This window comes from Rhizobium altiplani (assembly GCF_001542405.1).
GTDB lineage: Bacteria > Pseudomonadota > Alphaproteobacteria > Rhizobiales > Rhizobiaceae > Rhizobium > Rhizobium altiplani.
The window spans coordinates 115,344-173,014 of the sequence record NZ_LNCD01000033.1 but is presented as its reverse complement, the minus strand read 5'-3'; the positions used below and the strand labels follow the sequence as shown (position 1 = coordinate 173,014).

The following is a 57,671-nucleotide window of genomic DNA, read 5'->3' as shown; positions in this document are numbered from 1 at the left end:
ATACTGAAGGAACAGGTGGAGGCGGGTTCTCGATACCAATCGACTTTGGCACCACGACGACGAGCACCAACTCCATACAGTGGACCGGTTGCCCCGAGGGCCAGCACCGAGTGGTTCGGGGTGGAACCAACACCCTTACCAATCAGGCGTGCCGGAACAACAATTGAGCCATCACTTCGAAAACGTCCCCCGCGCGCCTCGCTGGCGGTTCGCGGGGTAGTTCTTTTGTGCTAGGGGAACCGCGCAACGCGAGGCACGACAGACATGCTCCCCTGGGTCCAACTAGATTCCGCGCCCATCCCCGGAGAAAGCGGCGAATTGCGCCTCAAGCAACGAGGCAGCGAATTTTCGATCATGCTGGGCTCGAACGAGCTGATGAACAGCCGCCTGAGCGGCTCGGAGGAGGCGCTCGCAACACTTTCCCGTGACAAGATCGCGGGACGTCCTCGCCCGAACATGCTGATCGGTGGTCTCGGAATGGGCTTCACGCTGCGTGCCGCCCTCTCGGCCCTGCCGGCGGATGCATCCATCACTGTTGCAGAGCTGGTGCCGGCGGTGGTGCAATGGGCACGCGGTCCGATGTCGGCGGTTTTTCAGGGGTGTCTCGACGATCCGCGTGTCGCCATCCATCAAGGCGATGTTGGCGAACTGATCCGGCAAAGCAGGGCGAAATTCGACGCCATCCTGCTTGACGTCGACAATGGGCCGGACGGCCTGACGCGCCGTTCCAACGACAGCCTCTACGATTTCGCTGGCCTGCGTTCCGCACGCGATGCCTTGCGACCCGGAGGTGTCCTTGCCGTCTGGTCATCCGGGCCGGATGCCGGTTTCACCCGTCGGCTTCGTGACTGCGGCTTTGCCGTCGAGGCCGTCAATACGCGCGCCAACGGAAAACGCGGAGGCGCGCGTCATGTCATCTGGCTGGCCGTCAAGTAGATCAGCTTGCCTGAACGCGTCGCGCGGCGGCAATCGCGCTCGCGGCGCCCGAGCGTAGCTGTTGTGTGTCGGCCCCGGCAATGACGAAATCGAAGCCAATCTTCAACAATTCTCCGGCCCGCTCGCCGTTACTGCCGAAGACACAGCCGAATTTTCCGTGAGCACGGCAACGGGCGATGAGGTGCTTGAGAACGCCGTCGACCTCCGCCGTGTCAGGTGCCAGCTTCGCTCCATCTGACAGGGCAATCGAGAGATCGGACGGGCCGACGAAAATACCGTCAATTCCCTCAACGCGCATGATTTCATCCGCAGCATCAAGGGCCGCACGCGTCTCGATCATGGCAATGGCCAGGGTCTCTTCATTCGCGGTCGCGAGATACTCAGCGGCCGAAAGTCCCGTGTGGTTGATCGCCAGCGTCGGCCCCCAGCTGCGCTCGCCGACCGGCGGATACTTGGTGGCCTTGGCGAAGGCCTCGGCATCAGACACTGAGTTGATCATCGGCGCAATGATGCCCGAGGCTCCCGCATCGAGGAGACGCGAGGCCGATGCGAAATCACCGACCGGAATTCGGGCGAGCACCGGCTTGCCGGCAAGCCGCCCCTGGCCAATGCCAACGGCTGCCGATCCGATATCCCAGACGCCATGCTGCATATCCAGCACGATGGCATCGAAGGCCTCTTGCGCCAGATGATTGACGAAAAGCGGATCGGGAATGCCGATCCACGCGGAAATCAATCCGCCCCCACCGCTTCTGATCCGCCTTGCGAAGCCGTCGATCGTCGTTGCGCCAGTCATGCCATGCTCCTTTCGCGGTTTAGCCAGCCGCGCGCGGCTTTTCCTGATGGAAGTCCTCGATGAATGCCTTTTCAAGCAGGATGCCGTCCCACTCATCGGCAAAGAATGGTGAATCGTAGATCAAGGTATACGGTCCGTCGTAACCTGCCGTCCGGCACGCTTCCAGGCACTTGCGGTAGTCCGCGCTGTCAAGCCCCGCTTCATTGAAATTGGCCTTGGCGTGGCAGAGTTCCGCACGGCGCATGATGTCGGAAAGCCCTGCGTATTTTTCAGGGGCAGCCCAGTTTCCGAGGTCGCCGTTCAGACCGACTTTGCCCTGCAGGGTATCGAGCAGCCAATTGGTTTCCTTCGGCGAAGGCAGAAGGTCGAACCAGTTCTCTGTGACAATGCGAACGCCGCTGTTTTCGGCCTGCTTTCCAAGCCAACCGAGATGGCCCGCGGCCCGCTCAAGGTTATCTGCGGTCGGCATCTGCTTGCCGGCGATCACCCGCATGCTCCTGGCGCCAAGCGCTTCTGCGACCCCAATCCAGCCGGCAATCCACTGAATGTCGCGTTCCGCCGTCTCTGGATGGCTGGGATCGCCATCTTCAACGAGGAGTGTCTGAAGCAGGATGCCGGCGTCCTGAAGTGCGGCGCGCATCTCCGCGAGATAGGCGGCTTCGATGCTTGGCAGATGGAACGAGCATATCTCAAGCCGCCCGATGCCACGATTGGCAAGTTGCCCGGGAATGTCGGTCAGCGGGGAACGCCCCGGCCCATATGGCTCCTTGGGCGCTGCACTTTTTTCCGGATCGGGGCTGTAGGGATAGACGGCCCCCAGGAGCCGATGCAGCGACCAGGTCGAAACTGCAAAACGTCCATTCTCCAAATTGCTTTCAGTCATGTTCTCCTCCCGGGAGCAATACCTACGGTCTCACGTAAATTCTCCGCGGATAACTGTCTCCGCCGAAAGCGCCGCGCCAAGGAGCGCTTCGTCCCGCTTGCCCACGGCAGAAAGCAGGAAGCCGACCGGCATGTCGGCATCTCCCGTCCCGCAGGGGATCGATACGCCGCACCAATCGAGGAAGTTACCGAAAAGCGTATTGCGCAAGGTCTTCCCGTTGGTTGCGAAAAACAAATCGTCGTCGGCTTCCAATGGCGCGATCGGCGGCGCCACATGGGCGACCGACGGAAACGCAACGAAGCTGTCACCGACAAGGCGGTCGACATCGGCGATCAACCGCTCGCGGGCTTCAAGGATCGCCAGATAGGCCGCAAGCGTGGTCTTCTCGCCCAGTCGAGTGCGCACGACCACGCGGCGATCCATCTCGTCAGCCGCAGGCCCAGCCAATCGCTCGCGGTGAAGCACATAGGCTTCGGCTGTGACCAGGGCACCATATCGAGCCATGAGCGCCAATATCTCGTCAAAAGCCGGGATCTTGATCCGGGTGATCGATGCACCCTCCGCCGCCAGCCAGTCGACCGCCGTCTCGAAAGTTGCGACCACGCCAGCTTCAGCACCATCGAAAACGATATTGTCAGGGATAACGATGTCCAACTCCTTGAGTGGGCGAGCGGCTATTGACGGCGCTGACGCGCCTCGCATTCCCGCGTCGATCCACACCGCATCCTGAACGGTCCTGCAGAGCGGACCAAGCGAATCCAGGCTCTTTGCCAGCGGGAAGACGCCTGCCATCGGATAGCGACCGCGCGTTGCCTTGTATCCGACGATACCGTTGAGGGCAGCCGGGATGCGCACCGAACCTCCCGTGTCCGTCCCCATCGCCACCGGCACGAGGCCAGCTGCCACCACAACGCCAGCGCCGGACGATGAGCCACCCGGAATGCGCGGAACATCATTGCTGCGGGGATTGCGCGGCGTGCCGTAGTGTGGATTGAGGCCGAGCCCGGAGAAGGCGAACTCGCTCATGTTCGTGCAGCCAATCGAAACCATGCCTGCCTGTTTCAGCGTTGCCACGACAGGCGCGTCCGCCTGCGCAGCCGGCTCTCTGGCCAGTACTGTCGACCCGGCCGTCGTTCTCCGCCCCTTGATGTCAAACAGGTCCTTCCAGGCGATCGGTATGCCGTCCAGCATTCCGCACGAGCGACCCTCTCTCATTCGCTTCGATGAGGCCTTCGCCTCTTCTGTTGCACGATCCTTGAAGATTGCCGTAAAGGCCGCCTGGTCGGCATAGGCCTCGATGCCGTCGATAACAGCTTCCGTCACTTCGATGGGATCGACCGCTGTTGTTTGAATGAGACTGGAAAGCTGTGCGATGGACATCGCACCAAATGATTTGGTCATGGGGGCATCCGCAATCTGACTGACCATCCGAACTAAGCTGAATTTTGTCGAGGAGCCAAGCCCTCAAAGTCCCAAATCAAACCGATTGGTTCGATTTTATGAACACTGCGTTTGTGTATCCGGTCTTCAATCGAGGTCCAAAAGAACACACATGCATTTTCGTGCTGTTCGCCGGCGAGAGGACGATCATGTGTCGGTGCACGCATCAGTGTAGGAGTTAACAAAATGACAAACAGCGAGAGTTGGAACGCGGCGCGTGGCGACGTGGTACACCACCACGCGACAGATGACGAGTTGAATGGCATGGGTGAACGCGAATACGCCGAGCATGTTGGTGCACACAAACCTTCAGTATCAGAACGCTTCATCGTTCTTGCGGCCTTTGCGCTACTAGGCATTGCCGGACTGACGGTCCATTTCACGGCCCCCATGGCATCGGGCCTCGACACGGCAGCTGTCGGGTCAATCTCGGATTCATTGCCCTCGGTCGACTATTGCCGGGAGCACAGCCCATACCCGGACAGGTCCTGCTGAGGACCTGTCGAGTTCCAGGCATGGACAACCCTCCCCCATGATATAGTTATGCGCCAGGGGAGGATCGTCGATGCCCGATGAGATTGATTATGATCTGGATCGCTTCGTTCATGCGCAGAATGGTGCCTACGAGCGAGCGCTTTCGGAATTGAGAGCCGGACACAAGCGATCCCACTGGATGTGGTTCATATTTCCCCAGATCGCCGGGCTCGGCACATCATCCATGGCAGAGAAATACGCCATCCGCTCGGCGGAAGAGGCCATTGCCTATCTCGCGGACCCCGTCCTCGGTAGCAGACTATTGCGCTGTGTCGATGCCGTCCTTTCGATCGAGGGCAAATCCGCCCATGATATCTTCGGGTCTCCTGATGATCTCAAGCTGCGGTCGTCCATGACCCTCTTTGCGGCGATCAGCGAGCACGGGTCGGCTTTTCATAAAGTCGTTGACCGGCTCTATCGCGGCGAGTTCGACGACCGCACCATTCAGCTTCTGGACGCCAGTAGCTAGAGCCGTTCAGGGCGCGCGCGAGCGCTCCAGCGTGTCGATCTCGCTCGAAATTTCGCTGAGCTTCTCTCGCAGCTCTTGATCGGTGCCATCATCGATCTCCTCGTCACCGAAGCAATCGCGCGCCTCATAGAGCTCGAGCTTTGCCTCGAGCTCGGCTCGTTTTGCATACAGACGATGAAGATAGAGATTGTCCATGCCTTCACTTCCCGCATCTCCCGAAACGGGCATAAAGGCATATGGTTCCCGCCGATCGGCGGGTGCCATCACGCAAAGGCGGCGATGGCAGCGTTGCAGGCCTTCGAAAAATGATTGCAACATGTGTCGTTGCCCATGGCTTGCCGCGTAACGCGAGCCCCCTCCAGAAGGAGCGTCAGTGTATCGGCCAGCAGCTTCGGTTCGCGCGCATCGGCTGCTCGACAGAGCGCTTCGAGGCGGTCGCGTTGCTCAGCCTTGTGGCGCTCTATCACGCTATAGGCGGGATGCCCCTCACCTTTCAGCTCAATGGCCGCATTGGCGAGATCACAGCCGACGCGCTCGCCGCAAAGGCTTTGCGTTCGCGCTTCGATCCATGCCCTGAGCTGCGCCTTCGGGTCGCCGGGATGGGTTGCCTCGAGATCGCGCCAGATTGCTTCGGCTCTTTCCGAAGCGCGGCGCAATGTCTCGCAGACCAGCTCGTCCTTGGAGCCGAAATGCCGGTACAGCGTCATCTTGTTGGTCAGCGCAGCATCTGCGATCGCATCCACACCGATGCCACGGATGCCGTGCTCGCGAAAAAGCTCGGCGGCGGTGGAGACGATGCGCTCCCGTGGCGGGATTTTCTCGTCAGTATTTGCGTGAGACAGCAGGCCCAATGATTCTGATTTTTTTGCGGACAAGGTCCTTGACATCCATGTGACCGATCGGTAACAAATGTATTGTTACTTACCGGTAACACCACTCTCTGCGGAAGTCAACGTGGTTGATTTGATCGCAACGGGGTGAAACACGGGCTACCGCCCACGAAAGGAGGCAAACCATGAGCAAGACCAGAGAAGACCTGACCATTACCGAAGCCCTTCACGACCCCCTTATCGCCATGGTGCTCCGTGCCGACGGCGTGAAACTTGACGATTTCAAGCGTCTGCTTGAGACGGCCGCCAGGAAGCGCGAACAGCGGACCTCTCCAGTGGGCAAGTTTCTGAACGTGATCCCCAACAACAACCCGGCTGCCATGTGCAGCTATTGCTGAAGTTTCGGGCGCTTCCCTGCCCCTGTGAGAGTCGTCGCTGGCCAAGCGACGGCTCTTTTCGTTTGTTTTTAGAGCAAGTCGTATTTCAGGTTGCCGAGATAGTCGGGATTGGCGACGGCATCGATCCCGGCGATCTTCTCCCCGTCGAAGGTCAGAAGCAGGACGACGCGCAGGTGTCCCCCCACGACCACCACCAGCCCGAACTCTCCATCGATCATCGCCGGCTGCGCCGCCTGAGCCCGACCCCTGAACGTCTCTGCCACCGCATCCGCGCCGCGAAGTTCGCGAACGGAAGGGTTATACCGCATCGCTGCAGTGTCCGGGGTGAACACGACCTGCGGATCGAGGATTGACAGCAACGCCCTGATGTCACCGAGGCGCGAAGCCGCGAGGAATGCCTGGACGATCTGTTTCTTGCGCGCTGCGTCCGCCTCCGGCACATCGGTCTTGCCTTGCACCCGACGGCGAGCACGGCTTGCGAGTTGTCGCGTTGCCGCCGAAGAGCGATGAATGATCGGCGCAATGTCGTCGAAGGGGAGATCGAACATATCGTGGAGCACGAAGGCAACGCGCTCGGCCGGCGCCAATGTTTCGAGGATAACGAGTAGCGCCATGCCGACGGAGTCGGCAAAAGCCACTTCCCGCTCCGGATCAACGGTCTTGGACGTGTCGGCCACGCGTTCATGGACGGGTAGATCGAACGGCTCTTCCCGGCGTGTCTTTCTCGACCGCAGCATGTCGAGGCAGATGCGCGCCACAACCGTCGTGAGCCAGCCGCCAATATTGTCGATCGCGTCAGCATCAGAGCGGCCAAGCCGCAGCCAGGCCTCCTGAACAGCGTCGTCGGCTTCGGCGCGGGAGCCCAGCATGCGATAGGCGACGGCACCCAGATGCGCCCGATTCGCCTCAAATTCTCCCGCCAGCCAATTTTTCTCATCCATTGTCACATTCCTCCACTGTGTTCCGTCAACTCCATGACGAACAAAAGCCGGCCAATGTGACAGCACGTCCGGCGGCGTCAGTTTGGAAAACACACCATGGAGAAACGTGATGCAAGCAAGAATGGGAAATCCAGCGATCGTCATTCCCGACGCAATGCAGGCGCTGCATGCCCTCGGGACAATACCCGCCAAAACAGGTCTGTCGCCAATCCTTTTGGAACTCGTCAATCTACGCGCCAGCCAGATCAATGGTTGCAGCGTCTGCATCGACGGACATCCACGGATCGCCAAGAAGGCTGGCGAGACGGACGAGCGCCTGTTTGCCGTCAGCGCCTGGCGTGACACGCCCTATTTCACGCCGGCCGAACGCGCAGCCCTTGCGCTGACGGAGGCGGTCACCCGCGTCAGCGATCGCGCCGACCCAGTGCCTGACGACATCTGGGATGAAGCCACCCGGCATTTCGACGGCAAGAGCCTGGCAGCCCTCGTCATCGCCATCGCCAACATCAACGTCTGGAACCGGCTGAACATCGCCACCCGTCAGATCGCCGGTGAATGGAAGCCGTAAACGGAATCGGGCCGCTGTCTCGTCGACAGCGGCCCGGTCAAACGGCCTTGGGAGGCTAAGGGTCAGATGATGCCGCCGCCGCCGGCAATCGACGCCGGGCGTTCGGCGGCAATCTTCCCGCGGTAACCGCTCGCGCGGTATGTCGCCACTGGATCGATCGCACCGCCAGACCGGCGACGCGCTTCTGCAAGGATCGGCTCGACGTCCGTGCGGTAGCCGCGCTTCAGCGTTTCGGTCGCCATCAGCGCGTCGTTTTCATCCTGGTAGCCGGCCAACGCCTTGCGATCGACGATCAGCGCCTGCGCGTAGGCGCGGCGGATCTCGTTGGCGCTGTTGATCAGGCTTTCGATCGGATCGGTCACGTTGTGCGATTGGTCGATCATGTGGGCCGGATTGAAGTCGTTGACGCCGCGCTGCTCTGCCTCGACCAGCTCGTTGAAGACGAGGAAGAGGCGATAGGGCTCGATCGCACCGGCATCGAGGTCGTCGTCACCATACTTCGAGTCATTGAAGTGGAAGCCGCCGAGTTTGCCGAACTGAATCAGGCGGGCAACGATCATTTCGATGTTGGTGTTCGGTGCATGGTGACCAAGGTCGACCAGGCACTGCGCCTTCGGGCCGAGCGTCTGGGCGATGAGGTAGTTGGTGCCCCAGTCCTGCACGACTGTCGAATAGAAGGCCGGCTCATACATCTTGTGCTCGGAAAAGAGCTTCCAATCGTCAGGCAGAGCCTTGTAGATATCGGCCATCGAAGCGAGATAGCGTTCGAATGCTTTGGTGAAATTGCTCTGGCCGGGGAAGTTCGAGCCGTCGCCAACCCAGACCGTCAATGCTTTCGAGCCGATCGCCTTGCCGATCTCGATACATTCAATGTTGTGCTCAACCGCCTGCGCACGTGTTGCGGCGTCGGTGTGGCTGAGCGAACCGAATTTGTAGGAATGCTTCTGGCCCGGCGCGTCGGAGAAGGTGTTCGAATTCATCGCGTCGAAACCGAGGCCGAGCTGATCGCCCTTTGCCTTCAGTTCCTTGGCATCTGTCTTGTCCCACGGAATGTGCAGGGAGACGTTCGGCGTGGCGCGCGTCAGCTCGTTGATGACGGAGCAGTCGTCGAGCTTGTCGAAGATGCCGCGCGGTTCGCCGGTGCCGGGGAATCGGGCAAAGCGGGTGCCGCCGGTGCCAACGCCCCAGGACGGAACAGCGACGAAGAACTCGGATACCCGGCGCGTGATGTTTTCAATGTCGATGCCGCGGCGCGACAGATTGGCGCCGAGCGCTTCATAGTCGGATTTGAGCGCTGCTGCGCGCGTGTCGTTTTCCTGCGCAATCAGGTCCTGCGCGATTTTTGACTCGGCCATGGGTTCCTCCCCGGACATGTGGATGAAAGGCGGCGGGCATTTGCCCGCCGCAGCAGTTGGACTTAGCGCGGGAAGCTCTGAGCGTTGCCGGCATCCACGTTGATGATGTTGCCGGTTGACTTCGCCGAGAGATCCGACGCCAGGAAGTAGATTGCTTCGGCGATGTCCTCGGGGAAGACATTGAGCTTCAGCATGGAACGCTTGCGGTAATGCTCCTCGAGCTCGTTGATCTCGATCTTGGACGACGCCGCCCGCTGTTCACGCCACTCTCCGCTCCAGATCTTCGAACCACGCAGCACGGCATCCGGATTGACGGTGTTGACGCGAATACCGGCTTCCGCGCCTTCGAGCGCCAGGCAACGGGCAAGATGGATCTCGGCAGCCTTGGCCGTGCAATAGGCAGCAGCATTCGGCGACGATGCCAGACCGTTCTTGGAGGCGACGAACACGACGTTGCCACCGAGATCCTGCTTGCGGAACAGGCGGAACGCCTCGCGCGACACGAGGAAGTAGCCGGTCGCCAGGATGTCGATGTTCTTGTTCCACATCGAAAGCTCAGTGCTTTCGATCGGGGCGGATGAAGCGATACCAGCATTCGATACAAGGATATCGACGCCACCGAACTCGACACAGGCTTCCGCGAAGGACGAGATGACGCCGTCCTCCTTGGTTACATCAAGCTTGACGCCGCGCACGGCGTCGGCGCCGAATTGCTTAGCGAAATCGGCCTTCGTGTTGTCGAGCGCTTCCTGGTCGATATCGGCAAGGACCACGCAAGCACCCTCGCCGATCAGGCGGGCAGCCGTCGCACGGCCGATGCCGCCGGCACCGCCGGTGACGAAGGCAACCTTGCCGGCAAGGCTCTTCGGCTTCGGCATGCGCTGAAGCTTGGCTTCCTCGAGCAGCCAGTACTCGATATCGAAGGCTTCCTGCTCCGGCAGGCCCTGATATTCGGAAACGGTCGAAGCACCGCGCATGACGTTGATGGCGTTGACGTAGAACTCGCTGGCGATACGGGCTGTCGCCTTGTCGCGGGCGAACGACAGCATGCCGACGCCTGGAACGAGAAAGATGACCGGGTTCGCATCGCGCATGGCGGGCGAATTGTCATGCTTGCAGTCGTTGTAATAGCGCGCGTAGTCGGCGCGGTAGTCTTCGAGCGCCTTGTCGAGACCGGCAACGATCGCGTCCACATCAGGCTTTGCCGGATCGAAGTCGACGATCAGCGGGCGGATCTTGGTGCGCAGGAAATGATCAGGGCAGCTGGTGCCGAGCGCGCCGAGCGGCTGCAGGTTCTTCGAATTGACGAATTCGAGAACGGCATCCTGATCGTCGAAATGGCCGAGCTTGCGCTCTGCCTTGCCGATGCGACCGCGGATTTCAGGCATCAGGCGGGCCGCAATGGCGCGGCGCTGCTCGACCGGCAAGCTTGAGGTGGCGGCACCGCCGAAGATCGTCTTGCCTTCGGTCTTTTCCGCGAACCAGACGATCGCCTTGTTGATGATGTCGAGCGTCAGCTCGTAGCAGGCCTTGGCATCGTTTGCCCAGGTAAAGAGACCGTGGCTTTCGAGCACGACGCCCTTGGCATTCGGGTTCGCCTTGACGAAGGCTTCGAGGTCGAGGCCGAGCTGGAAGCCCGGGCGGCGCCACGGCAGCCAACCGATTTCGTCGCCGAAGATCTGCTTCGTCAATTCCTTGGAGTTCCTGGAGGCTGCGATTGCGATGATCGCGTCCGGATGCATGTGGTCGACATGGGTGAAGGGCACGAAACCGTGCAGCGGCGTGTCGATCGAGGCCGCACGGCTGTTGAGGTTATAGGTGCAGTGCGGGAGGAAGCCGACCATGCGGTCTTCGTCTTCGACGCCTTTGTAAATGCCCTTCAGGGAAACGAGCTTGTCCTGATAAAGAGTGGCGAAGCCGTCAAGCTTGATGGTCCCGACGTCGCCGCCCGAACCCTTGACCCAGAGAACCTCGACCTTCTCGCCGGTCAGCGGATCGGTTTCCATGACCTTGGCAGAGGTGTTCCCGCCGCCATAGTTGGTGATGCGCTTGTCGGCACCCAGCAAATTCGAGCGATAGAGCAGCTTTCCAGGCTCATCGAGGCCTGCCGCGTATGAATCGTCCCAACGGTTATCAAGAAGCCGGACGGTTGCCGCCATGTCATCCTCCCATGTAAAATTTCTTGGACGCGCGAACGAACTCGACGCTCCTTTGCGGTCACGGTATCGCTCATCAAAACGGACATTGTCAATCGAAAACGATCAAATTCGATTATGTTGCAGCGCAATATGAAATTTTATGATCGTTTTTGATTGACACATTCTCACAACTGCGAAATAAGCAAGCTAGGAGGAACCCCATGCACGAACGCGAACGCCATCGCATCATATTGAGCGCCGTTCAGGAAAAGTCGGTCGTTACGATTCAGGATATTTCCGAATTGACCGAGGCTTCCGAGGCGACGATCCGGCGTGACATCGCGGCTCTGCATGTGCAGGGAAAGATCCGGCGAGTACGCGGTGGCGCAGAGGCTGTGCATCCGCCGCAACTCGGCAATCTGGCGGGGCGGCCCTTCAGGGTTTCGGAATCAGTCAACATCGATAAAAAGCGCTCAATAGCGCGCGCTGCCGTTGATCTCTGCGATCAGGGCGATGCGATCATCATCAATGGTGGGACCACCACGTTTCAGATGGTGCACTTCATGGCCGCCCATCGCATGCAGGTGATGACCAACTCGTTTGCGATTGCCGAGCATCTGGTCAAGCACTCGAAGAACACGGTAACGGTCCCCGGCGGGGTGATCTACCGCGAGCAGAGCCTGATCCTGTCGCCATTCGACAATGATGCGATCCGCAATTTCTACGCTCGCCGCTTCTTCATCGGCGCGCAGGGCGTCGGTCCGCTCGGCATCATGGAATCCGACGCGCAGATCATTCAAAGCGAACAGAAACTGATGCACCAGGCCGACGAACTCGTTGTCATGGTCGATTCCAGCAAATTTCACCGCCGGTCGAGCCTCATTCTGTGCCCGCTCGACCGTGTTTCGACGATCATTACGGACGACGGTGTTCCCGAGGACTCCGTCCGGATGATCGAGGATGCGGGCATCAAGCTCGTCATTGCGAGCACGATCTCGCAAATGAAGGAGGATTCCTCGTCGGTTGCCTGAGGGGCCCCGTCAGGATGTAGTTAAGTCTTATCAACGTGGGAGGATAAAGCATGAAATTCGCAAAATCACTCGCCGTCGGCGTCGCCTTTGCGGTGGCCCTGATGGCAGGCGCCGCAAGCGCCAAGGACGTCAAGATCGGCCTGGTCGTGAAGTCTCTCGGCAACGGCTTCTTCGAAGCCGCCAACAAGGGCGCTCAGGAAGCGGCAAAGGAACTCGGCGGCGTGGAAGTCATCTACACCGGCCCGACCTCGACGACGGCAGAGGGCCAGATCGAAGTCATCAACTCTTTGATCGCCCAGGGCGTTGATGCCATTGCCATCTCCGCCAATGACCCGGACGCTGTCGTACCGGCCCTGAAGAAGGCCAAGCAGCGCGGCATCAAGGTCATCTCCTGGGATTCCGGCGTCAACAAGGACGGCCGCATCCTGCAGCTGAACCCGTCGTCCAACGAGCTGATCGGCAAGATGTGCCTGACGCTCGCCAAGGACCACCTGGAAGGTGGCAAGGGTGACTTCGCAATCCTGTCGGCAACGACCACCTCGACCAACCAGAACATCTGGATCGACCAGATGAAGAAGCAGCTCAAGGACTTCCCGGGCCTCAACCTCGTCACGACAGTCTACGGCGACGATCTGTCTGACAAGTCCTATCGCGAAGCCGAAGGCCTGCTGAAGTCGAACCCGAACGTCAAGGTCATCGTCGCTCCGACGACGGTCGGCGTTCTGGCCGCTTCCAAGGTTGTCGAAGACAAGGGTCTTGTCGGCAAGGTCTACGTGACCGGCCTCGGCCTGCCGTCTGAAATGGCTGGCGCGATCAAGTCTGGTGCAACGAAGGAATTCGCCATCTGGAACCCGATCGACCTTGGTTACTCTGCCACGCAGATCGCCTACCACCTCGTAAAGGGTGACGCGACCGGCAAGCCGGGCACCGAAATCGAAGCTGGCCGCATGGGCAAGATCAAGATCGACGACAAGGGCGAAGCCGCCATGTCCGATCCGTTCGTGTACAACGCTTCGAACATCGACCAGTTCTCGAAGGTTTTCTAAGCCTCGCTCATCCAAGCAAAAACCCGGCGGTTCGCGCCGCCGGGACTTTTCATTTGAACACTGGTAAACGCTGATGAACACTGCCCTTCAACAATCCGTCGCGGGTTTCAAGACGGACGAGGCGCCCGCGATCCTCGAGATGCGCGGCATTTCGCAGATCTTCCCCGGCGTGAAGGCGCTCGATAACGTCAGCATCGCGCTCTACCCCGGCAAGGTTACCGCCCTGATCGGTGAGAACGGCGCCGGCAAATCCACGCTCGTCAAGATCCTGACCGGCATCTACCGGCCGAACGAAGGCGAGATCATCGTCGACGGCAAGCCGACCACCTTCGCCAATGCGCAGGCCGCCATCGACGTCGGCGTCACGGCCATTCACCAGGAAACCGTGCTCTTCGACGAGTTGACGGTCGCTGAAAACATCTTCCTCGGCCACGCGCCGCGCACGAAGTTTCGCACGATCGACTGGAACCTGATGAACAGTCGGTCGAAGGAATTGCTCCATTCGCTTGAAAGCAACATCGATCCGACGATCCGTCTCAAGGATCTCTCGATTGCTCAGCGTCACCTTGTCGCAATTGCTCGCGCACTTTCCATCGAAGCGCGCATCGTCATCATGGACGAACCTACCGCAGCACTGTCGCGCAAGGAAATCGATGACCTCTTCCGCATCGTCGAGGGCCTGAAGGCACAGGGCAAGGCGATCCTCTTCATCAGCCACAAGTTCGACGAGCTTTATGAGATCGCCGACAATTACGTCGTTTTCCGCGACGGTCGCGCTGTTGGCCACGGCCAACTCAAGCAGACGCCGCAGGACGATATCGTCCGTCTCATGGTCGGTCGCGATGTCGAAAATGCATTTCCCAAGGTTGACGTGGCCATCGGCGGTCCGGTGCTCGAGGTCGAGAAATACTGTCACCAGACAGAGTTTCGCGACATTTCGTTCACGCTTCGAAAGGGCGAGATCCTTGGTGTCTACGGGTTGATCGGCGCCGGTCGCTCCGAACTCTGCCAGTCGCTGTTCGGTATCACCAAACCCGCATCCGGCACGCTGAAGCTTGGGGGCCAGGCGCTGGCAATCCACTCGCCACTCGATGCGATCCGCGCCGGCATCGTCTACGTACCGGAAGAACGTGGTCGCCACGGCCTGGCGCTGCCCATGCCGATTTACCAGAACATGACGCTGCCGTCGCTCGGGCGCACATCGCGCAAGGGTTTCCTGAAGGCGGCCAATGAATTTGCCTTGGCACGCAAATATGCCGAGCGCCTGGACCTGCGCGCAGCAGCCCTTTCGGTTCCCGTCGGAACACTGTCGGGTGGCAACCAACAGAAGGTGGTCATCGGCAAGTGGCTGGCAACATTGCCGAAGGTGATCATCCTCGACGAACCGACGAAGGGCATCGACATCGGTTCGAAGGCGGCCGTGCACGGTTTCATCAGCGAGCTTGCCGCCGAGGGACTGTCGATCATCATGATCTCGTCAGAACTGCCGGAAATCATTGGAATGTCCGATCGGGTCCTCGTCATGAAGGAAGGCCTCATGGCCGGCCTCTTCGAGCGCAAGGATCTGACGCCGGAAACGCTGGTTCGCGCCGCGACCGGTAATGCTTGAGGTAATCGGAATGTCGAGACTCCTGAAAAAACGCGAAACCCTGCTCTTCATCATTATCGCGATCATGGTTGCGGCCTTCTCGACGAGAGCCCAGGATTTCGCGACACCCGGCAACCTTGCTGCCATCTTCAACGACACGTCGATCCTGATCATCCTTGCGCTCGCTCAGATGACGGTCATCCTGACGAAGTCGATCGACCTGTCGGTTGCTGCAAACCTTGCCTTCACCGGCATGGCCATTGCGATGATGAACGCCGCCTATCCCGACCTGCCGCTGATCGTCTTGATCCTCGCCGCCATCCTGATCGGCGCCTTTCTCGGCGCGATCAACGGCTTCCTTGTCTGGGCGCTGGAAATTCCGCCAATCGTTGTCACGCTTGGCACACTCACCATCTATCGCGGCATGGCTTTCGTCCTGTCAGGCGGCGAATGGGTCAACGCGCACCAGATGACGCCGACCTTTCTCAACGTGCCGCGCACCGTCGTCCTCGGCATGCCGATCCTGAGCTGGGCCGCGATCATTATCGTCGCGCTGATCTACATGCTGTTGAAGTACACCCAGTTTGGCCGCTCGACCTATGCTGCCGGCGGCAATCCGACGGCTGCGGTCTACGCCGGCATCGATGTCGGCTGGACGAAATTCCTTGCCTTTGTTCTGTCGGGAGCGCTCGCCGGGCTTGCCAGCTATCTCTGGGTCTCGCGTTATGCGGTCGCCTATGTCGATATCGCCAACGGCTTCGAACTCGACAGCGTTGCAGCCTGCGTTATCGGCGGCATCTCGATTGCCGGTGGCGTCGGCTCGGTGATCGGTACCGTGCTTGGCGCCCTGTTCCTCGGTGTCATCAAGAATGCCCTTCCCGTCATCGGCATCTCGCCGTTCACGCAGATGGCGATTTCCGGCACCGTCATCATCCTTGCCGTCGTCTTCAATGCAAGGCGCGAGCGCAATCGTGGCCGCATCATCCTGCGTGACAAGGCCGCAGCAGAGACACCAGCAGAGGTGGCAGCATGAGCACCGTCGTTTCCACCCCGAGCGAAAAGCGCGTCATCCCAGACCGCCTTGGCACGCCGTTCAAGCGCATCATGTCGAGCTGGGAGGTCCTCCTCTTCGGCGTTGCTGTCTTGATCTTCATCTTCAACTCGCTGGCATCCCCCTACTTCCTGGACGCCTGGAACCTTTCGGACGCGACCTTCAATTTCACTGAAAAGGCGATGATCGCATTTGCCATGGCGCTGCTCGTCATTGCCGGCGAGATCGACCTGTCGGTTGCCGCCATTATCGCCCTTGCTTCGACCGCGATGGGAGCGGCAGCGCAAGTCGGTGTCGGTGCGCCCGGCCTCGTTCTCATCGGCATCGGCGTTGGCCTCGTCTGCGGCATGTTCAACGGGTTTCTCGTTTCCGTCATGAAGCTGCCGTCGATCGTCGTGACGATCGGCACGATGAGCCTGTTTCGCGGCATCTCCTACATCGTCCTGGGCGATCAGGCCTATGGAGGCTATCCGGACGATTTCGCCTTCTTCGGCCAGGGCTATGTCTTCTGGGTCTTCTCCTTCGAGTTCGTGCTCTTCATTGTGCTCGCGATCGCCTTTGCGATCCTGCTGCATGCCACGAATTTCGGCCGTCAGGTCTATACGATCGGTAACAACGACTTCGCCGCCCGGTTCTCCGGCATCCCGGTCGAGCGCGTGAAATTCATCCTGTTCATATTGACGGGCGTGATGAGCGGCGTCGCCTCCGTCTGCCTGACCTCACGCCTCGGCTCCACCCGCCCCTCGATCGCTCAGGGCTGGGAGCTCGAAGTCGTTACCATGGTCGTGCTCGGCGGCGTCTCCATCCTCGGTGGCTCCGGCAAGATTGGCGGCGTCGTCATTGCCGCCTTCGTCATGGGCCTTGTCACCTTCGGCCTCGGCCTCCTGAATGTGCCCGGCATCGTCATGTCGATCTTCATCGGCCTGCTGCTGATCATCACCATCGCGATCCCGATCGTCGCCCGCCGCCTCAAAGCCATGAGTTCCAAATGACGATGGAAAAGCACGCCTTCAAGATGACGCTGAACCCCGGCATGGAAGCCGAGTACAGGAAGCGGCATGACGAAATCTGGCCGGAGCTGGTCGACCTGCTGCACCAGTCCGGCGCCAGCGACTACTCGATCCATCTCGACCGCGAAACGAACACCCTGTTTGGCGTTTTGACCCGTCCCGTCGATCATGCGATGGCAAGCCTGCCAGACCACCCTGTCATGAAGAAGTGGTGGGCGCACATGGCCGACATCATGGCAACCAACCCGGATAATTCTCCCGTCCAGAGCGACCTCGTTACCGTCTTCCATATGCCATGACGCCGAATTACAGCCGCATCGCCGTTCTCGACATCGGCAAGACCAATGGCAAGGTCGTGGTCCTGGACAGCGCGACGGGCGCCGAAATCGCCGTGGCGAGAACTCCGAACACGGTTCTCAAGGGTGGACTTTATCCGCACTACGATATCGACAGGCTTTGGTCCTTCACGTTGGATGCCCTTCGCTCCTTCGCCAGGGAGCCGGGCTTCGATGCCATCTCGATCACGACCCATGGCGCCTCGGCTGCGCTTCTCGACAGGGCCGGCAATTTGGCGATGCCGGTCCTCGACTACGAGCACGAATATCCCGAAGACATCAGCGACGCATATGCGCGACTGCGCCCACCCTTCGAAGAAACCTTTTCGCCGCACCAAACGATGGGCCTGAACATCGGCGCGCAGCTGCATTACCAGAAGACCGCCTTCCCTGATGATTTTGCCAAGGTGGCAACGATCCTCACCTACCCGCAATACTGGACAGCACGGCTGACCGGAATCACGTCGAACGAGGTGACCTCACTCGGCTGCCATACCGACCTCTGGAACCCGCGCGACGCCCGCTATTCCTCGCTGGTCGATACTCTCGGCATCCGTGACCTGATGGCGCCGATCCGTTCCGCTTTCGATCCCCTCGGGCCGGTCTTGCCTGATATTGCCGAAGTAATCGGCCTCACCCGCGAAATCCCCGTTTATTGTGGCATTCACGATTCCAACGCGTCGCTTCTGCCACATCTGCTTGACCGCCCAGCGCCCTTCGCAGTTGTCTCGACGGGCACATGGGTGATCAATTTCGGGGTCGGCGGCGATCTCGATCATCTCGATCCCAAGCGCGACACACTCGCCAATGTCGATGCCTATGGCCGAGCCGTTCCCTCTTCCCGCTTCATGGGCGGACGCGAATATGAAACGATCTCGGGCGAAATCGGACAGGTTGACAAGGAAAAGGTCGCCTCGGCGGTCGAGCAGGCGATAACAAAGCGCCTGATGCTGCTTGCGAATGTCGCACCGGGCTCCGGCCCATTCCCCGGCAAAAGCGCGCGTTGGGTCAACGCCCAAGGCGTGACACCCGAAGAGCGTTACGCCGCGCTCTGCCTCTATCTCGCCATGATGAACCAGGCCTGCCTCGATCTGATCGGCGCGCGAGGCCCGGTCATCGTCGAAGGACCATTTGCGCTCAACGATACGTATCTGACGCTGCTTGCGGCTCTAACCAACCGCGAAGTCATCGCAGTGCCCGGATCGACCGGCACGAGCCAGGGCGCCGCTCTGCTGACCGGCATCAAGCCACCTGCCGGCGCCGAGCGCCGTGTCACGCGGAGCCCTGTCTCCGGGCTCGACGCCTACCGTCGAGCTTGGCATGCAGCGATGGCATAGCAGTCTTTCCATAGAGACCCCTCGCTCCATCTTATCGTTAGCTATAGGCTCGCGACTCAAAGCAAAAGGAGGAGACCTCATGGCAGATTCGGCCGCCGCACCCTTTGATCCGCGCGCGCTTGCAGCAAAACTACACGGTCTGCGCCGATCACGAAACCAGGCACCGACCGCGGGGTTTTCCCTGCCTGCTGATCTCCGGCACGCGATGGACGCGCAGAATTTTCTCGCCGCCGATGAGGCAATCGAAAGCAACGCCTGGAAGGTGACCGTCTCGCCCGACGGGCAGGCGGTAACCGCGCCACTGCACCCTTATGTGCAGGCTGACTCAGGGGCGCAAATTCCGTGGCAGAGGGGCACCAAATTCGAGGCAGAGATCGCAGTTCGCCTCGGCCGTGACCTGCCGATCCGCCGGGAGGGAAGCTACAGCCGAGCCGACATCGTCGAGGCGATCGACGCCGTTCATCTCGGCGCCGAACTTCTGGCCAGCGCCGTTGAGGAGAGCGGCAAGATCTCGTTCCTTCTGTTTCTGGCCGATCGACTGGGAAACAGCGGCTATGTGCTCGGTCCGCGCGTTCCAAGGTCGGCGGTCGACACGGCAAGTGGAACGCCACTAAAGGTGACGTTCAACGGCCAGCCACTCTATGACGCGCCCGCCCAGCATCCCAAGGGGGATGTCCTGACCTGGCTCCTGGACTACGCAAATGATGGGATGCGGCCAAACACATCGCTCAAGGCTGGTGCGCTCATCACGACGGGCACGCTCTGTGGCGCGATCGAACTTCTCACGCCAGGCGAAATCGAAATTGCCTTTGGGGGGTCTACCTATTTGCGCCTGGCCCTCGTCTAACTGCATTCAAAGTGATCTTGGCCCAATACTAACTTAGCAAACCAACGCGAAGGCATCGGCAGCAACCCAGGCAAGCGTCCAATGCGGGCGGACCTGGGAGAGAGGAGATGCATCTTTACCAGTCACTTAGGAAGATCGGCCATGGCATAGCCTTCAATGAAGTGCTGACGGTCGTTATCGTCAACAAAGGGCTGAGTGCTTCCCCACTGCGCGGCCGAAAAATTGGGGAACTCTGAGAGGAAGTCACACGCCGTCGCTCGGGCCTCGTCGATAAGCCCGAGCCGGGCGAGTGCTGCAGCCAGATTGCGTTTCGAGCCTGGACCGCCCGCTTGCGGTTGGCGAAGTGTAGCTACAGCTTCTTGATACCGACGAGCCGCATACTGAGCCCAGCCCAGAAACGAGTAATAGTCGCCCGGAGGGGATGGGTTGAGCCGGAAAGCGTTCTCGGCGGACTCTACTGCTTCAGTCGCCCGTCCTTGAAAAACCCGGAGATCCGCAAGCAGCGACCAGCCCTCTGCGTGGTTGGGATTGAGCCGAAGCCCGTGCTCAAACTGAGCGATGCCAGCTTCGAATTCTCCTTCATAAGCTCGCAGATAGCCCAGAACAATATGAGCGTCCGCGTTCTCTGAATCGATCTCGACAGCCCTTTCAGCTGCCACTCGCGCAAAGGCGCGGTGCTCCACCGTCTCGCTTTCATAGTATAGCGCGTCGAAATGATGGCTCATCGCTAGCCAAGCATGCGCCCCGGCAAATTCAGGGTCGATCTCGATGGCCCTGCTCAGAAGCGGGCGAGCCAGCCTGGTCTCTCGGAGAGATTGGGTAGCGAGTGCCCGACCGCGAACAAACAGGTCGTATGCCTGCAGGTTCGTGGTTCTGTGACTTGGAGCGGGCCTTGCAGCAGGCAACGTGCCCGCGAGTGCCGCTACGACCTTACTTACGACCTCGTCCTGCAGCGCGAATATGTCAGCGAGATCACGATCAAACCGCTCGGCCCACAAGCAGTTGCCATGTGTTGCGTCGATGAGTTGCGTATTAATCCGGGTGCGCGTCTGCGCACGCCGGACGCTGCCTTCGACGAGATACCGCACGCCGAGCTGCGCGGCGATCCGGCGTAAATCAATAGATCTGTCCTTGTAAGCAAGACTGGAATGCGCGGCGATTACAAGGAGGCCCTTCACCTTTGAGAGATCAGTGATTAGGTCCTCGGCGAGACCTTCTGCAAAATACTCCTGTTCTCGATCATTGCTGGACGTGACAAATGGCAACACAGCGATGGAGGCGAGTTGAGGGAGCTCGAGAGGAGTTGCTGAATCAACCTGCGGCTTCTCATCCCAACAGACCTTGTAAACGCGAATTGGTCGAGCGATGTTTTTCAGCGTGCAATCGCCTTGATCATCAAAGCGCAAAGGCAGCTTGCGATCTACGTGATCGTAAACGCTGTGACTGATGAACACGCCACCGGGTTCGGTCATGCTTTCCAACCGCGCCGCCACATTGACGCAGTCTCCGAACAGGTCTTCTTGATCAGAAAGAACGTCGCCGAGATTGATGCCTATGCGGAATGCGAGCCGTCGGTCTAAAGCGACCCCCTCGTTTCGTTCCGCAATTGCGCGCTGCAGGTCAACGGCACAGCGGACGGCTTCGATGGCACTGGCAAATTCCACAAACAGTCCGTCCCCTGCTGTTTTGAAAATGCGTCCCCTGTGGCTTCCCACCGCGGGCCGGATGACATCTCGCAAGAGCTTTTGTAGCCGTTCGTGAGTATCTTCCTCATCACGTTCCATCAAACGACTATACCCTGCGACATCGGCCGCAAGTATCACTGCCAGTCTCCTCTCGGGTCCGGCAGAAACCAAGGTTGGTTCGCTATCGCCTGGCATCCATAGACGTTACGCCGCAGGGAGCGGGCTTTCAATTAGGTTTAAAGTCGAAATCCGTCATGAAGTTCGACATGAGGAAATCTGATTGACATCGGGAGATGCCAGCACGGACATGTGGTCGCCCTCAATCGGTACCCCTTACAATGATCGAACGTCCGCATTATCAAGTCCACATAGACGAGCATGGCCTCTACGCCGTGATTGACACCGCGACGGGTTGTCCAGCTGAAGTTTGGTCAAGCAGCGTCAAGTTGACTCCGTCCGAAGCACTGCAGCTAATAACTCGGCTGAGGAGGCGGCGCACCGAAAACAAGAGAGCTGCTCCCCGGGAAATACCGAAGCTACACATATTCAATCAGCTAAGCGATAAATCTCCTGCGGCACAGTAAGCCAATGCCATCCTATCGTTTGCATCCGCGCATCGACCTCAGCGAACTTAGCTTTCAATAAGCTCGCTGCGAAGGCTACTCTCGCGTAAGATGAGCAAATGAAGACGCTTCTCAACCAAATTCAACTTTCGGCGTCGGATCTCGTCGGCCATGTCAACTGCGAGCATCTCACGTCCCTCGACCTCCAGGTCATGTCCGGCGCGGTTTCAAAGCCGGTGCAGTGGGATCCACTTCTAGACATCCTGAGGGAGCGCGGCTTTAGGCACGAGGCTGCCTTTGTTGATCACCTCACCTCGAGCGGTCTCTCTGTCGAAAAGATCGACGGCGTCGGCATCGAGGACGTCTGGGTGGCACAGACCCTCGCTGCCATGCGCCGAGGCCCCGATATCATAGTGCAGGCCGCTCTTCGCGATGGTCGCTGGGCTGGTCGCGCCGACATCCTGAGGCGCGTCGAGCGGCCAAGCGATCTCGGGCAGTGGTCCTATGAGGTTATGGATACCAAGCTGGCGCGGGAGACTCGAGGCGGCACCATACTGCAGCTCTGCCTGTACTCGGACCTGTTGGCATCCACCCAGGGACTGAAACCCCATGCGGCCTATGTTGTCGCGCCATGGTCTGACTTCGAGCCGCAGCGCTTTCGCCTGGACGACTTTGGAGCCTACTATCGAAAAGCGAAGCGGGCGGCGGAAGCGGCGACGCTGGCCGAACCGGCAGAGACCTACCCTCACCCGACGTCACACTGCGACATCTGTCGCTGGTACGATGCCTGCGACAAACGCCGACGCAATGACGATCACCTCTCCTTCGTCGCCGGTATTTCCCGGAACCAGATAGCGGAATTCGCTGAGCACGATATCAGGACGCTCGACCAGCTCGCCCACATGCCGCTACCCATGTCTTGGAAGCCAGAGCGTGGGGCGGTGCAGTCGTTCACGAGGGTTCGGGAGCAAGCGCGGATACAGGCGGAATCAAGGCAATCGGGAGAGCCTCGGTTTGAGCTGGTTGAAGTCCAACCAGGTCTCGGGTTGTCCGCGTTGCCCGAACCCAATCCCGGCGACGTGTTCTTCGATCTCGAAGGTGACCCCTTTGTTGGCGAACATGGATTGGAATACCTGTTCGGGTATCATTACCGGAGCGCAGACGGCGAAGCGCAGTGCGTAAGTGATTGGGCATTCGATCGAGAGGCCGAGAAGACGGCGTTCGAGCGCTTTGTCGATTTCATCGTCGAGAGAAAGGAGGCCTATCCTGGCCTCCACATATACCACTTCGCTCCTTATGAACCGGCTGCCTTGAAGAGGTTGATGGGGCGCTACGCCTCCCGTGAAGAGGAGATCGATCAGCTTCTCCGGAATCTCGTCTTCGTGGATCTCTACAGCGTCATTCGAAACGCATTGCGTGCGAGTGTCGAGAGCTACTCCATCAAACGGCTTGAACAGTTTTATGGATATGAGCGCATGATAGCTCTACGGGACGCAAACGTGGCATTGGCGTCGCTCCAAGCAGGGCTGGAGCTTGAAGACATCTCATCAATTACGCAGGGCGAAAAGGATATCGTTCGAGGCTACAACGAGGATGACTGCGTCTCTACCAAGTATCTCAGGGACTGGCTGGAAGAGCGGCGCGACGAGCTTGTCGCGACCGGCGTCAGTGTTCCTCGTAGACCGCGCATGGACGAAGCCCCCAGCGAAAAAGTATCCGCCCGCCAACGGCGCGTCGCCGAACTGTCCGAACGGCTTTTGACCGGCATCTCGGTTGATCCCGAACAGCGTTCGCCACAAGAGCAGGCGCAATGGATTCTCGCAAACATCCTCGATTGGCATCGTCGTGAAGATAAGGCGTCTTACTGGGAAAAATTCCGGCTCAGGGATCTCAGTGTTGATGAGCTACTAGACGAGCGCGCGGCGATTTCCGGACTTTCCTTTGTTGAGGAGGTCCCGGGAGGCAAAGGTAAAATTCCGGTTCATCGTTACACGTTCCCGCCTCAGGATACCGACGTTCGCGCCGATAAGTCGCTTTTTCAGCCCGGCGGCGCACCGCTCGGGACCTCCCTCGACATTGCCAGTGACCAATTCACGATCGACATAAAGAAGAGAGGGGATACCGCCACTGTCCATCCCGAAGCTGTGTTTTTCCATGAGCATATCGCGGCCGACGAGCAGGCCGAGGCTCTTCTGCGGTTGGGCGAGTACGTGGCTGGCGAGGGTATAACGGGTGACGGCCGATATCAGGCAGCCCGAGAACTGCTGCTCCGCGTGCCCCCATATATCGGTGGCGAGCCTCTGCAAAACGAAGGGGAAAGCACTCTCGATGCGGCGATCCGCATAGCGGCCAAGATGGAACGAGGCGTCCTGCCGATCCAAGGTCCGCCAGGCACGGGCAAGTCGCACACAGGTGCGCGAATGATCTGTCAGTTCGTTGCCGACGGAAAGAAGGTCGGAATAACGGCCAACAGCCATAAGGTGATCCGCAACCTCCTCGACAAGGCGATGGAAGCCGCGCAAGAGATGGCCATCGATATTCGTTGCGTCCAGAAGCCCGAGGCTGGCAACACCGAGGCGAGTACCGCGCATCTCCTCTTTGCGAAAAGAAACGAAGATCTACTGGATGTGATGAAGTTGGGGCAACGAGACGTTGCCGGGGCAACCAGCTTCCTTTGGGCTCGCCCGGACGCCGAAGACGTGCTGGACGTTCTATTCGTTGACGAAGCTGCCCAGATGTCGCTCGCTAATGTGCTCGCTGTGTCGCACGCAGCCAAACGGTTGGTGTTGCTGGGCGATCCACAACAACTTGACCAGCCCACACAAGGCACCCATCCCGATGGGGTCGGTGTTTCGTCCCTCGAGCATGTTCTCGGAGAACGGCAGACTATTGATCGCGATCAAGGGCTTTTTCTCGCCGAGACCTGGCGGATGCAACCAGACGTCTGTGATTTCATTTCCGAGCTTTTCTACGAAGGGAAACTGGCCCCGATCGTTTCATGCGGCCAGCAAGAAATCCTCTCCGAAGGGCCGATAAAGGGATCGGGCTTGAGATACCTGCCTGTCGAGCACTCGGGCAACGCCAGCTCATCGATCGAAGAAGCCAATGCCGTAGCGTCTTTGGTATCCCGGATCCTCGAGTGCGGACCAACGTGGTTGGACCGCAAGGGCCAGGTGGCATCGCTTTCCATCGACGATATTGTGATCATTACGCCATACAATGCTCAGGTCCTCGAAATCCAGAAACGACTGCCCACCGCCAGAGTGGGAACGGTCGACAAGTTCCAGGGCCAGGAAGCGCCAATTGCGATCTATACCATGGCAACTTCGAGCTATGCCGAAGCTCCCCGGGGCATGGAGTTCCTCTATAGCGCCAATCGTTTCAACGTCGCTATCTCGCGGGCGAAGTGCTTAGCGATCCTGGTCGCCTCCCCGGCAATCTTCGATGCCGACTGCAAGACGCCGAGACAGATGCAGTTGGCCAACGCTTTCTGCAGGTATTTAGAACTGGCCGAAGTGGTCGGCAGCCAGTGAAACGCTCCGCTTCCCAGCCAAAAACAGCGCTTATTCGTCGGCACCCCCTGAAGACGCCCGTGCAAGGATGAAGTGCTCGCCGGCCAAGGGCTTCGCACGGGACAAGTCGCTGCGTCTGGGCACCTATTTTTGATAGCTTAGCGCCCATCTCGTGGGCGTGTCCTCGCGAGAGGGCGGTTCCACACGAAATCCGAATAGCCGAGATTCGGCGCTCTCGTTCCGTGGTTGATGTGCCATAGCTGTTGGCTGCCCAATTCGCATACCTCGAATTTAAGATCACCACCCTTATTCTGCCGCCCTTCTTACCAGCCGTGCCGGTAGCTACGTGCGTCAGCGTCTTGGCATCTAGCAGCAAGTAATTGGCGTCCAGCGGCAACCTGAGGTTCTGGACGCTTCTTATATGCGGGTTGTCGTGATGGCCCACGGCAATTCGAGCGAGACCGCCCGACGATGAGGCGGCCACGGAAAAGGAAATCACAATGCGAAAGTTAACCGCAATCGCAATCGCGGCGGCGAGTTTTCTCGCTGCTGTGCCGGCGAATAGTGCCGATTATCGGAAGGTCGACTTCGATACCGTCGCAATATCCGGTCCTATCGAGTTTGGTGACGAAACCAAGTTCAGGGCCGCTGTCAGCGAGGTCAAGATAACCCAACTCACGGATGCAGGCGTGATTTTGCTCGTCGATACACCCGGCGGCAACGTATACGCTGCGCGCCAGATTGCGGCGGGGATACTATCGGCCCGGATCAAAGGCATACCCACGACAGTAGTGGTCCGTGCGGGATCGGTCTGTGCGTCGTCCTGCGTGGTGATGTTCGCAGCCGCCACAACACGCATCGTCGAGGTCGGCGGCACCAAGGATGGCAAGAGGATACCGTCGGGGGCCCTCTACGTTCACACCCTGGCGATCGATGGCAATGAGACGGAAGCCACGATGGCTGCGTCCGTCGAGCTTGCGCGGGTCATGAAGGAAGTAGGGACTCCTGATCCTGTCCTCGCCAAGTTGCTACTGACCGGGAGCCGCGACGGAAAGCGGCTCGACGCGAGAGATTTGAAGGGTTGGGACAACACAGTCCTCGTTCCCTTCCATGGTTCCGAACCGCGATGATCACCAAAGGAGCTACGAACTTGATCAGGACCTTGCTTACCGCAGCTATCGTAGTCGGTAGTTGCGTTGGTGTTGCCAGTGCCCAAGACATTGTTCTTTGTGGGTTCGTTTCCAAGAAGACCGGCGAGGATATCGGGTACAACCTGGCCGTCGAGCCCGACAACCCGAGAGCAGTCGAAACCGCCTTCTACAAGGGCAACGAGGAAATCCGCCATCTAAACGGTGGACAGCCGTACTGGTATATCTCGAAGTCCCCTAACGGTGGCCGGAACTACACCTATGGTCCCGATCCCCGTTACGTCATATCGGTTGCCCCCGGCTCACCTCAGCGCGTTAGCCTTCAAGCTGGCCGATTTGATAGCTGGAAAGCGGGCCTCTTCGTCAACAATAGGCTGATATCCAAGCCCTATGGTTTCTGCATGGTACCAGTGGCGGTAGAGCCCAGCGTCCCGTCGGTTGAGCAACTGCCTAACCTGTCCGCCCAGCAGCCAAGCATGCCTCAGCAGCTGGCGAACGAGCCTTTGCAAGCAACCAGCGACGCCAGCGACGATCTCGGTGCGGCCTTCGATGCCAACCAATGAGACCCGTGCCATCGGCCTCACGCGGTCCCGCGACTGCATCTATTCAGTAACGGACCAGTTGATAAGTCCCGACAGGCCAGCCAGCGGTGACGTCCTTTCCGCCGTACGTTCCACAATGTTTGAACCGCAGCTGCTCTGAAGCCTGCGCTCCTTCTCGTTGGCTAAAACCTTCCCGCCTTCGCCGCCCCTATTCTTCCCTGAATGCGCGGCTGAATTGGTCCATCAGTGGCTTCGAGAGAAACGACATCGCAGTCCGCTCCTGCGTCGAGACGAAAGCCTCCACGGGCATTCCCGGAACGAGCTTGTTGTTTCCCAGTTTTGCCAGTTCAGCCGGCGAAACGACAATGTCGGCCAGGTAATAGGTCTGCCCGGTCGATGGGTCGCTGCTGGTCGCGGCAGAGACGTAGTCGACCTTGCCGTGGAGTTCGGGCGTAGCCCGCTGGTTGAAGGCTGAGAAGCGAAGTTTGGCCGGTTGGCCGACAAACATCTGATCAATATCGGTCGGCGACAGTTTCGCCTGTATCTTCAAAGCTGCGTCGGCAGGGACGAGCGTCACCAGCTTTTCAGCCGGCGTGATGACACCGCCGATCGTATGAATGGAGAGCTCGTTGACGGTACCTGATAGCGGCGCCCTGATATCGGTGCGAGCCAGACGATCCTCGATGGCGACGCGACGCTCCAAGAGCTCTGACAGTTTCGGTTCGACCTCGCTGAGTTCCCGCTGCGCCTCGGTCCGTGCGGTTTCATCGATCGCGAGGATCTGGAGCTGGATTTCGCTCATTCGGGCGCGAGCGCGGGCGATATTCGCCTGAATCTCGGCGCGCTCTCCGACAAGCTTTGCCATCTCCCGGTCGATCACGTATTTGCGCGACGTTTCCATCAACCGCTTGTCGGTCAATCCCTTGATCTTGTCGTGCTCGGTCTGCACAAGGGCGATCTCGTCGGCTTTCGAATTGCTCTGCGACGTCAGTCCCCTTATTTCCTCGTCCAGTTGCGATATGCCCAGTTCCAGCTGTTGCTTCTGGCTCTTTCGATTTAGATGATTGCCTTCGAATAGGCGGTTTTCGCCGAAGAAGATGCTTGGGAATTCGTCGCGCTTGACGATGAGTTCCGGCGTAAATTCGATCCTGTCCAGATTGTCGCGCTCGGCCATGAGCCGCGCCCGACGGGCCAGCAGTTCGACGAGCTGGGTGCGAACGATCGAAAGTTCGGCGCGGGTCTGGGCGTCGTCGAGCCGAAGCAGGATCTGGCCCTTGTGGACGAAATCGCCCTCCTTGACGGCGATCTCGCTAACGATGCCACCGTCACGGTGCTGTATCGCTTTCAAGTTCTGATCGACCGCGACCACGCCCGATGCGATCACCGCGCCGCTGAGCCGCGTGGTGGCTGCCCATCCGCCCGCGCCGGCGAAAAGCAGCGTGCCAAGCATGACGCCGGCGAAAACCCGCGCGCCCACCGGAAAGGTATTGTCGTCTTCGACATCCAGATCGGGGTGCCGCATCTTCCGTTCACTCCTGCCAAACATCGCTCACTCCAATCCGCCACAGGGCACGGCTCACTCAGGCGTTTTCCACAATCATCAACAGATGATGGCCGCTCAGGTTGATGGTCATCTCGAAGTGGTCGTCCTGGTCCATGTCGACCTCCACCAGTGTTTCCTCGAGTTCACCCGTGCCCTGGTGCCGGACCCGGATCGGCAGGACATCAGCCTTCGCATCCTCACCGTAAGCGTCCTCAAAACGGTCCTCGAGACTGTCCAAGACCTCCTCGAAGATCTGGTATTTCGACATCTCGATCCGGTCGCCGACCATGAAGTCGAGGATCTGGTGGATGACCTCGGCGCCGGAGCTGCCTTTCGGAATCTGGAAATTGAACGTGTCGGCGCCCTCTCCTCCGGAAAGGACGACGGCTGCCGTCGACACCAGCACGGCGTCGTCACCGGACCCGCCAATGAATTGCTCGAACCCGTCGATGACGTCGCGGCCGACGTCGAAGCCGGTCGCGATGCCGGATGCCAGGTCGATGAGAACCCCGTGCGCAGCATCCGAATAATCCAGGGTGTCGAAGCCGGCCTCACCCCGATAGCAATCGTCGGAGCTATCGGCTGCTGCGAGCACCAGGTCATTGCCCGCGCCCGCGTTGACATTGTCGGCCCCTTGACCGTCGCTTACGCAGTCGTCGCCGCCGTTGCCGATCAGCGTATCGTCATCGCTGCCGCCGGTGATCGTATCGTTGCCTTCACCGCCCTTGACCACCTCGAAATTCGTGATGCGATCATTGCCGATCTCGCCGCCGCTGGCGCTCGCCGCGGCAAGATCGACGACGAGCGACATCAGCGATGCCGAATAGTCGAGCATGTCGACGCCCTGGCCGCCGTCATAAGTGTCGGCGGCCAGGTCCGCATCGCCGGCGACCATGTCGTTGCCGTCGCCGCCGCGTACGACGTCCTCTCCGGCACCGCCGGCGAGAAAATCGTCGCCCTCGCTACCGTCGATCACGTCGGAACCGGCCTCTCCGAAGACAATGTCGTTTCCATCGCCGCCGTCGAGCCTGTCATCGCCGTCATCGCCGGCGAGGAGGTCGTTGCCCCCCTCCCCGGCTACGACGTCTTCTCCCCCGCCTCCAAAAAGCATGTCGTCATCGTCGCCGCCGCTGATTGTGTCGTTGCCGGCCTCACCGAAAATGATGTCGCGACCGGCATCGCCGAACAGGCGATCATCGCCGTCGCCGCCCCATAGTTGATCGTCGCCCGCGCCACCCAGGACAATGTCGTTGCCGATGCCAGCAAAGACGACGTCGTTACCGCTGCCAGCGACGATGTGGTCGCTTCCCGCGCCGCCGAACACCGTGTCACTGCCGCTGCGGCTGTCGATGTTATCGTCGCCATCACGTCCATCAATGTTGTCGGCACAGTCGGTGCCAAGCATGACGTCGTCGCCGGCGGTGCCAACGACCGGCGGCCTCGTCAGCACGTTGAACATCGCAGTCTGAGCCACGGAGAATTCGCCATCGGTAATCTGGTAGCTTATGGTGACCGGACCGAGCGTCGAGGGATCGAACAACCAGCCATCCGCCGTCTGCGTGATATCACCCGATGACACGGTGATATTTTGGACCTTGAGAGCGTCGCCGTCCGGATCCCAGGCGCCGCGCAAGAGGTCGGCCAAGCCGATCACCGTCATCGCGCAGCCGTAGACATCCAGGAGATAGATCGGACCGCTGGTCCGGCAGGCGCGGTTTGCTGCCTTGCCGTCCGGATTTCGCTCATCGGCAGCCTCATCTTCGATGAGGTCGTCACCGCCTGGAGTGGCGGCGGCGTTTTCGCGCCCTGGCGCGAAACCTCCCGGATGATCGGACCCGCCGCTGGCAGTATTCGCACCACCTTTCGCCGTCCAGGCGTTGTCGTTGGCAGCCGGGAACGATACGGTAATTCCGCCCATTCTTTTCAGAAGCTCAAAGCTCGGAAGCTTCAGGTTCTGGAACTCGAACGCCGGCAGATCGCTTGGCATAAAGTCGTTCGGCTCACGGTAGGCGAAGGATCGCTCGCCGGAGCGCTTCGGTCCATCCGCTTCCAGGAAAAACCCTTCCGCAACCGGACCTGGATCAGGCGCACTCGACGGAACAACCTCCGGCGCCGTTGGCGTCGGCTCTCCGGCAGCATCCTCCGGCTCAGCCGGCTCCGCCCTTGCCAAACTTGGGAAAGCGCTCTTCAGGTAGAGCGCAAGCCCCGTGAGAAGCACGGTGAAGAAAGCGGGTGCGCTCGAACGCTTGTCCTCATTCTTCAAGACATAGTGCTCGTAGGACTCCGTTGTCCCTGGCGTAACGGTCTTGGTTCCCTTGACGTCAATCATTCCGACATCCTCGATGCCATGCGGTGCGGGGCGTGGGCGGCCGGCGCAGGTCGGCTTTCAACGGGAGCGGCCGCTTTCATGATTTCATCCTTCGGTCCGAACGCGATCATCTTGCCGTTCTGGATGACGGCGACCAGATCGACCGCCGTCAGCGCACTTGGCCGGTGGGCAATCACAACGGCGATGCCACCGCGCGCTCGAACGGACTTGATCGCCTGGGTAAGCGCCATCTCCCCTTCGGCATCCAGGTTCGAGTTGGGCTCGTCCATGACCACGACGAACGGATTGCGATAGAGGGCGCGTGCCAAACCAATGCGCTGACGCTGTCCGGCCGACAACGACGCGCCCTGCGGGCCAAGGGCCGTGCGATACCCATCCGGCATTCGCACAATCATTTCATGAATGCCCGTGATTTGTGCGGCCTCGACGATCGCGCGAGGATCGGCCTGTGGCTCAAGCCGCGAGATATTCTCTTCAACGGTTGCGTCGAGGAGTGCCACGTCCTGCGGAAGGTAGCCGATAAACTGGCCAAGGTTGCTGTCGGTCCATTGCGTGAGCTCCGCATCGTCGAGCCGGATGCAGCCGCGCAGCGTCGGCCATATACCGGTCATGGCTCGTGCCAGGGTCGTTTTCCCTCCCCCGCTCGGCCCAATGATGCCGAGCGCCTGGCCGGCTCTGATCTCGAAGCTGACTTCGCTGAGCAAAACACGGCCCGATCCGGGTGCTGCGATGGTGATCTTCTCCACCTTCAGGGTATCGACGGGAGCGGGCAGAAGCAGCGGCGCATCCATGCCCGCGAGAGCAATGACAGTCTCCTTCAGCCGGTGGAACGCAGTGCGCGCGGCAACGACGCCCTTCCAGTTTCCGATTGCAAGATCAACCGGCGCAAGCGCACGGGCCGATGCCACGGAGGCGGCGACAATGGCGCCGGCAGAGAGCTCGCCCCTTATCGTAAGCCAGGCGCCGAGGCCAAGGACGGCCGATTGCAGGACCATGCGGAGCACCCGCGACAGGGCGCCGAACGTTCCGCTGATATCGTTGGTGCGCGTCTGCAGCTCCAGATGTTCCTGATTGGCCTGCCGGAAGCGATCGACGGCCCTGCCTGCAAATCCCATCGCCTTCAGGATGTCGGCGTTACGCGCATTCGAATCCGCGATGGCGTTGCGGGTAATTGCGGCCTGATGAGTGGCGCCAGCCAGGCGGCGGGTCATGAGCTCCGTCACGATTGTCAGGATGGACAGAACGAATGCGCCGGCGAAAGTGAGCGCGCCGAGATAGGGATGGAGCATATAGACGAAGATCAGGTAGAGCGGCATCCAGGGCAGGTCGAACAGGGCTACCGGTCCCTGGCTGCCGAGAAAGCCGCGAAGGGTATCGACGTCTCTGCCTCGTTCCAGTGCCTCTGCCGTGGAAAACCCGAACCGCGGCATGTCGATCGCGACCTGATGTGCCATCGGCGCAATTTTCCGATCGAGACGCGCGCCGACACGAACAAGCACCTGCGAGCGAATGATGTCGAACAAACCTTGGAACAGATAAAGGCCCACCGCCAGCAGCGACAGGCCGAGCAATGTCGGAATGCTGCCGCTTGTAAGCGCGCGATCATATATCTGCAGCATGTAGAAGGAGCCGGTCAAAGCCAGAATATTGATGACGCCGGACGTTATGAAGAGAAAAACGAATATTCCTCGAAATCCTCGCGTGAGGCTTTCCGCGTTTTTCCGCCTGGTTCCGGTCAAAGGGGCCTTGGAGCGCATATTCGGGTACCGTTTCACTGTTGAACGAGTTGATTGGCTGCAGCAATTTCAGGTTTGAGCTCGGGACTGCGTGCGCATTGGACGATCAATCTCGAACCGATTGCGATTGGCGCGACGCACGATCCAGCCACTCGTGCCTCCGGGGAGAGGTGTGGCGGGCCGGAAAGTCGGCTCGCCACACTTTGCGGACTACAGATTGAAATCCGTGCTTGTGAGATTATGCGTGCCCTTGATGCTGAGGCGCAGCTCGGCGGCATTGTCGTCGTCGACGTTCGCCTGCACGACCGTATAGTCACCGTCTTCACGCGTTTCATGCGTGACGATCAGTTGAGCCGCACTGCTCAGCGTCGATGCCGCGACCAGCGTGAAGGACTGGTTGCCACTGGCGCCGCCATTGGCATCGATGCCGCTGAAGTCGATTTTGTCCCCGGGCTGGAAGCTGACGATCGTATCACCGTCGGCGTCCGCTTCGGAAAGGAACCGGAAGGTGTCACTGCCGGCGCCCCCATCGATAACGTTTGCCGCGCGACTGGCGGTGATCGTATCGGCCCCTGAGCCGGTGACGACGTTTTCGACGTTCCAAACCATGTCGCTGCCGGACTGACTGCTCGATACGCTTCCCCTGCCCATGAAGCCATTGCCGAGATCGACCGTCAGGTTGGCGGTGATCGCTGCCATGTCGAGCGTATCGCTTCCGGCATCGCCGTAGTATGTGTCGTCGCCGTCACCGGCCTCGGCGACGAAGAGATCGTCGCCCTCCCCGCCGTACGCAGTGTCGTTGCCGGCACCGGTGTGGATCAGGTCATTTCCGGCATCGCCGAAGATCCGATCGGACCCTGCATCGCCGTAGAGCATGTCGTTGCCGGCCCCGCCGAGGAGGTCATCATTGCCCATGCCGCCGAAGACGATGTCGTTGCCGCCTTCGGCACTCATGAAGTCGTCACCATCCTCGCCGCGCATGATGTCGGCACCACCGCCGCCGATGGCCGTATCGTTGCCGCCAAGGGCGATGATCGTCTCGCCATTTGCAGTGCCGAGAAGCACGTCGGCATTGGCTGTGCCGACCATGGCCGGTCCGGTCGTTGCTTCGGTGGCCGGCGCCGGCGTATCGTCGCCGTCTTGTTCATTATCGTCACCGGCCGGTGTGTCGTCTTCGCCGCCGACCTGCGGCATGCCGCCGGACGCGGTGAACGTGATACTGTGTTCGCCGCAGGTCATGGTCGTCACGCCATTTTCCGTCGTCGTCGTATAGTCGGCCGCCGTCTTTCCATCGGGCAATTCGATCACGTCCTGCGGCCGCAGCGTACCGACGATCGTGTCGTTGCCGCCGTTCGACCTGAAGACGATCCGATGTGCGGAGGTCAGCGCCGAGATATCGATTGTGTCGTCTCCCAGGTCACCGTCGATCGTAATGGTGTTGAGACGCAGGCTGGTTCCGGAGAAATCGCCGATAATCTGGAAGGTGTCGTTGCCCGCTGCACCGTTGACGACGGGTTCGACGTTGTTGATGCGGATTTCCTCGATGTCGCGCAGTTCTGCGATGATCGAAGCCGCGTTGGTGCCGTTGCGGGTAATGATGATCTCGGTGGCGGCATTGATGCCGTTGAGATTGTTGCCCGCGACCGCGTCGAAGGCCGCCCGGGTGTAGATCCGGTAGATTTCGGCCGTCGTATTGCCGCTGATGACGAAGGTATCGCCAACCGCTCCCTCGTTACCGCCGTCGATCACGTCCCGGCCATCGGTCACGTTCCCGGCTGGGGGTGGTGGCGGGTTGGCGTTCCAGTTGAACGTATCGTCGCCGTCCTGGCCGTTCAGCGTATCGTTGCCTGTGCCACCGTTGATGATGTCGTTGCCCGCCCCGGCATTGACCGTGTCATTGCCGGCAAGGGCGTTGATCGTATCGGCGCCGGCCGTGCCGGGGATCGTCGTGCCCGCGGCTGTCCCGTTGATCGTGTTGGTGGCGGTGGCCAGTATGAAGTCCGACGTCGTGATATTGGCTGGAGCGATGCCGTTGATGCGTATGGTGCCAATGGTGGCTCCGCCCGCATCGCGTACAGTGAGGAGCGTATTGTTGGCGCCGCCGACGGCGGCGATCCCGACGCGCGTTGCGAAGTTGACTGCGGTGATACCGAAGGTGCTGAGATCGATGAGGTCCTGTGTCGCAGCGGTTCCGCCGGTGGCATCGAAATTGTTGACGATGTCATCGCCGAACCCGAGGGCATTGTAGATCAGGACGTCGTTGCCGCCGTCGTTGGCCAGCAGGTTGATCGTGTCGTTGCCCGTGCCGCCGATGATATTGTCGACGTCGTTGCCGATGCCGCCGCTCAAGGTATCGTCGCCCTGACCGCCGTCAATCAGATCGTTGCCGTTGCCGCCATCGATCGTATCGCCGCCGCCACCGCCGAACAGCTGGTTGTTCGAGCCATTGCCGGTAATAACATTGGCGAGACCGTTGCCGCTGCCGTTGATCGCGGCTGCGCCGGTCAGCGTCAGATTTTCGACTTCTGCACCGAGCGTATAGGTGATCGACGCATTGACGACGTCGGCCGTGCCACCGCCGGCGAGTTCCGTTACCACGTCGCCGGCATCGTCGACGATATAGGTGTCGTTATCGGCACCACCCTGCATGTTGTCGGCTTCCGTGCCGCCGTTCAGGGTATCGGTGCCGGCGCCACCAATCAGCGTGTCGGTACCAATGCCGCCGTTCAGCGTGTCGTTGCCACCGAGGCCGCTCAGCGTATCGGCAAGATCGCCGCCGCTGATGATGTTGTTGCCCGCATTGCCTGTGCCGACGAACTGGTCGGCATCGAGGCCGGTGTAGGTGAGGTTTTCGACATTCGCCATGGCCTCGATCGAAAGCGCGGCCATCAGGGTCTCGACGGTATCGGTGCCGGCGCCGGCTGCTTCGACGACGACGTCCTCCAGGTCATCGACGATATAGGTGTCATTGCCCGCAAGGCCGATCATGGTGTCGATTCCGAGACCGCCATCGATCACGTCATTGTCGCCGGCGCCCGAACCGCCGACGATGAGGTCGTCGCCGTCGCCGCCGTCGAGAACATTGTCGCCAGTCCCGCCGAAGATCAGATCGTTGCCGAGGCCACCGGTAATATCGTCGTTGGTGCCGTTCTCGCCGGCGATGAAGTTGTTCGCCGTCGATGCGGTGAGATCGATGGTGCGGTTACCGCCGCCATCGGCGCGGTTGACCAGGTAATCGGCGGCTCCCAGCAGGTAGCCTTCGTAGGTGGCATTGTTGAAGTTGATGCGTTCGACCCCGGTCTGAGCGTTGTTGCCGGTGTACTGACCGTTGACCGTGATCGTTTGCGTCACGTTGGTCGCGCCGCTCGGCATGGTGTAGTTGATGACCAGGTTTCCGGTGGCCGAGTTCGTGTTGTCGTCGAAGGCATTGAGCCCGGTCAGCGTCAGGATCGGCTCATCCGTGAGCGGATCGATGCCGGTGGTCGGCGCAAGGATCGAGATCAGGTCAGCCGTGCCGCCGCTCGTGGCGTTCACGGCTTCGTTGATCACGTCGTTTCCGTCGCCGAGGGAGAAGGAATAGATGTCGTTTCCCAGGCCGCCGTTGAGGGTGTCGACCCCGCCGTTGACGGCCGGAACGGTGAAGTTGACCGCAAGGTTGTCGATCGTTACGGACTCGCCGGTTTCGAGGCTGGACGCCACGAAGCGGATTGCGGCGTTGGCGGTGAAGGGCCCAGTGCCGAACTGAGTTAGGTCAATCGCGCGAGGGGTAATGGTGCTGGTCGAACTGATGATGTCGACCTGCACGAAGTTGCTCCCATCTCTCGAAAAGAACACAGTGACGTTGTCGTTGTCGGCACCGCCGTCCAGGCCATTCCTGGTCACGGTGTAGTTCAGCGTTGGGGCGGTCGCATTGCTGAGGTCAAGCGTGCGCTGGATTTGCGCGCCATCGCCGGCAAGGAATGCCAGCACATTATTGGAGGCATTGTTCGCAGCATTGCCATCGATCTGGATCTGGCCTGTGGTCGTGCTGTTGTTGTCAGCGGTTTCAATCCAATCCGGTCCCCAATTGGCCGACCCATCGGTGTTGCCGAAGCTGCTGCTGTTGAAGTTGTCGCCATAGCTGGAAAGTGCAACGCTGGCACCCGGACCGCCGACGAGGATATCGTTCCCGGCAAATCCGTTGAGCACGTCGGCGCCGGCAAGGCCGAGGATCAGTTCATTCCCTGCCGTGCCGTTGATGACCGGGCGGTTGTCCGACGGCGGCCCCTGCGGAGCCACGCCGTTGTCGCTGAACGGGGTACCGACGACCACGCCAACCGTGGCGTCGGAAAATTGCAGGCGTTCGATGTTGCGCAGCGAGTCCGTGCCCTCGATCGGATTGGCGCCGCCGGTATGGGAGACGCGCAACGTGCCGTCGGCGCCGGTCGCAAACGAGTAGTTCGCCATCACTTCGGAATAGACCGCAGTGTCGATGTCGCCCGATGTCGTGTCTGTCAGGATCTCGCGGACGATGGTCAGCTGTCCGGGGTTGATCGCCCCTTCGAGCATCCAGGCCGTCAGCGGCTTCGTCACGCCGTTCAGCGTCACGTTCGCCGTCATGCGCGAGGCGCTGGCGATTTCCGGGCCGGTGCCGCCGTTCGGACCGACATTCTGCCGGATGCTGATGCGCACGTTGAGCCACTTGTCGCCGTCGATGATGTCGTCGCCGGCATTGCCCTTGATCGTGTCGCTGCCGTCACCGCCGAGAATGATGTCCCCGGCCGCGAAGGAGGTCACGCCAGCCCCCACCACGCCCTGAAGGCCGTTGATCAGGGCAATCCCCTGCGCATCGAGCGCGCTGCCGAGGAAGCCCGTCCCGCCGCCCTGAGCAAGCGGCAGGAGACTTGCCGCATCCTCGTTGGACCCGGCGAGAATGTCGTTGAACCGCGTGCCGGACAGGCCGTTGACCGACTCGAACTCGTCGAGCGCGGTGTTCTGCGGCAGCGTCGGCGCCTCGTCGAAGACGATAGGGACCGAAAGATCTGCGTTCACAAAGGCGCTGTTTTCCTGGTAGGTCGCCCAGTCGAAGCCGGACATGCCGGCCATCTTGCCGCGGCCGGGGCTGCCGACGAAGATGTCGTCGCCGCCTTCACCGATAAACTCGTCGAAGCCACCGTCGCCGAGGAACACGTCGTTGCCGCGGATACCGTCGCGGGCGAAGATTTCATCGAAGTTGTCGCCAGGGGCACCGTCGAATGTGCCGGTTTCGAGCCAGTCGTCTCCCTCGTTGCCGAGGATGCGTTCGGCGTTCTTGTTGCCGAGAATGAAGTCGTTGCCGGTGCCGCCGAAGACTTCCGAACCCATGTCAGTGCCGAGCACGATGAAGTCCTGGCCGTCGCCGCCGAGCACGAGATCAAGGCCGGGGCCGGCGTGGACGACGTCGTTGCCTTCGTTGGCCTTGATGTTGTCGTCGCCGCCCGCGTCACGGATGATATCGTCACCGGCGCCGCCGTTGATGATGTCGTTGCCGAAGCCGCCCTCGAGCCTGTCGTTGCCACCGTCGCCAAACAGTGTGTCGTCGCCGATGCTGGCGATCAGCACGTCAGCCGCATCGGTGCCACCGAGCAGCACATGTTCATCGCCGGTGTAGCGCAGGTAGTTGGTGTCGAGGGTCGGTGTCTGCGGATTGTCGCGGATCACCAGCGGCGTCAGGATGCTGCCGCCGGTCGGATCGTTGCCGATATTGTCGGCGGCCTCGTTGACGGCCGTGGTCGGATCGTCTTCCAGGATGCCGTCGGCGCCCGCAGTTTCACCAAGGCCCGGATTGTATTGCCTGGTGCGGTCGATCTCGAGGATGAGGCCGGGCGTCGAGAAGACGTCGGATGGCAGGTGCGTAGCGTTGGTATTGCGCATGATCATTCCGGCGAAGGAATTGCCTTCCATCTCGCTGAACAGGTGCAAACCATCGAGGCGCTGCAGATAGTAGAAGCGGTCGCCGTTCTGCAGGCTTTCCATCTGCGTTTCGAAGACGAAGTTGAAGGTGGAGCCAAGCATGCCGCCGAAGGGCATGATCTTTTCGGCCAGACCACCAATCCAGAGATCGACCTTGTTCAGGCCGCCGAGATCGCCGGCGTAGATCCCCGTGCCGTTCAGGAACGCCAGCCGATCGGCTTCGTCCAGCGTGCCTCCGCCGAGGCCGACCAGGGCCATTGCGGCGGCGCGCTTCTCCTCGAGCGTCGTGGCGCTCGTCAGCGTCGAGTGCGTGCCGTAGGCCGCGATGAAATTGATGATCGAGGCTTCGTGCTTGAGGTTGCCGGCGAAGTCCACCCAGCTTTCATAGGGCTTCAGCAGCGAGTTCTCGTCGGTTGCTTCATAGAATTGGGCGCGTGCCTCGTTGAGAGTGGGAACGCCCGTATCACGACCGCGCGCCAGGTTGATGGTCGCAAGGTCGAGCGGCAAGCCGAGGAGGTTGTTGCGCAGCGCGCTGGTGACGAACTCGTCGATTTCGTTGCCCGCCTGGCGCGTCATGCCGCGAATGATGGCTCCGGCCGCGACCTCGGCGTCGATGGGGTTGTTACCGCCGTTGTTCGTGAACTGGACGGGATTGAGGAAGCCTTCGATCAGGCCGATCTGGTCCGGCGTGAAGGATGGGTCGAAACGGTCGATCGTTTCCGTCAGCATCGAATGACCGAAGCGATACACCACATGCGCAAACTCTGCCACGATCGAGGGGTCGATGGTGACGTCAAACCCGTCGGGAACAAGGAACACGTTGATGTTTGGCTGGATCTTGCGGGCGAACTCTTCAAAGACGAGATGCTGGTACTGCATCTCGGTGCCGAACTTTGCCGCCTGGAACAGGCGCTCGCCATCCCAAACCAGCGCATTTATTGCCGCTTGATCGGCGGGAACGGCAGTGACGTCATCGATCAGCCATTCGTTGAGGAAGGCGACAGCCTCCGCCTGGGTCGCTCCGCCTGCAAGCATGGCAGCCGCATCGGCGATGGTGACAGCCTTGGTGTGCTCTACCAGTCGATTATGCTCGGCATGGAAGACATGGTGGACCGCGGTCAGGCCGATATTCTCGTTGGCGCGGCCATCGCCCGCCACATAATGCGCATTAAGCAGTTCGTCGTCGTAGACACCCGGCAGGTTGCCGGGATTATCGAGACCGATTTCGATATCGCCGTCTGCAAGGCCGCCAGGCACCGCCGAATGGGCAATATCGGCGAGAAATGCGTGGCCCGTGCGCAAGGTATTCGCAGGCAGCAACGTACCAAGACCGCCGTTGGCCGCAGGATCAGCTTCCACCAGACCGGTCGTCGTCATGATCTGCACGAAACCATTCGGCCCGCGGATGAATTCGCCATAGGGGTCGGTCAGCAGCAGCGGAACATTGCCCACGTCGCTGTCGAGCAGCTGGATGCCAAGCAGATCGGCAGCCTGCGCCTTCAGGTCCGCCCAGGTGGCCATGCCGCCTTGCTGGCCCTGGATCAGTTCGCCGGTCGCGACCGGGCGCCCGTTGGCCATCACGTATTCGCGCAGGAACACCTGATGCGAGGGGTGCGACGTATAGGTCTGGTTCTGATCGACGAAGGACGTCGTGGTGTTGATCGGCCGGACATTGTCGGCGCTTTCATCGACAGCCGTGTTGGGGTTGTCGACGAGGATGCCATCTGCACCAGGACCAACGGTCGCGCGGGTCAAGACCATGAAATTGGTGCTGCTGCCGGGCACATAGAGCGGATCGTCCGGCATCAGGGGGATCATCACGGTGCCGCTTCCGCCCTTGCCGACGAGGTCGAGGCCGTGGTCGAAGAACTGGCCGAACAGCGTGAACCAGGAATTGAAAGGCGCCGAGAGGCCTTCGTCCGGCGCGCTGTTGGTGATGCGAAGGTTGGTGCCGTCGAGCTCGATGCCGTTATCGTCGAGCAAGGTTGTCAGCGTGGTGTATCCGGGATCGGTTTCCAGCGTCGTCCTGGCTAATTCGACCGCAGCGGCGGCATTGGCTGCGGCCGTCTGCAAGGCGGCATTGTTCGGGCTTGCCGCCGCGGCGGCGGAAGCGTTCGCATAGGCGCGTTGGGCATCGCCCAGAGCCTCGAACAGCGGCTGCAACGGTGCATAGGCGTCGGAAATTGTCCCGGTAATGACAAGGCCGGGATCATCGACGCCGGCGCGCTGCAGGGCTGTCAGGATCGCCGAAGGATTGCCAAGTGTCTGGTCGACAATGAGATTGGAGATGATGCGCACTTCAGGATCGATCACGTCGCCGGGGCCTGCGCGATTGCCGATGACCGTGCCGTCGGGAAGCGTCATCGTCGGGCCGTCGACATCGACGCCTGGCGTATAGGTAACCTGGGTCATCTGGACGCCAGGTCCCGGGTCGGCATCGACAAACAGCGTCCGGAAGTCGGTTCCGAGCCCCTCCCGGAACGGCTCGTCCGAAGAGCCCCAATTGGGATTGAGCAGATTGTTGTAGCTACCGTCGACGGTTCTGAGGCCCCAGGCCAGATTGTAGGTAGGGATCAGCCCGCCCGGACCGTATAGCGGTTGCCCGGCGGCATGCGCTTCGGCGATCTTGATTTGCGCGAGAATGAACTCGAGATCGGAACGAATATAGCTGACCATTTTGCTCTCCCTAGCACCAGCTGAATTTCTTCACCGCATGGTAAACTTGATGAAACTTGAACTATTCTCGTACGTTGCTTGGCGCACGAACGTCTTTTCTTGTCGACCGCGTTCGCGAACCAGATACAAACGCAAGAAAAGCCGACATAATCTTCGATGATGGGATAATGTCGCGAAGGGCACCGGACGGAATAGTTCCAAAGGTCCAGAGAATTGTGCGGACCTTCGTCGCCTGAAAGGAGGGACTTTGTACCCAAAGGAGAGCGTGACTTATGTCCCCGGCGATGAAGCCGCCACCGGCCGCGGCTCCTGGGCAATCCGCTTCTGGCACAGCCTTGATCTGACGACCCAATTCTTGCTCGTCGCTACCTTAATCATCGGCGGCTCGATGGCGATCCTCGGCGAGTGGCTGAGTTCGCAGATTGCCGCGAACCAGCTTCGGAGCCGAGCAGAATCCGGGGCCCTCTACATGGAGGGCTTCCTTGCCGGCCATATTGAAGAAGGCCCGGACGGCCCACGTGTTTCGGCCGAGCGTCAGCAGCAACTGGACAGGCTCCTGATCGGCACGGACCTGGCAACGCGCGTGGAGGGGTTCCGAATCTGGGAGCGGGACGGAACGGTTCTCTACAGCACTGACAAATCGCTTATGGGCAAGCGCCTTCCGTCAAAGGATATCGAGCAGGCGTTTGCTGGCCAGGTGGTGGCACAGCTGGAAACTGGACACGATGATAACGAGGACGGTGGACAGCCGGAACAGCGCCCGCTGATCGAAATCTATGGGCCGATCTATCGTTCCAACGTCCACGAGGTCATAGCGGTCGGAGAACTTTACGAGGAGGCTGGCGAGTTTATTGCGCAACGCGACCGGGTTCAACGAAGGACGTGGGCCATCGTTGGAGCAACGACGGTCGCCATCATGGGCCTGCTCTTCCTGATCGTTCGACGTGCCAGTAGGCTGATCCGGCGCCAGAGCGTGACGCTCAAGGCCCAACTCGCCAGCGCGCAAGCATTGGCGGAGCAGAACAGGCAGTTGCGCAAGACCGCCGATCAGGCGCGCATGGATGCCAGCAAATCAAACGAGGCTCTCTTGAACCGCATCGGTTCAGATCTGCACGACGGGCCGATACAGTTGCTCGGCCTGCTGATCCTCAGGCTGGGGACGCCGGCCCCGAAGACGCCTGGCGACCCGGCAGATGCCGTCGGCCCCTCGAACGTGACGCGAGCCGACATCTCGCCGCTTCGCCTGGCGGGCCAGGTGTTGACGGAGTTGCGGGAGCTCTCGACGGGCCTGGTACTTCCGGAGCTCGAAAACATGTCCTTGGAGGCCGCACTTCGCGTTGCCGTCGAGCGGCACGAGCATGCGACCGGGTCCATCGTAAAGGCCCGCTACAGGGGACTTCAGAAGAGTACCGCTCACCCACTGAAAATCTGTCTTTACCGCGTGGTTCAGGAAGGGCTCAACAATGCTTTTCATCACGCAGCCGGCCGCGATCAACGTGTTATCGCCATCGCGAACGAAGAGGCCATCACAATCGTAATCAGCGACGGTGGACCGGGTTTCTCACCAACTTCGACGACAGAAGCGCGCCGTAGGCCGCTGGGTCTGCAGGGAATTCGCAACCGGGTTGAAGCTTTTGCCGGCTCGGTACAAATCAGGCGGCGCGGCAAAGGGGGAATGCAACTCGTGACCCGCGTGCCACTCGAAATCAACAGCGCCTAGACCTGGCAAGAGCGGCGAAATAACGACGAGTTAGAGCCGAAGACATTCATCAATGGCGCAGCATTGGCTCCCTGTCTTGATGATCGTCGACCTCAAGCTTCTGCGCCGCAATGAGCACCTCGAGGCGGTTCCGCGCATGAAGCTTCTGCATCAGGATGGTCATGTAGTTCTTTACGGTCTTTTCGCCGATACGCAAATCGGCCGCGATCTGCTTGTTTGTGGCTCCGCGCATGAGCATGCCGACAATTTGTCCCTCGCGAATGCTGAGCTTGACGGTTCCGGGCGCCATCTTGCGCAGCGAAGAAATCTTAAGCTCTTCGATGACCTTGCAGGCAAATGCCGGCGTAATGAAGGTTTCGCCGTTATGCACAGCCCTTACGCCCTGAATAAGCTCGCCGGCATCACTGCCCTTAAGAACATACCCGGTCGCGCCGGCATTGAGTGCGCGAACGGCGATGTCGCTTCTCGTCAAGGCGGTGAAGGCGAGGAACTTTGTCTTTGGCGAAGTCGCGACGATTTTCGCGATGACCTCGAATATGTTTCCAGGCATCATCACGTCCACCACGAATACGTCCGGGCGGATTTCCGCGTTGATCTTGAGAATGTCGCTTGCCTTGCTTCCCGTCGCCGCGACCGTGAAATCCTCGTTCAGTTTAAATAGATCCACCAAACCTGCCAGCATTAATGGATGATCATCGACCAACGCGATAGAAACCGATTCCATACGGACGTCCCCAGGCCATTCGTTCCCTCGAGTTCATTATGGAGCCATTTTGCCAAAACTGTCCATGTAGTGAAAACGGAGTAGCCCCCTTGAAGCCGCGGCAGATGTATCCCTCGTAAGGCGAGAGGCGCGGTGCGGTGCCGGCTGGCGGCCGGCGCATTTCATTTGGGACATTTTTGCTGCCTTTGACTGCTGCAGCGACTAGGCCCATCAAGAGCCTAGTCGGTTTTTTTCCAGTGCAAGTTCGACCGTGTACGCATGGGCGCTCGGTCGACGAAGCGCCTACGCGGAATGGTCGATCCAAGCAGTCAATAGTCCCAGAAGGCCGGGACCCAGCGGAAAGCATCGCCATCAACCGCCACGTGGCCGACGGACGGGAACGGCAGGTGCGTGGCAACGAGCTGTGCGCCGGTCTCCGCCAGCTCCCGCAAAAGTCGGACCCGGACGCGGGCCGCCTCCTCTGGGTCGTGTTCGAAACCGTTATACCAGTCGGGGTGTTCGAACCCGACCGCAAACACGGCGTCGCCGGCAAACATCAGCCGATCACCGCCTGACGCCACGCGAACCACGCAATGTCCGGGGGTGTGGCCGCCGGTACGTGTGGCGACCACGCCCGGCGCCACCTCTTGCTCCTCATCGAACAGCCGCAGATGGCTGCGGTATTCTTCGGTGAACCGCTTGGCGGCTGCCCGAAGCGCGTCCGGGAACCCCGGCGGCATCGAGACGCGGGAGAAATCGGGCGCCTCCCAGAATTTGACCTCGGCGGCCGCCACGTGGATCCGCAGGTCCGGCCGCAGCCGTTCCTTCACCCCCTCGACGAGCAGGCCGCCAACATGGTCCATGTGCATGTGGGTCAGCACGATGTCGGTGACGGATCCAAGATCGATGCCAGCCGCCTCCAGTCGCTTGGTCAACTGCCCGGCCCGCGGCAAGTTCAAGTCCGGGTCCAATCCCAGTCCAGCGTCGATGAGTATGGTCTGCCCGCCACTGCGCACAAGAACCGCATTCAGCGACCAGTCGAAAGCGTCCTGCGGCAGGAACATATCGTCGAGCCAGCCAGCTCGGACGGCAGGGTCGGCGTTATGTCCCAACATCGCGGTTGGAAGCGGCAGTACCCCATCGCTGATAACCAGCACGTCAATCTCGCCGACCCGCACCGCGTAGCGCGACGGGACCAACTCTTCGGACCGTGCTCTGGCGGGTTGTGAGGCGTTGTTCTGGGTCATGTTCGCCTCCTCCTGCCCAATCCTACGGCTCGCTGCTTCTGCCTGTGACATCGTGTGCTCCTATTTTTGCGTGATCGAGACATGTCCGTCCCGAGCCCGTAGCGGACGCTAGGTCGAAGCGTATTGGCGGTCGAGCTACACCTGAGGACAGGGCAGCCTGTGCATGGGGAGGACGGCTGCGAAGATTTGGTGGTGAACATGCTGGTCTGACGGCGTAGGTGCCCTTGCCTGCCGAAGTGTGCCATGCACACCACCCAGCGGCCACGAGCCACGGTCTGGCACGTCGAAGGACGGCACGCTACAATTGAATTTCGCTATTCCGCGGCCAGACAAACCGCGCGCGAACGCTCGGCAAGGCATACGACCCGGAACCGTCTTTACGGACGTGCAGAATGGGCCGGTTGGACCCGCCCGGTGAATGTGTCCGACGCATTGAGGCTCTGAAATCCGAGGGCCGCCGCTCCGCTGTATTTCTCGTACTCGCTGCCACTGGGCAGACGCGCCTCAGAGCGTTGAACCTGATTTCAGCGGGCTACATCGGCGATAGGCATCACTAGAGGCAGGTCGTGATGCCACCGTCGACATAGAGAGTGTGTCCATTGACAAAGGATGATCCTTTCCCGGAGAGGAAGACCGCCGCACCGATCAGTTCATCCACCTCGCCCCAGCGGGCGGCAGGCGTGCGCTTTTGAAGCCATGAGGAGAACTCCTCGTTATCAACGAGAGCCTGATTGAGCGGCGTCTTGAAATAGCCCGGCGCGAGGGCATTCACCTGGATTCCGAACTTGGCCCAGTCGGCGCACATACCGCGGGTCAGGTTCTTCACAGCACCCTTTGTGGCGGTGTAGGGGGCGATGCCCGGACGAGCGAGTTCGCTTTGGACGGAGGCGATGTTGATGATCTTTCCTGCGCCGCGCGTGATCATGTGCCGGGCAACGGCCTGCCCGACATAGAAGATGCTGGAGATGTTGGTTTTCAGCAGCTGCTCCCAGCGATCGGCCGGAAAATCCTCCAGTGACGTGCGAAACTGCATTCCCGCATTGTTGATGAGAATATCGATTGGACCAATGGCGCTCTCGATCTCGTCGATGCCATGTTTGACTGCGTCAGCATCGGTCACATCAAAGGCATTCACAGCAACATCGTAACCGGCTTCTCGCAGAGCCTTCGCGGCCGCCTCCAGCTTCGACGCATCCCGTCCGTTCAGCACGACGGATGCGCCATGCTCGGCAAGCCCCCTGGCCAACGCAAAACCAATGCCTTGTGACGAGCCGGTTACCAACGCTCGCCTGCCGCTGAGATCGAAAAGCGGAAAACCCATCATCTACTCTCCAGTGTCTCCTCTACATGCGCACCCGCCCGAACAGGCTGACGCGGAGTTCAGTCTAGCAGGTACAGCCTGTTGCCTTGAGTACACCTTGACGCTTAGAGCCGATAGAGGCACCGGCGTCCGTCGCCCGTCTATCGTCGCGATCGAGTGGAAGCAGCCAGCACTCCCGGATGTGGTGTCGCAGCTGGTCAGAACGACCCGACAAGAGTTCCGAGCGTGATGACGACGACCAGGGCAACAAGGGCGCTTGCGATGGCGGCCATGGCGAGATCAAGGTAACCATCCTTGTGTGAGACACCGCAGACAGAAAGGAGTGTCACGACAGCACCGTTGTGCGGCAAGCTGTCCAGCGTGCCGGCGCCGATGACCGCAACCCGGTGCATCAGTTCGGGATCGAGACCCGTCTGGTGGGCAATTTCCATATAGGTCGGCCCCAGGGCATCGAGCGCAATCGTCAGCCCGCCTGACGCCGAACCGGTCAATGCAGCAAGGATATTCGTCGCAATCGCAAGGGAGACCAGTGGCCCTCCCTCGATGCCGAGGACCCAGACCTTCACCGTCTCGAATGCAGGGAGAGCAGCCACGACGGCGCCGAAGCCAACAAGGCTGGCAACGCTCATGATCGGCAGGACAGCCGCGTTGACGCCGGCATCGATGATGGAACGGAGACCAGGAAGGCGGTCAAAGTTGGTAACGAGGAGCGCCACAATGCCCGCCGTCAATGCCACAATCACCGACCAGACACCCGCAACCGCTGAAAGTGTGGTTGAGCCCCACGCAGTTTCCGCCAGATAATGCGCGTCGATACGCGGCAAAACGGCGAACGTCATCACCAGATTGGTCGCAACGACGACCACCAGCGGCAGCGCTGCGATCAAAAAGCCTGGTCGCATCGCCGCATGACCGCCGCGCGCAATTTCACCCGGATCGAAGTCATGCGCGACTGCGCCACGCTCCCGCATCCTGTCGTCATTTGAAATGGCATCAGAGGCCGTCAAGCCAGCATAGCGATAGGTCTCCCCTGCCAGCTTCGCCTTTCGCCGCGCCATCTGCAGCCACCACATGCCGAAACCAAGCATGACCGCAGAGGCAATGACGCCGAGCCCGGGGGCAGCAAACGGATTGGTGCCAAAAAATGGCATCGGGATCGCATTCTGGATCGCCGGCGTGCCCGGCATGGCAGACATGGTGAAGGTGGATGTTCCAAGGGCGATTGCTGCCGGCATGAGCCGGTGCGGAATGTCGGCCGCCTTGAAGAGAGCATGCCCCATTGGAGCAAGGACGAAGAAAGCGACAAACAGGCTGACGCCGCCATATGTCACGAAGGCGCCAGCAAGCACGACGGCGAATATGGCTCGTCCTGCCCCGAGCGTCTCGGTCATCTTCACGGCAATTGCCTCAACCGAACCACTGGCTTCCATGAGCTTGCCGAAAAGAGCGCCAAGCAGAAAAATCGGGAAGAACTGGGCAATGAAATCTGCCGCATTGCGCATGAAAGTCTGCGTCCAGCTGGCAAGCAACGGCTGGCCAGCCAACAGTGCGGCAAGCAGGGCACAAAGGGGTGCGAGAAGAAGGATGCTCCAGCCGCGGTAAGCGAGCGCGACGAGAACACCAAGAGCGATAAGGACGCCAACAATATCCATGACGGGGCTTTGCGCTCTGACGTCTATTGCAGGACGGTATCGAGCAGGCTTTCGATGTCAAAGCTCGCCCGCTTTCCAATATCCGTGCCATGGCTGGCGAGAAATTCTTGCGCGGTCTCGCGCCCTTCTTCCCGCAGCATCGAAAGAAACTCCCACTCGCCGTTCATCTTGGATGACGCGCTGAGTTCCACCATGCGCGGTGGCGTTGCAATTCGATGAAGACGTATGCTTGACCATTCCTTCGCCCAGGCGATTTCATCCGGCGCAACGCCGCTTTCCGAAAGCATCCGCTGGAGTATGGCCATCGCTCGCAATTCCTTCTTCAGGCTGGAGTTAAAGGAGATCTCGTTGATGCGATTGAGAATTTCACGTGCAGTCCTTGGAACGCCCGCGCGCTCTACGGGATTGACCTGAACAAGCAAAATGTCGCGTGCCGCACTCTCCCGGACGACCGGCGTAAGCAGCGGATTTCCCGAAAACCCACCGTCCCAGTAGGGATCACCGTCTATTTCGATCGCCTGGTGCAGCATCGGCAGGCATGCCGAAGCCAGCACGGCGTCGGCACTCAGTTCGTCGTTGCGAAACACCCTCGGCAGCCCGGTTCGCACGTTCGTGGCATTGACAAACAGCTTGATCTCAGAGCGTTTCAAGGCCTCGAAATCCACGCTCTCCTCGAGGATGTCGCGGAGCGGATTGATGTTGCCCGGATTGATCTCATAGGGCGAAAACAAGCGGCTCATAAGGTCGAAAAAGAGATAGGCGGGCGAGTGGTCAAGCGACCAGTTACCGGTCATCACGTCAAACGCCGTTCGCTGAAACGGGCTGAACCGCGCCACGTCGCTGACCCGGGCCCAAAATGCCTCGAGAGCCACCTTCGCCCCCTCTCGACCATCAAGGGCATAACCATGTGCGAGTACCACCGCGTTCATTGCGCCGGCCGAGGTGCCGGTTATGCTTGAAATCTCCAGCCAGGGCTCATCGATGAGCCGTTCGATCACACCCCAGGTGAACGCGCCGTGCGCGCCACCTCCCTGGAGCGCCAGATCAATTGCGATCGGATCGCGATCGGATCGCGTGGCACGGGCATTGCTGTACGGTCTTGGCGGCATTCGGACCTCCGAGTTCAGCGTCTCTACCTTATGGCGATTATTGCAGTGCAGCAATAGCAGTTCTCAACTGACAAGAATTTCTCTCGATGACGTCGGACCTCAAGACCAAGCGGAATTCGCTTGCGTTACCCCATCGCGTTGGGACATTTTGGCCAAGTTCCTGCAGTGTGAGGAACTTTCGAGCATTCTGAGGCATTCCTGATCATCTCCAAGGGGAGGACGTCATGAAGTGCTGCCGACATGCTGCTGTGGCCGCGCTGTTCTGGCTGGTCACGGGCTTCGCATATGCCGACGAGGCGCCTTTCCTCCAGTCGCTTGCTGGCGATTGGACGGGCGGAGGCATGATGAAACGCACGACCTCCTCGTCCCCGATCAACCTGAGTTGCAACTTCACATCCCAGGCGAGTGGCGAGGCGCTTTCGATGAAGGGGACCTGCCGCGGGATGATCGTTATCACGCGACCGGTGTCAGCCAATATCACCGTCACCGGAACACAGTATGCCGGTCGTTACGTCGGTCCGTCCGGTGGCGTATCCGGTCTTCAGGGTAGCCGCCGCGGCGACGCCATCAATCTCGCGGTGCGCTGGTCAAAGGTGATAAACGGTGACCGCAGCGCCAACATGACCATCCAGCGTGTCGATGCCAATGCGATCCGCATTCGAACGGTCGACAAGGATCCGGCGTCCGGCCAGCAGGTGGTGACCAGTGAGATCAACCTGCAGCGCGATTAGGTGCCGAGGCCGATACAACCTCTCGTCGGAGCAGCCGCGCAAACCTATATAGATGGCAAAATGCCGGTGATGTCCGCCGGCTGAACCGGAGATATGTATGAGCCGCGACCCATACGAGCTTCTCGGCGTGAAGAAGGACGCCAAGCAGAAAGACATTCAAAGCGCATTTCGTAAGCTCGCCAAGAAACTTCACCCCGATCTCAATCCCGGCGACAAGAAGGCAGAGGACCGCTTCAAGGAAATTTCCGCTGCTTACGAGCTGCTGAGCGATGAAGAAAAGCGCGGGCGCTTTGACCGCGGCGAGATCGACATGACCGGTGCCGAGCAGGCGCCGCGCCACTACTATCGCGACTATGCCTCTGCAGGAAACGCCGGCAACCCGTATCACAACAGCGCGGGCTATGCCGACTTCGGCGACAGCGACGATATTTTCTCGAGCTTCTTTTCGCGACGAACACGCGGAGGCGATTTCCATGCACAGGGCCAGAACCGGCAGTATTCGATGGAGGTCGATTTCCTCGATGCCGTCAACGGCACGAAGACCCAGATCCGTTTGCCGGACGGGCCGGCGCTCGACCTGCAGATACCGCCTGGCACGCGCGACGGCCAGACGCTCAGACTGCGCGGCAAAGGCGAGGCCGGTATTGGCGGCGGCCGGCCGGGAGATGCGCTTGTCGAAATTCGCGTGCGTCCGCATCGCTTCTATGTTCGTGACGGCGACGACATCCGCTTCGACCTGCCGATTACGCTGCGCGAGGCCGTGCTCGGCGGCAAGGTGCGCGCGCCGACGCCGTCAGGTCCGGTCAACCTCACATTGCCGCCGCACTCGAACACCGGGAAGGTTTTGCGCCTGAAGGGCAAGGGCGTTCCGAAGAAAGACGGCAGTGCCGGAGACATCTACATCTCTCTCAAAATCGTGCTGCCGAACGGACCGGATCAGCAGCTGACCGATTTCATGACCGGCTGGACAGCTGGCGACGAGCAGGATCCGAGAAAGGGCATGGGAGAATAGCCATGGATGATCTTGAATTCCGCCGTTTTCTTAAAATCGACGTGAGGGTGTTAGAGGTGTGGGTCGAGCAGGGATGGCTGCTGCCTCAGACACGTGACGGCACTCGCGATTTTCGCGACACTGATGTCGCGCGGGCGCAGCTCATCCTCGACCTGACGCGTGACATGGGTGTCAACGATGCCGGGGTCGATCTGATCATGGATCTCATCGATCAGATCCATGGACTGCGCGGAACGCTTCGTGAAATGCTCGCCGCCATGGAAGGGCAGGACGAGGAGGTAAGGCGCAGACTGCGCGGCACGCTCGATGAGCTCTCCGGCATCCACGGCCTCTAGCCCATAGAGAGCGAACACGATGGCAACGACCTGATTGCCGGAAGGAGATGCAATGACCGAGGTTCCGCATGATCACGACCACCATCCGATCGACTGGCGCGAGCACGGCGTGAAGGTCATTCCGGGCAATTCACTCGATCCCAATACCGCCCAGACCCCAGGGATGAACCGGGCGACGGCGATCAACCATGCGCGTGCCGGGGCGGAGAAAATATGGGCCGGCACCGTGACCATCCATGCGAATGCGAAGACCGGCGCCCATCACCACGGGGATCTCGAAAGCATCATCTATGTGGTGAAAGGGAAGGCGCGCATGCGCTGGGGCGACCACCTCGAATTCACGGCAGAGGCCGGTCCCGGTGATTTCATCTACGTGCCGCCTTACGTTCCCCATCAAGAGATCAATGCCAGCCGCGACGAGACGCTCGAATGTGTTCTTGTGCGGTCCGGCCAGGAACCGGTCGTCGTCAATCTCGATATCGAACCGGTCGAACAGCCGGAAGATGTCTTATGGATCGACCCGATCCATCGCGCATGAGCGTCTTTACAGCGAACCCTTGAGAATGGCCGCAAAGCTCGGGTCGAAAGCGCGGCTGATCGGGTCGGCGGCTGCGCCAAGCGCGACGGCCCAGGGATCAGTCATTCCAAGCTGGAAGCGAGGAATGACCCGGCCACGGCGATCGGCGATCGATGGCGGCAGAGGGTGCATCGCCTCGACCAGACGTCGCGCCAGGGCTTCAGGCGCACCGCCGCAGAGAATCACGGTTTGCGGATCGAAGATCGATTCGATCAGATGTACGCTCCAGCGAAGATCCATCACGGCTTCTTCGATCCAGCTCTGTATTCTCGCATCATTCTTCAGCGCCAGTTCGTTCACCATCGCATAGACGCCGGGATCCGCCGGGTCGATTGCCAGGTGCTGGTAGAGCGAGGCGAGCGAGGCACGATGCTCGAGTGGCGTCGGGCTGCCGCTTGCCGAAAGCAGCGCCATGCCGATTTCGCCCGCATTGCCGTTTGCACCGCTGTAAAGTTCCCCGCCGAGGATCAGACCAGCACCGATACCGTAGCCGAGATAGAGGCAAACGGCATGGTCGAGCCCATGGGCGGCGCCAACCATCCGCTCCGCCGTGGCGCATGCGGCCGCATCGTTTTGCAGACGAACGCCAAGACCCGTGCCTGCCGCCAGCGTTTCCAATAGCGGAAACTTTTGCCAGGCGGCCATCATCCAGGGATCGTCACCCGTCGCCTCGATCCCGAACGGGCCAGGCATCGCCGCGCCCAGGCCAACGAGCCGCCGCTCCGATTGAGCAACGAGGCCGGCAAGGTCACGGCGAACCTTCTCGATAAGCTCGAGAATTACGGTTGCACCGCGCGACGGCCCGTCGGGAGGCAGGTTCGCCTCGGCCCGCGTGAGTATGTTGCCGACAAGGTCAACAGCTATGGCCCGGGTTATGTGGCGATCGATCTGCAGCCCGATCGCAAAAGCCCCTTCCGGCACCAGGCGATAGGGTGTCGACGGCTGTCCCCTGCCCTTGCGAACAGCTTCCTGCGCGGTGACCAGCCCTTCCTGTTCGAGTTCGTCGATGATGTTCGACACGGTCTGTTTGGTGAGCTTGGTGGCGCGCGCCAAGTCTGCTCGCGAGAGTGCTCCATTCACTCTCAGGGCATCCATCATCACCCGCCGGTTATGGGCGCTTGTGCCTTCATGATTGGTGCCTGCTTTTGCCCGTATCGGGCGCGCTTCGTTCATTCCGAATTCCCTCTTGACAGCAGTAGAATATTGAAGAAAAAATAAGTCAAGACAATTGACTTAATAAGGAACCAAAGAGTTCCAGGGAACGCAAAAGGGTCCGAAAGCGGCTCAGACGACGCTCCGAATCCGGCAGCCGGCCAACCGGCGCCTTCTCAACAACCGATGGCGACGACAGCCGCCTTCGGACAAACGGGTGAATGTCAAAAAACTGGAGGCTGGAATGTTGAAATCCCTAAACAAGACGCTGCTTGGCGCAGCACTGATCGGCGCATCTTTCGCGCCGCACGCCTTTGCCGAAACGACGATCAATGCGCTGTTTATGGCACAAGCGGCCTATAGCGAGGCTGACGTCCGTGCCATGACGGATGCATTTTCCAAGGCAAACCCCGACGTCAAGGTCAATCTCGAATTCGTGCCTTACGAAGGCCTGCACGACAAGACGGTGCTCGCCCAGGGGTCCGGCGGTTACGACGTCGTCCTCTTCGACGTGATCTGGCCGGCAGAATACGCGACCAACAATGTCCTCGTCGACGTCACCGCGCGCATCACCGACGATATGAAGAAGGGTGTCCTTCCTGGTGCATGGACGACCGTTCAGTATGACGGTAAGTACTACGGGATGCCGTGGATCCTCGACACCAAGTATTTGTTCTACAACAAGGAAATCCTCGAGAAGGCCGGCATAAAGACACCGCCGAAGACGTGGGACGAACTGGCCGAGCAGGCAAAGACGATCAAGGACAAGGGCCTTCTCGCAACGCCGATCGCCTGGAGCTGGTCGCAGGCCGAAGCCGCGATCTGCGATTACACGACGCTCGTCAGCGCCTACAAGGGCGATTTCCTGAAGGACGGCAAGCCGGCCTTCCAGAGTGGCGGCGGTCTCGACGCGCTTAATTATATGGTTTCCAGCTACAAATCCGGCCTGACCAACCCGAACTCCAAGGAATTCCTGGAAGAGGATGTGCGAAAGGTCTTCCAGAACGGCGATGCTGCTTTTGCGCTGAACTGGACCTACATGTACAACATGGCGAACGACCCGAAGGACAGCAAGGTCGCGGGCAAGGTCGGCGTTGTCCCGGCTCCGGGTGTCGCGGGCAAGAGCGAAGCGTCGGCCGTCAACGGCTCGATGGGTCTTGGTGTCACCACGGCCAGCAAGCATCCGGATGAGGCCTGGAAGTACGTCACCTTCATGACCTCGCAGCCGACGCAGAACCAGTATGCCAAGCTCAGCCTGCCGATCTGGGCATCGTCTTATCAGGATCCAGCCGTGACGAAGGGCCAGGAAGAACTGATCGCTGCGGCCAAGGTCGGTCTTGCCGCGATGTATCCGCGCCCGACCACGCCGAAGTATCAGGAGCTTTCCACGGCTCTGCAGCAGGCGATCCAGGAATCCCTGCTCGGCCAGTCTTCGCCGGAGGACGCCCTGAAGTCGGCTGCCGACAACAGCGGTCTCTAAGCGATGTAACCGTCCAGGCGGCCCCGTGCCGCCTGGTTTCCACTTTACCAGTCCGATGAATTGAGAGGGCGCCTCATGTCCGGCACCTGGATGACAACCCGCGCGTGGCTTTTGATGTTGCCGCTGCTTGTGGTGATGATCGCCGTCATCGGATGGCCATTGGTCGACACCGTCGGCCTGTCTTTCACAGACGCCAAGCTTGTCGGCACATCAGGCAATTTCGTCGGCATCGACAATTACGTGAAGATGATCTCCGGTTCGAATTTTCAGCGGACCCTGATTACGACCACCTGGTTCGCGGTCATTTCGGTTGCTGCCGAGATGGTGATCGGCGTGCTTGCAGCACTTCTCCTCAACCAGGATATCCGGGGCCGCGCGGTGCTGCGCGCCCTGATGATCCTTCCCTGGGCACTGCCAACCGTCGTCAACGCCACGCTCTGGCGATTGATCTACAATCCGGAATACGGCGCGCTCAACGCCGCGCTGATGCAAGTCGGGCTCATCGACGCTTATCGCTCCTGGCTTGGCGAACCGGGCACAGCACTTGCCGCCCTGATCGTTGCCGATTGCTGGAAGAACTTCCCGCTGGTCGCGCTCATTGCGCTTGCTGCCCTACAAGCGGTGCCGCGTGACGTCACTGCCGCCTCACTGGTCGACGGCGCCGGTCCCTTCGCCCGCTTCCGCTTCGTGATCCTGCCCTATCTCGCGGGTCCGCTGATGGTGGCCCTGGTGCTGCGCACCATCGAGGCCTTCAAGGTGTTCGACATCATCTGGGTCATGACCCGCGGCGGCCCGGCCAACAGTACGAGGACGCTGTCGATCCTCGTCTATCAGGAAGCATTTTCCTTCCAGCGGGCCGGCTCCGGCGCCTCATTGGCCTTGATCGTCACATTGCTGGTAACGGTGCTGGCACTCGCCTATGCCACGCTGGTGCGCAAGACCGCAGGGAGTGCCGCCTGATGGAACGCAAGAGCCCATTCTTTACAGCTTTCATCTACGTCTGCGCGTTGCTGCTTGCGGCCGTCATCCTGGCACCGATTCTCTGGCTGTTCATCATGAGCATCTCGCCGGCCGCCGATCTGGCCGCCAAGCCGCTCCGCTGGTGGCCGCAAACGGCTGACTTCTCCCGTTACGCCGCCTTGCTGTCGACGATTACGAACAGCGCTGGCGCCGCCTTCACCTCGTCGCTCAGAAACAGCATCGAGGTTGCCGGCATGGCGACGATCGCCGCTATCGCGCTGGCGATTCCGGCCGGCTGGGCCGTGTCGCGAACACCTTCCGTCGGTTGGTCGCTTTCAATGGTCATCGCCACCTACATGCTGCCACCGGTTGCGCTTGCCGTGCCGCTCTACATGGGCCTGGCCTATCTCGGCATGCTGAACAACGTCTTCGGCCTCGCCCTCGTCTATCTGACGATCCTCGCCCCCTTCACGACATGGCTCATGAAATCCGGCTTCGATTCCATCCCGAAGGAGATTGAAGCCGCGGCAATGATTGACGGTGCCGGCCTGTTCCAGACCTGGAAGATCATTACCCTGCCGCTGGCCATGCCTGTTGTCGCCACCTCGGCGCTGTTTGCTTTCCTGCTCGGCTGGGACGAGTTCTTCTATGCGCTGCTCTTCACCTCCGATCAGCGCGCCAAGACACTTACGGTTGCCATCGCCGATCTGGCCGGTGGCCGTGTCTCCGATTACGGACTGATCGCGACTGCCGGTGTGCTCGCCGCTCTGCCACCGGTGCTGGTTGGTCTCGTCATGCAACGCGCCCTGATATCAGGGCTGACAAGCGGCGGCGTCAAGGGATGACAAGGACCATGGAAAACACACGACCAGCCGGCCTGATTGCAATTGATCGCGAAATGGCGCGTCAGCATGCGGATGCGCTCACATCCTATGACAACGCAAGGCAAACCGCTCAGGCCATTGCGGAATCGCTGAAGAAAAACGCCAGGCTGCTTCTTCTCGGCATGGGCGGATCTCATGCCGTCGGCCGAGCCGTCGAGCCGCTCTACCGTGCCTGCGGTATCGACGCGATCGCTCTACCCCTGTCCGAGCAACTCGGACAACCGCTCGCGCTCGACGGCCGAACAGCTATTATCACCTCGCAGTCTGGCGAAAGTGCCGAGGTGGTGCGCTGGTTCTCTGAAACAGGAGGCAGTGGTGACACATTCGGGCTGACGCTGGAGCAAGGATCATTCCTGGCGCGTACGGCGCCTTCCCTCATCGGAGCGGGCGGCACGGAATTGGCGTTTGCTGCAACGCGCAGCCTGACCGTCTCCTTTGCCCTGCATCTTGCGGTGCTGGCAGCCCTTGGCGAGGATCCCACGGCAGCCCTTGCCGCACTCACCGCCCCGGAAACACCAAGCATCGACATCGCTCTTGCAGCTCTCGATAAGGTGGCGACGGTCGTTACCTCGGGCAGGCGCCTGCAGGGTCTTGCCGAAGCGCTGGCCCTTGGCCTGACAGAACTCTCCCGCCTTCCCTGCTTTTCGCTCGAAGGCGGGCAGTTGCGGCACGGACCGATGGAGATGCTCGGCCCGGCCGTCGGTGTCATACTTTTCCGGGGACAGGACAACACCGCCGGTCTGGTCACGGCCATGGCCGTATCAGCCGTCGAAACCGGCGCTCCGGTCATCATCTTCGATGCATCGGGTGAAGCCCCGGTTGCGGGCGCGGTGACCATCGGCTTCAAGCCGGCTTCCGGCCTGGCTGCAGTCTTCGCAATGCTGCCCGTGGCACAGCGCTTCATGGTCGCCTTCGCCGACGCGCGTGTCGAGAACGCCGGCACGCCTGTGCGCTCGACAAAGATCACCCGGAGCGAATGATGCGCCCGCTTGCCGTCGTCGGAAACGTGAATATCGACCTCATCCTCGGCCCTGCTGCTCCCTGGCCGAAGGCTGGCACCGAAATCATCGTCGACCACGACGAACTGCGCGTCGGCGGGGCCGCCGGCAACAGCGCCCTCGCGTGGGAAGGTCTCGGCGTCGAATTCGAGATCGCCGCCAATGTTGGCAACGACCAGTTCGGTCGCTGGTTGGCCGAGGCTTTCGGCAAGCGGTCCGCGAAGTGGCCGGTGCGCCCTGAGCAGACGACACTGTCGGTTGGCATCACCCATCCCGATGGAGAGCGCACGTTCTTCACCACCCGCGGTCACCTGCCGCGCCTCAGCCTTTCCGATGTCTTTGCCGTCCTGGATGGCACGAAGCTGTCGGGGGGCTTCGTGTTGCTCTGCGGCTCATTCCTGACGGAAGATCTGACCCGCGAGTACGATGCTTTCTTCGACTGGGCCGGCAAGCACCAGATTGCGATTGCGCTTGACACCGGCTGGCCGCTCGACGGCTGGACGAACGAGAATTGCGAGGCCACGCGAGACTGGCTTTCCCGCTGCGCGATTGCGCTGCTCAACGAAGTGGAGTCCACCACCCTCACCGGCCT

General features: G+C 60.4%; 45 protein-coding genes (1 of these 45 only partly in view). 26 read left to right on the top strand and 19 right to left on the bottom strand.

Annotation, left to right across the window (positions count from 1 at the left end):
* Nucleotides 1–264: 264 nt before the first annotated feature.
* A complete protein-coding gene (locus tag AS026_RS06525; protein WP_062369051.1) occupies nucleotides 265–936 on the top strand; it encodes a spermine/spermidine synthase domain-containing protein in 672 nt (223 codons plus the stop codon).
* A gap of 1 nt (nucleotide 937) precedes the next feature.
* Here AS026_RS06525 and AS026_RS06520 read toward each other — a convergent pair whose 3' ends face one another.
* Genes AS026_RS06520 through AS026_RS06510 form a run of 3 tightly spaced genes read right to left on the bottom strand, consistent with a single transcriptional unit; the run spans nucleotide 938 to nucleotide 4,016 of the window.
* Entirely contained in the window at nucleotides 938–1,732 is a 795-nt protein-coding gene (locus AS026_RS06520; RefSeq protein WP_062369050.1) for an HpcH/HpaI aldolase family protein, read from the bottom strand.
* A 19-nt stretch (nucleotides 1,733–1,751) separates the two neighbouring features.
* Nucleotides 1,752–2,615, bottom strand: a complete 864-nt coding sequence (locus AS026_RS06515) for a sugar phosphate isomerase/epimerase family protein (RefSeq protein ID WP_062369049.1) — start codon at nucleotides 2,613–2,615, stop codon at nucleotides 1,752–1,754.
* A gap of 30 nt (nucleotides 2,616–2,645) precedes the next feature.
* Entirely contained in the window at nucleotides 2,646–4,016 is a 1,371-nt protein-coding gene (locus AS026_RS06510) for an amidase (protein ID WP_062369110.1), read from the bottom strand.
* A gap of 225 nt (nucleotides 4,017–4,241) precedes the next feature.
* Between AS026_RS06510 and AS026_RS06505 the strand changes: the two genes are divergently transcribed.
* Nucleotides 4,242–4,550 carry a hypothetical protein gene (locus tag AS026_RS06505; RefSeq protein ID WP_062369048.1) on the top strand — a complete coding sequence of 103 codons (309 nt, stop codon included), beginning with the start codon at nucleotides 4,242–4,244 and terminating at the stop codon, nucleotides 4,548–4,550.
* 70 nt (nucleotides 4,551–4,620) lie between these two features.
* Complete coding sequence (locus AS026_RS06500; protein WP_062369047.1) at nucleotides 4,621–5,058, top strand: DUF1810 domain-containing protein; 438 nt, start codon at nucleotides 4,621–4,623, stop codon at nucleotides 5,056–5,058.
* Between the two features lie 6 nt (nucleotides 5,059–5,064).
* On the opposite strand, the gene AS026_RS06495 is transcribed toward AS026_RS06500, so the two are convergent.
* Together AS026_RS06495 and AS026_RS06490 are read right to left on the bottom strand one after the other, a co-directional pair.
* On the bottom strand, nucleotides 5,065–5,253 hold the full coding sequence (locus tag AS026_RS06495) for a hypothetical protein (RefSeq protein ID WP_062369046.1): 189 nt from the start codon (nucleotides 5,251–5,253) through the stop codon (nucleotides 5,065–5,067).
* Between the two features lie 68 nt (nucleotides 5,254–5,321).
* Nucleotides 5,322–5,945: a TetR/AcrR family transcriptional regulator gene (locus AS026_RS06490; RefSeq protein WP_062369045.1), complete on the bottom strand. Its 624-nt coding sequence runs from the start codon at nucleotides 5,943–5,945 to the stop codon at nucleotides 5,322–5,324.
* Between the two features lie 128 nt (nucleotides 5,946–6,073).
* Between AS026_RS06490 and AS026_RS06485 the strand changes: the two genes are divergently transcribed.
* A complete protein-coding gene (locus AS026_RS06485; RefSeq protein ID WP_062369044.1) occupies nucleotides 6,074–6,286 on the top strand; it encodes a hypothetical protein in 213 nt (70 codons plus the stop codon).
* 68 nt (nucleotides 6,287–6,354) lie between these two features.
* Here AS026_RS06485 and AS026_RS06480 read toward each other — a convergent pair whose 3' ends face one another.
* A complete protein-coding gene (locus AS026_RS06480) occupies nucleotides 6,355–7,227 on the bottom strand; it encodes a sigma-70 family RNA polymerase sigma factor (protein ID WP_062369043.1) in 873 nt (290 codons plus the stop codon).
* Nucleotides 7,228–7,336: 109 nt separating this feature from the next.
* On the opposite strand from AS026_RS06480, the gene AS026_RS06475 reads away from it, so the two are divergent.
* Nucleotides 7,337–7,795, top strand: a complete 459-nt coding sequence (locus AS026_RS06475; RefSeq protein ID WP_026371637.1) for a carboxymuconolactone decarboxylase family protein — start codon at nucleotides 7,337–7,339, stop codon at nucleotides 7,793–7,795.
* A gap of 62 nt (nucleotides 7,796–7,857) precedes the next feature.
* On the opposite strand, the gene rhaI is transcribed toward AS026_RS06475, so the two are convergent.
* Nucleotides 7,858–9,150, bottom strand: coding sequence for an L-rhamnose catabolism isomerase (gene rhaI / locus AS026_RS06470; protein ID WP_062369042.1), 1,293 nt, complete (start codon nucleotides 9,148–9,150; stop codon nucleotides 7,858–7,860).
* A 62-nt stretch (nucleotides 9,151–9,212) separates the two neighbouring features.
* Nucleotides 9,213–11,309 carry a bifunctional rhamnulose-1-phosphate aldolase/short-chain dehydrogenase gene (locus AS026_RS06465; RefSeq protein WP_062369041.1) on the bottom strand — a complete coding sequence of 699 codons (2,097 nt, stop codon included), beginning with the start codon at nucleotides 11,307–11,309 and terminating at the stop codon, nucleotides 9,213–9,215.
* A 200-nt stretch (nucleotides 11,310–11,509) separates the two neighbouring features.
* Here AS026_RS06465 and AS026_RS06460 point away from each other — a divergent pair, with 200 nt between their 5' ends.
* The 8 genes from AS026_RS06460 (at nucleotide 11,510) to AS026_RS06425 (ending at nucleotide 19,533) form a co-directional block, all read left to right on the top strand.
* Nucleotides 11,510–12,319 carry a DeoR/GlpR family DNA-binding transcription regulator gene (locus tag AS026_RS06460; RefSeq protein WP_025661577.1) on the top strand — a complete coding sequence of 270 codons (810 nt, stop codon included), beginning with the start codon at nucleotides 11,510–11,512 and terminating at the stop codon, nucleotides 12,317–12,319.
* A 50-nt stretch (nucleotides 12,320–12,369) separates the two neighbouring features.
* Nucleotides 12,370–13,365 carry a rhamnose ABC transporter substrate-binding protein gene (gene rhaS / locus AS026_RS06455; protein ID WP_025661576.1) on the top strand — a complete coding sequence of 332 codons (996 nt, stop codon included), beginning with the start codon at nucleotides 12,370–12,372 and terminating at the stop codon, nucleotides 13,363–13,365.
* Between the two features lie 73 nt (nucleotides 13,366–13,438).
* The gene (locus AS026_RS06450; protein ID WP_062369040.1) at nucleotides 13,439–14,974 is read left to right on the top strand and encodes a sugar ABC transporter ATP-binding protein; all 1,536 of its coding nucleotides are present in this window, start codon (nucleotides 13,439–13,441) and stop codon (nucleotides 14,972–14,974) included.
* A 10-nt stretch (nucleotides 14,975–14,984) separates the two neighbouring features.
* A complete protein-coding gene (locus tag AS026_RS06445; protein ID WP_062369109.1) occupies nucleotides 14,985–15,986 on the top strand; it encodes an ABC transporter permease in 1,002 nt (333 codons plus the stop codon).
* A complete protein-coding gene (locus tag AS026_RS06440) occupies nucleotides 15,983–16,996 on the top strand; it encodes an ABC transporter permease (protein WP_062369039.1) in 1,014 nt (337 codons plus the stop codon). The genes AS026_RS06445 and AS026_RS06440 overlap by 4 nt, the downstream gene beginning before the upstream one ends.
* Nucleotides 16,993–17,313: an L-rhamnose mutarotase gene (gene rhaM / locus AS026_RS06435; RefSeq protein WP_062369038.1), complete on the top strand. Its 321-nt coding sequence runs from the start codon at nucleotides 16,993–16,995 to the stop codon at nucleotides 17,311–17,313. Before AS026_RS06440 ends, rhaM begins: the two co-directional genes overlap by 4 nt.
* Nucleotides 17,310–18,686 (top strand): FGGY-family carbohydrate kinase, encoded by a 1,377-nt coding sequence (locus tag AS026_RS06430; protein WP_062369037.1) that lies wholly within the window; start codon nucleotides 17,310–17,312, stop codon nucleotides 18,684–18,686. Before rhaM ends, AS026_RS06430 begins: the two co-directional genes overlap by 4 nt.
* 79 nt (nucleotides 18,687–18,765) lie before the next feature.
* The gene (locus AS026_RS06425; RefSeq protein WP_062369036.1) at nucleotides 18,766–19,533 is read left to right on the top strand and encodes a fumarylacetoacetate hydrolase family protein; all 768 of its coding nucleotides are present in this window, start codon (nucleotides 18,766–18,768) and stop codon (nucleotides 19,531–19,533) included.
* 122 nt (nucleotides 19,534–19,655) lie between these two features.
* Here the strand turns inward: AS026_RS06425 and AS026_RS06420 are convergent, their stop codons facing one another.
* Nucleotides 19,656–21,356, bottom strand: a complete 1,701-nt coding sequence (locus tag AS026_RS06420) for an adenylate/guanylate cyclase domain-containing protein (protein ID WP_062369035.1) — start codon at nucleotides 21,354–21,356, stop codon at nucleotides 19,656–19,658.
* 544 nt (nucleotides 21,357–21,900) lie between these two features.
* On the opposite strand from AS026_RS06420, the gene AS026_RS06415 reads away from it, so the two are divergent.
* From AS026_RS06415 to AS026_RS06405, 3 genes are all read left to right on the top strand, one after another.
* Nucleotides 21,901–25,314: a TM0106 family RecB-like putative nuclease gene (locus AS026_RS06415; RefSeq protein WP_062369034.1), complete on the top strand. Its 3,414-nt coding sequence runs from the start codon at nucleotides 21,901–21,903 to the stop codon at nucleotides 25,312–25,314.
* Nucleotides 25,315–25,793: 479 nt separating this feature from the next.
* Nucleotides 25,794–26,423: a hypothetical protein gene (locus AS026_RS06410; RefSeq protein ID WP_062369033.1), complete on the top strand. Its 630-nt coding sequence runs from the start codon at nucleotides 25,794–25,796 to the stop codon at nucleotides 26,421–26,423.
* Between the two features lie 20 nt (nucleotides 26,424–26,443).
* Nucleotides 26,444–27,004 carry a hypothetical protein gene (locus AS026_RS06405; protein ID WP_131815287.1) on the top strand — a complete coding sequence of 187 codons (561 nt, stop codon included), beginning with the start codon at nucleotides 26,444–26,446 and terminating at the stop codon, nucleotides 27,002–27,004.
* Nucleotides 27,005–27,191: 187 nt separating this feature from the next.
* On the opposite strand, the gene AS026_RS06400 is transcribed toward AS026_RS06405, so the two are convergent.
* The 4 genes from AS026_RS06400 to AS026_RS41640 form a co-directional block, all read right to left on the bottom strand.
* A complete protein-coding gene (locus tag AS026_RS06400; protein WP_062369031.1) occupies nucleotides 27,192–28,529 on the bottom strand; it encodes an HlyD family type I secretion periplasmic adaptor subunit in 1,338 nt (445 codons plus the stop codon).
* 34 nt (nucleotides 28,530–28,563) lie between these two features.
* The gene (locus AS026_RS06395; RefSeq protein ID WP_062369030.1) at nucleotides 28,564–30,855 is read right to left on the bottom strand and encodes a calcium-binding protein; all 2,292 of its coding nucleotides are present in this window, start codon (nucleotides 30,853–30,855) and stop codon (nucleotides 28,564–28,566) included.
* Nucleotides 30,852–32,612: a type I secretion system permease/ATPase gene (locus AS026_RS06390; protein WP_062369029.1), complete on the bottom strand. Its 1,761-nt coding sequence runs from the start codon at nucleotides 32,610–32,612 to the stop codon at nucleotides 30,852–30,854. Before AS026_RS06390 ends, AS026_RS06395 begins: the two co-directional genes overlap by 4 nt.
* Before the next feature lie 189 nt (nucleotides 32,613–32,801).
* The gene (locus AS026_RS41640; RefSeq protein ID WP_062369028.1) at nucleotides 32,802–41,198 is read right to left on the bottom strand and encodes a peroxidase family protein; all 8,397 of its coding nucleotides are present in this window, start codon (nucleotides 41,196–41,198) and stop codon (nucleotides 32,802–32,804) included.
* Nucleotides 41,199–41,445: 247 nt separating this feature from the next.
* Here AS026_RS41640 and AS026_RS06380 point away from each other — a divergent pair, with 247 nt between their 5' ends.
* Nucleotides 41,446–42,918 carry a sensor histidine kinase gene (locus tag AS026_RS06380; protein WP_062369027.1) on the top strand — a complete coding sequence of 491 codons (1,473 nt, stop codon included), beginning with the start codon at nucleotides 41,446–41,448 and terminating at the stop codon, nucleotides 42,916–42,918.
* A 49-nt stretch (nucleotides 42,919–42,967) separates the two neighbouring features.
* On the opposite strand, the gene AS026_RS06375 is transcribed toward AS026_RS06380, so the two are convergent.
* The 5 genes from AS026_RS06375 to AS026_RS06355 form a co-directional block, all read right to left on the bottom strand.
* Nucleotides 42,968–43,642: a response regulator gene (locus AS026_RS06375; RefSeq protein WP_062369026.1), complete on the bottom strand. Its 675-nt coding sequence runs from the start codon at nucleotides 43,640–43,642 to the stop codon at nucleotides 42,968–42,970.
* A gap of 308 nt (nucleotides 43,643–43,950) precedes the next feature.
* Entirely contained in the window at nucleotides 43,951–44,868 is a 918-nt protein-coding gene (locus AS026_RS06370) for an MBL fold metallo-hydrolase (RefSeq protein WP_167354887.1), read from the bottom strand.
* 553 nt (nucleotides 44,869–45,421) lie between these two features.
* The gene (locus AS026_RS06365) at nucleotides 45,422–46,189 is read right to left on the bottom strand and encodes an SDR family oxidoreductase (RefSeq protein ID WP_062369024.1); all 768 of its coding nucleotides are present in this window, start codon (nucleotides 46,187–46,189) and stop codon (nucleotides 45,422–45,424) included.
* A gap of 197 nt (nucleotides 46,190–46,386) precedes the next feature.
* Nucleotides 46,387–47,841, bottom strand: coding sequence for a GntP family permease (locus AS026_RS06360; protein WP_062369023.1), 1,455 nt, complete (start codon nucleotides 47,839–47,841; stop codon nucleotides 46,387–46,389).
* 23 nt (nucleotides 47,842–47,864) lie between these two features.
* Nucleotides 47,865–48,950, bottom strand: a complete 1,086-nt coding sequence (locus AS026_RS06355; RefSeq protein WP_062369022.1) for a patatin-like phospholipase family protein — start codon at nucleotides 48,948–48,950, stop codon at nucleotides 47,865–47,867.
* 224 nt (nucleotides 48,951–49,174) lie between these two features.
* Between AS026_RS06355 and AS026_RS06350 the strand changes: the two genes are divergently transcribed.
* The 4 genes from AS026_RS06350 to AS026_RS06335 all read left to right on the top strand — a co-directional run bounded on the left by AS026_RS06350 (nucleotide 49,175) and on the right by AS026_RS06335 (nucleotide 51,566).
* The gene (locus AS026_RS06350) at nucleotides 49,175–49,681 is read left to right on the top strand and encodes a hypothetical protein (RefSeq protein WP_062369021.1); all 507 of its coding nucleotides are present in this window, start codon (nucleotides 49,175–49,177) and stop codon (nucleotides 49,679–49,681) included.
* Nucleotides 49,682–49,778: 97 nt separating this feature from the next.
* Nucleotides 49,779–50,693, top strand: a complete 915-nt coding sequence (locus AS026_RS06345; protein ID WP_062369020.1) for a DnaJ C-terminal domain-containing protein — start codon at nucleotides 49,779–49,781, stop codon at nucleotides 50,691–50,693.
* Nucleotides 50,694–50,695: 2 nt separating this feature from the next.
* A complete protein-coding gene (locus AS026_RS06340) occupies nucleotides 50,696–51,028 on the top strand; it encodes a chaperone modulator CbpM (protein WP_062369019.1) in 333 nt (110 codons plus the stop codon).
* A 52-nt stretch (nucleotides 51,029–51,080) separates the two neighbouring features.
* On the top strand, nucleotides 51,081–51,566 hold the full coding sequence (locus AS026_RS06335; protein ID WP_018856033.1) for a cupin domain-containing protein: 486 nt from the start codon (nucleotides 51,081–51,083) through the stop codon (nucleotides 51,564–51,566).
* Between the two features lie 6 nt (nucleotides 51,567–51,572).
* Here the strand turns inward: AS026_RS06335 and AS026_RS06330 are convergent, their stop codons facing one another.
* On the bottom strand, nucleotides 51,573–52,778 hold the full coding sequence (locus AS026_RS06330; RefSeq protein WP_062369018.1) for an ROK family transcriptional regulator: 1,206 nt from the start codon (nucleotides 52,776–52,778) through the stop codon (nucleotides 51,573–51,575).
* Between the two features lie 223 nt (nucleotides 52,779–53,001).
* On the opposite strand from AS026_RS06330, the gene AS026_RS06325 reads away from it, so the two are divergent.
* The 5 genes from AS026_RS06325 to AS026_RS06305 form a co-directional block, all read left to right on the top strand.
* Nucleotides 53,002–54,237 carry an extracellular solute-binding protein gene (locus tag AS026_RS06325; RefSeq protein WP_062369017.1) on the top strand — a complete coding sequence of 412 codons (1,236 nt, stop codon included), beginning with the start codon at nucleotides 53,002–53,004 and terminating at the stop codon, nucleotides 54,235–54,237.
* A gap of 75 nt (nucleotides 54,238–54,312) precedes the next feature.
* On the top strand, nucleotides 54,313–55,197 hold the full coding sequence (locus AS026_RS06320) for a carbohydrate ABC transporter permease (protein ID WP_062369016.1): 885 nt from the start codon (nucleotides 54,313–54,315) through the stop codon (nucleotides 55,195–55,197).
* Nucleotides 55,197–56,042, top strand: coding sequence for a carbohydrate ABC transporter permease (locus AS026_RS06315; protein ID WP_062369015.1), 846 nt, complete (start codon nucleotides 55,197–55,199; stop codon nucleotides 56,040–56,042). The genes AS026_RS06320 and AS026_RS06315 overlap by 1 nt, the downstream gene beginning before the upstream one ends.
* On the top strand, nucleotides 56,039–57,061 hold the full coding sequence (locus AS026_RS06310; RefSeq protein ID WP_062369014.1) for an SIS domain-containing protein: 1,023 nt from the start codon (nucleotides 56,039–56,041) through the stop codon (nucleotides 57,059–57,061). Before AS026_RS06315 ends, AS026_RS06310 begins: the two co-directional genes overlap by 4 nt.
* Nucleotides 57,061–57,671: the 5' portion of a carbohydrate kinase family protein gene (locus tag AS026_RS06305; RefSeq protein ID WP_062369013.1), read on the top strand. The gene runs 319 nt beyond the window's last position; 611 of the gene's 930 nt are visible here — the first part of the coding sequence; it begins with the start codon at nucleotides 57,061–57,063; the stop codon falls past the right edge of the window. The genes AS026_RS06310 and AS026_RS06305 overlap by 1 nt, the downstream gene beginning before the upstream one ends.

What these genes read in the sequence shown, in the direction of transcription:
- AS026_RS06520 (WP_062369050.1), bottom strand. Translation starts at nt 1,732, where the DNA reads ATGACTGGCGCAACGACGATCGACGGCTTCGCAAGGCGGATCAGAAGC.
- AS026_RS41640 (WP_062369028.1), bottom strand. Translation starts at nt 41,198, where the DNA reads ATGGTCAGCTATATTCGTTCCGATCTCGAGTTCATTCTCGCGCAAATC.
- AS026_RS06310 (WP_062369014.1), top strand. Translation starts at nt 56,039, where the DNA reads ATGACAAGGACCATGGAAAACACACGACCAGCCGGCCTGATTGCAATT.
- AS026_RS06330 (WP_062369018.1), bottom strand. Translation starts at nt 52,778, where the DNA reads ATGAACGAAGCGCGCCCGATACGGGCAAAAGCAGGCACCAATCATGAA.
- AS026_RS06415 (WP_062369034.1), top strand. Translation starts at nt 21,901, where the DNA reads ATGAAGACGCTTCTCAACCAAATTCAACTTTCGGCGTCGGATCTCGTC.
- AS026_RS06480 (WP_062369043.1), bottom strand. Translation starts at nt 7,227, where the DNA reads ATGGATGAGAAAAATTGGCTGGCGGGAGAATTTGAGGCGAATCGGGCG.
- AS026_RS06375 (WP_062369026.1), bottom strand. Translation starts at nt 43,642, where the DNA reads ATGGAATCGGTTTCTATCGCGTTGGTCGATGATCATCCATTAATGCTG.
- AS026_RS06510 (WP_062369110.1), bottom strand. Translation starts at nt 4,016, where the DNA reads ATGACCAAATCATTTGGTGCGATGTCCATCGCACAGCTTTCCAGTCTC.
- AS026_RS06410 (WP_062369033.1), top strand. Translation starts at nt 25,794, where the DNA reads ATGCGAAAGTTAACCGCAATCGCAATCGCGGCGGCGAGTTTTCTCGCT.
- AS026_RS06395 (WP_062369030.1), bottom strand. Translation starts at nt 30,855, where the DNA reads ATGATTGACGTCAAGGGAACCAAGACCGTTACGCCAGGGACAACGGAG.
- AS026_RS06425 (WP_062369036.1), top strand. Translation starts at nt 18,766, where the DNA reads ATGGCAGATTCGGCCGCCGCACCCTTTGATCCGCGCGCGCTTGCAGCA.
- rhaM (WP_062369038.1), top strand. Translation starts at nt 16,993, where the DNA reads ATGACGATGGAAAAGCACGCCTTCAAGATGACGCTGAACCCCGGCATG.
- AS026_RS06465 (WP_062369041.1), bottom strand. Translation starts at nt 11,309, where the DNA reads ATGGCGGCAACCGTCCGGCTTCTTGATAACCGTTGGGACGATTCATAC.
- AS026_RS06335 (WP_018856033.1), top strand. Translation starts at nt 51,081, where the DNA reads ATGACCGAGGTTCCGCATGATCACGACCACCATCCGATCGACTGGCGC.
- AS026_RS06440 (WP_062369039.1), top strand. Translation starts at nt 15,983, where the DNA reads ATGAGCACCGTCGTTTCCACCCCGAGCGAAAAGCGCGTCATCCCAGAC.
- rhaS (WP_025661576.1), top strand. Translation starts at nt 12,370, where the DNA reads ATGAAATTCGCAAAATCACTCGCCGTCGGCGTCGCCTTTGCGGTGGCC.
- AS026_RS06525 (WP_062369051.1), top strand. Translation starts at nt 265, where the DNA reads ATGCTCCCCTGGGTCCAACTAGATTCCGCGCCCATCCCCGGAGAAAGC.
- AS026_RS06360 (WP_062369023.1), bottom strand. Translation starts at nt 47,841, where the DNA reads ATGGATATTGTTGGCGTCCTTATCGCTCTTGGTGTTCTCGTCGCGCTC.
- AS026_RS06430 (WP_062369037.1), top strand. Translation starts at nt 17,310, where the DNA reads ATGACGCCGAATTACAGCCGCATCGCCGTTCTCGACATCGGCAAGACC.
- AS026_RS06400 (WP_062369031.1), bottom strand. Translation starts at nt 28,529, where the DNA reads ATGTTTGGCAGGAGTGAACGGAAGATGCGGCACCCCGATCTGGATGTC.
- AS026_RS06445 (WP_062369109.1), top strand. Translation starts at nt 14,985, where the DNA reads ATGTCGAGACTCCTGAAAAAACGCGAAACCCTGCTCTTCATCATTATC.
- AS026_RS06475 (WP_026371637.1), top strand. Translation starts at nt 7,337, where the DNA reads ATGCAAGCAAGAATGGGAAATCCAGCGATCGTCATTCCCGACGCAATG.
- rhaI (WP_062369042.1), bottom strand. Translation starts at nt 9,150, where the DNA reads ATGGCCGAGTCAAAAATCGCGCAGGACCTGATTGCGCAGGAAAACGAC.
- AS026_RS06365 (WP_062369024.1), bottom strand. Translation starts at nt 46,189, where the DNA reads ATGGGTTTTCCGCTTTTCGATCTCAGCGGCAGGCGAGCGTTGGTAACC.
- AS026_RS06500 (WP_062369047.1), top strand. Translation starts at nt 4,621, where the DNA reads ATGCCCGATGAGATTGATTATGATCTGGATCGCTTCGTTCATGCGCAG.
- AS026_RS06450 (WP_062369040.1), top strand. Translation starts at nt 13,439, where the DNA reads ATGAACACTGCCCTTCAACAATCCGTCGCGGGTTTCAAGACGGACGAG.
- AS026_RS06505 (WP_062369048.1), top strand. Translation starts at nt 4,242, where the DNA reads ATGACAAACAGCGAGAGTTGGAACGCGGCGCGTGGCGACGTGGTACAC.
- AS026_RS06340 (WP_062369019.1), top strand. Translation starts at nt 50,696, where the DNA reads ATGGATGATCTTGAATTCCGCCGTTTTCTTAAAATCGACGTGAGGGTG.
- AS026_RS06390 (WP_062369029.1), bottom strand. Translation starts at nt 32,612, where the DNA reads ATGCGCTCCAAGGCCCCTTTGACCGGAACCAGGCGGAAAAACGCGGAA.
- AS026_RS06345 (WP_062369020.1), top strand. Translation starts at nt 49,779, where the DNA reads ATGAGCCGCGACCCATACGAGCTTCTCGGCGTGAAGAAGGACGCCAAG.
- AS026_RS06515 (WP_062369049.1), bottom strand. Translation starts at nt 2,615, where the DNA reads ATGACTGAAAGCAATTTGGAGAATGGACGTTTTGCAGTTTCGACCTGG.
- AS026_RS06315 (WP_062369015.1), top strand. Translation starts at nt 55,197, where the DNA reads ATGGAACGCAAGAGCCCATTCTTTACAGCTTTCATCTACGTCTGCGCG.
- AS026_RS06320 (WP_062369016.1), top strand. Translation starts at nt 54,313, where the DNA reads ATGTCCGGCACCTGGATGACAACCCGCGCGTGGCTTTTGATGTTGCCG.
- AS026_RS06495 (WP_062369046.1), bottom strand. Translation starts at nt 5,253, where the DNA reads ATGGACAATCTCTATCTTCATCGTCTGTATGCAAAACGAGCCGAGCTC.
- AS026_RS06460 (WP_025661577.1), top strand. Translation starts at nt 11,510, where the DNA reads ATGCACGAACGCGAACGCCATCGCATCATATTGAGCGCCGTTCAGGAA.
- AS026_RS06355 (WP_062369022.1), bottom strand. Translation starts at nt 48,950, where the DNA reads ATGCCGCCAAGACCGTACAGCAATGCCCGTGCCACGCGATCCGATCGC.
- AS026_RS06490 (WP_062369045.1), bottom strand. Translation starts at nt 5,945, where the DNA reads ATGTCAAGGACCTTGTCCGCAAAAAAATCAGAATCATTGGGCCTGCTG.
- AS026_RS06485 (WP_062369044.1), top strand. Translation starts at nt 6,074, where the DNA reads ATGAGCAAGACCAGAGAAGACCTGACCATTACCGAAGCCCTTCACGAC.
- AS026_RS06325 (WP_062369017.1), top strand. Translation starts at nt 53,002, where the DNA reads ATGTTGAAATCCCTAAACAAGACGCTGCTTGGCGCAGCACTGATCGGC.
- AS026_RS06350 (WP_062369021.1), top strand. Translation starts at nt 49,175, where the DNA reads ATGAAGTGCTGCCGACATGCTGCTGTGGCCGCGCTGTTCTGGCTGGTC.
- AS026_RS06370 (WP_167354887.1), bottom strand. Translation starts at nt 44,868, where the DNA reads ATGACCCAGAACAACGCCTCACAACCCGCCAGAGCACGGTCCGAAGAG.